This is a genomic window from Campylobacter sp. RKI_CA19_01128 (assembly GCF_025771175.1).
Taxonomy (GTDB): Bacteria; Campylobacterota; Campylobacteria; order Campylobacterales; family Campylobacteraceae; genus Campylobacter_D.
The window spans coordinates 57,672-115,342 of record NZ_JAKMPU010000002.1; the positions used below are offsets into that span (position 1 = coordinate 57,672).

A 57,671-nucleotide genomic window follows, 5' to 3' on the forward strand; every position below is an offset into this window, starting at 1 on the left:
AAGGGCTAAAATTTTCCCACTTTTACTTTCCATAATTGCAACTATAATTTCATTAGCTTTTAGATCTTCATTTCTTTTATCAATAGCCTTTTCTAAGCCTTTTTGAAGTTTTAGTGAAATATTTAAGTATAAATTGCAACCATCTATTTTACGCTTTTCATAAGAGTGTAAATTTAAGATAATATTGCCACCTATATCTCTTAAACCTTGGATTTTTGCATTTTGCAAAGGATTTAAACATTCATTGTAATATTTTTCTAAGCCTTTTATGCCGACATTTTTGAAAATTTCACTTTTTTCATCCATATAAGTTCTTGTGTAGCCTATGATAGGAGTAAGTGAGTCTTTTGGCATATACACGCGATCTTCTTTGTGTTCTATGATATCAAGTCCTCTTGTTTCAACTCTGCCATTGTTATTTGTAAAAGACTTAAAAAAGCCTTGAGTATAAAGCTTTTTAGCTAATTCTTTTAAATAACTTGCATCTTTTGAATTAATATCTTGGAGTAAAATAAAATTATAACTTCTTCTTTTTTTTGCAAGCATTCTTTTTTTGATATCTTGCATTTGCTCATCGCTTGCGCCACTATAAATTTGAAAAAGTGTTAAAAATAATTCTTTTTTATCAGGATTTAAACTTCTTAGATCAATCTCTGCTCTATAAATTTGCCTACTAGAAGTTACTGTAAAATTATCGCTTGTGATGATATTACCTCTAAGAGCGGAAAAATATTGTTCTTTTTGGGTATTTGGTATATGGCGTTTTGAGGTTAGAAAAAAAGTAGAAAGTAAAAACAAGGCCATAAAAAACAGAGCCATACAAAAAGCAAAAGCTACCTTTGAAACTCTATTTCTAATGGTGTTTGAAAGCATATATTAAATTTGAGTTCTTGAAATTTCTTTATATGCGTTTATAGCCTTATTTCTAACTTCAAGCATAAATTTCATACTTGATTCAGCTTTGCTAATCGCAATTGCTGCTTGGTGTAAGTCTTTTACTTCACCTGTTGCGATATCTACCATAGCAGCTTCAGCTGTTTCTTGAGTTTTATTAAGGTTGTTTATAGAATTTTTTAATAAGCTTGAAAATTCATCACCTATGTTATTTGTGTTGTTATTATTTTTATTGTTAACATTGTTAAATTGATTTATACCATTAATAGTGTTCATTTATTAACCTCTTAGTAAATCTATCGCACTTTGTGCTATAGTTTTAGTGCTTGTAAAAGCGCTTACATTTGCTTGGTAAGCTCTTGTTGCTTCTATTAAATCGGCCATTTCAATAACAGGGTTTATATTTGGAAAAGCAACATAACCTTGTTCATTCGCATCTGGATGAGATGGATCAAATTTCATACGAAAATCTTTATCATCTCTTACAACCTTATCAACTACTACGCTCATTATAGCAGGTTTTGCATCTTTTTGCGAAGCAGGATCATTTAAAGGATTTTCATATTCTAAAAAATTATTATCTTTAGCGATTTGTTTATTTAGTAATTCATTAAAATCAGTCGCTTTAAAAATCACTTCTCTTCTTCTATACGGACCACCTTCTGCTGTTCTAGTAGTGTTTGCATTAGCTATATTTGAGCTAATTACATTCATTCTAAAGCGTTGAGCGCTAAGTCCGTATCCACTAATATCAAAATCACTTAAATAAGCCATTATTTTTCTCCTAGCCTAATTTAGAGCTTGTGTCTATGATGGTTGAAAAAATATTACTTTGTCTTCTTAAAACACCATCTAAAGCAGTAATCATCATAGTATTTTTACTCATTTCAGTAGTTTCTACATCAAGATCTACTGTATTTGCGTCATTTCTTGCCAAATGTCCATCTCTTAAATAAATGGTTGATTTATTAGGATCTGGAAATTTCCAAGGTTTTTGATGATTTGCATCTGTACTTGCTAATTCAAGCTCTTTGGTATCTTTCTTTTTAAAAATTTCATTTGCTCTATTAACTAAAGCAGTTTCAAATTCTATATCTCTTGCTTTATAAAAAGGAGTATCAACATTTGCAAGGTTGGAATTAATCATTTGACTTCTTAGATTTCTTCCTGCTAAAGCATCAACAATAAGTTCTTTTGATTTAAAAGGGCTTATCATAATTTTTCCTTTAAAATAAAGCTTTTATAGACTAAAAGCAAAAATCATTCCAAAATATTTATGCAATTTTGTTTATCTATAAGTATATCTTTTTATAGTAAATTTTTGAAATTTTTAAAGCCACTTTCAAGCGAAACTTTTTTTTCTAGTGTTTTTAAAAAATCTTTTTTTGTCATTTCTTTAGCGCCCATAAATTTTAAATGCTCATTAGGCACTTGACAATCTATTAAAAAATCATATGGTTTTAAAAGCTCACAAAGTCTTATTAGGGCTACTTTTGAAGCATCTTTTTTAAGGCTTATCATGCTTTCGCCAAAAAATATTTTGCCTATGATAAGTCCATATAAACCACCGATTAAAACATCATTTTCATAAACTTCAACACTATGAGCTAAATTTTGCTCAAAAAGCTTTGTATAAACTTGTATAAACTCTTGACTTATCCAAGTTTTTTTTCTTTTTGCACAATGACTTATAAGCAAGTTAAAATCAAAATCAAGTCTTATTTCATAAGTTTTTAAAGCTTTTTTTATGCTTTTTTGTATACGCACTTCATTAGGTAAAAGCACCATTCTAGGAGAAGGGCACCACCAAGTAACAGGATTACTAGTCCATGGAAAAAGCCCTAGACGATAAGCATGAGGTATAAAATCTACTTCTAGCTTTTCGCTAATAAAAACAGGCGCATCATCAGGGCTTTTTAAAAGTTTAGAATACAAATTCGATTTTTTCATTTTTGGAAAGTTTGAGTTTTAATTTACCACCATTTTTTAATTTTCCAAACAAAATCTCATCGCTTAATCTCTCTCCTAATTCTTCAGCAATAATGCGTTTTAATAATCTTACTCCAAATTCTTTGTTATTGGTTTTTTTAGTAAGAAATTCTTTTACTTTTTTATCAGCTTCTATGGTGACGTTATTTAAATTTTTTGCCATTAAATCTAGTTCTTTTTGGACGATTTGTTCTAAAATTTCTTGACTTAAGTCATTAAAATGAATGATTTTATCTATACGGTTGATAAATTCAGGCGCAAAAAAATCTTTTATGGCTTTATTGCTTTTTTCTTTATCACTGCTTAAAAAACCAAGCTCATTACTTTCTTTTAAGCCTAAATTGGAGGTCATAATGATAATAGTATTTTTAAAATCAGCTTTTAATCCACTATTATCCGTCAAGCTTGCATTATCAAAAATTTGTAAAAAAGTATTAGTTAAATCAGGATGAGCCTTTTCTATCTCATCAAACAAAACTACGCTAAAAGGATTTTTTCTAATACTATTACTAAGCAAGCCACCATCTTCATAGCCCACATAACCTGCTGAAGTTCCTATGAGTTTGCTCACATCATGTTTTTGTGAGTATTCACTCATGTCAAATCTTTCAAGGTTAAGGTTTAAAATTTGTGCTAAATTTTTCGCAAGTTCGGTTTTACCAACCCCGCTTGAACCGGTAAATAAAAACACGCCTTTTGGGGTGTTTTTACCTTTTAATCCTGCATAGCTTTGTTTTAAAATAGAACATAAAGCTTTAATAGCTTCATCTTGTCCAAAAATGTTTTGTTTTAAATCATGCTCTAAGTTCTTAAGAATTTTACCTTGATCGCTTTCATAAATTTTATGAGAATGCGTCATTCTTGCTAAAGTATTTTCTAAGTCTTTTATTTTTACTATTTTTTTACTTTTTTTATCTTCTAAAGCAAAGCTTGCACCAAGCTCATCGATTAAATCAATCGCACTATCGGGTAAAAATTTATCATGTAAAAATTGTTTTGCTAATTTTATACTTGTTTGCAAAATTTCATCGCTGATTTTGATTTTGTGAAAATTTTCATATTTGCTTTTTAAGCCTTGTAAGATTAAAAAACATTCTTCTTCGCTTGGCTCATCTATATCAATTTTTGCAAATCTTCTACTTAGGGCTTTGTTTTTATCAAAGGTGTTTTTATATTCTATAAAAGTAGTTGCTCCTATGCATTTGATGTTGCCATTACTTAGTGCAGGTTTTAATAAATTTGACATATCTGCATGACTTTCATTACTTGCGCCAGTTCCTACTATGGTGTGAATTTCATCTATAAATAAAATAGCATTAGGGATATTTTCTAATTCTTTTATGATATCTTTTAATCTTTTTTCAAAATCACCCCTGTATTTTGTCCCTGAAAGCAAGCTTGCCATATCAAGACTATAAATTTTTGAGTTTTTTAAATGTTTTGGTACTTTTTCTTCAGCTATAGCTAACGCTAGTCCATCTATAATGGCACTTTTACCAACACCTGGCTCACCAACTAAAATAGGATTATTTTTTTTGCGACGGCTTAGAATTTGCATCATTCTTTCAAGTTCAAATTTCCTACCTATAACAGGATCTATTTTGCCTTTTTTTGCAAGCTCAACTAGCTCTATGGTATGGGTTTTTAAATTTTCAAATTCAGCATTTTGTAACAATTCTTTTATTTTTTCTTCTTCTATTAGGTGTTTTTTTAAGATATTATAAGAATAAGCTTTTTCTTCTTTGCAAAGTGCAATGATAAAATCAATCACACTTGTTTGATTTTTTGCATTTAGCTTGTGTAATATATTTTCCAAGATTACAGAAAAAATAGGTTCTATTTCTTTTTTTAAAATTTCGTTATTTTTAGCTAAGTAGTTTTTTAACTCATTTTCAAAGCCTTGTAAATCACCATCTCCGATTTCTTCAAGTAGATTTTTAAAGTCATTACTAAGTTTAACTAAAGCAAAAAGCAAATGCTCGCAAGTGATAAATTCATGATGATTGATAAAGCTTAAATGTCTTGCATTTGGTATAAATGAGTCAATTAATTCTTTATATTTCATTGTTCTTCTATCCTTGTTTGGAGTGGAAAATCATTGTTTTTTGCTGCCATGTCAACTTGCTGTTTTTTGCTAAGTGCAATTTCTTCTGTGTATATACCACAAACTCCACTTCCTTGATGATGAATTTCAAGCATAATTGCACTTGCCTTTTCAAAATCATGATGAAAAATATTCATTAAAATTTCAATTACAAAATCCATAGTGGTAACATCATCGTTTAAAAGCAAAACCTTAAACATTTTAGGTTCTGCTAGTTTTTGTTGCTCTAAAATTTCACTTTTTAGACCCATTTAATATCCTATTAATATCTTCTTGCATAATCTCAGTAGAAACTTTCCCAAGATAATATTTCACATAATTTTTTGAGTCTTTATTCCAAAAGTCTGTTAAATCTTGATAAATACCATCTTTTAAAACCACTTTAAAAGGAAGTTGTTCCATACTTTGATAGTTGATATCTTTTAAAGCTTGTGCGACAATTCTATCATTTTCTTTAGAATTGCTTAAAAAATAATACGCCCCATATTTAATAGCAAAATCTTTTACAGTTTGATCGCTTACATTTTCAAAATGACTAAGCCCCATGATGATAAAATTATCTGTATTTTTTTGCCACAAGCTTGTTAGATGGGTAGCTTCTTCTTGGCAAGGTGTGCAAAAGGTTCCAAAAAAATCAAACATTAAAATTTTATTCTCTTCGCCCTTTACCACAAAACCATTTTGTGTCCTTACTAATGTTTTTTCGCCGCCATTGACACTTTTTAAAAGAATTTCATCGCCCATTTTATACTCAGCAAATGCAAATTCATTTTCGATTTTTTCTTCACTTGAGCAAGCATTTATTAAAAATGCAAAAGCAAATGTAAAAAATAAATAAGCAACTTTTTTCATCAAAATCCTTTTTTAATAATGATTTTTCATAGCAGCTCTTGCCTCAAGATCTGCTTGTTTTTTCTTTAAACTTTCTCTTTTATCGTGTAAGTTTTTTCCTTTGGCTAAGGCTATTAAGACTTTTGCTTTATTTTTTTCATTAAAATAAAGTTCTAATGGCACTATAGTAAAGCCTTGAGTGCTAATTTTACCAAAAAGCCTATCGATTTGCTTTTTATGCATTAAAAGTTTTCGCACACCTTTTTCATCATGCTTATAAAAAGAATGTGTAGTGCTAAGATGAGAAATATGAGCATTAAGTAAGAAAATTTCACCTTTGATAATACGCACAAAAGAATCTTTTAAATTTGCTCTACTAGCTCTTAATGCTACCACTTCAGAACCTTTTAAAACAATACCTGCTTCAAATTTTTCCAAAATTTCATAATCAAAAAAAGCTTTTTTGTTTTTTACTATAGTTTTTTTCATTATTTAGCCTTAAAAACTCCACTTCCACTTCCACTTAAAAAATAAGCCTCATTAAGAAAAGTTTGCATTTTAGGATAAATTTTTACACAAGGAGCAAATAAGTCATTTAAATCAGTATTTTTATACTCTAAAATTTCGCTTGTTTTGAGTGTTTTAAGTGTTTTGGACAAATTTAAATTTGCTGTTAAATCATATGAGCTTTCATCAAATGCTTTATATACTTTTGCACTTGAGCATTCAATAGTAGGAAAAGTAAAATCAAGTTGAGTAAAATCATCTTCAAAATATTCTACAATCTCGCCACACCTGCTAACATTTGCACTATCATATCCACTTAAAAAAAAGATTAAATCAGAACCGAGTTTTTGGCAGATTTGTTCAAGTTGTTGTTGGTTAAGTTTTAAATTTAAAGCTTCGTTGATCATAAGCAAAAATGTCACTGCATCGGTGCTACTTCCACCAAGGCCTCCGCCTATGGGAATGTTTTTGATAAGTTTTAAACTTTTGTCTTTAAAAAAATCATTTAATTCATTAGAAAATCCTAAATTTTCTAATTCTTTATAAGCTTTATGTATGATGGTATCTTGAGTAAAATTTCCAGTGATTTCAAACCCTTCTTTGGTTTTTTCATCACTAAAGCTTAACTCATCAAAAATATCTCTTAATAAAACAAAGCGTGATTGTAATAAATGATAAGATCTTGAGTCAATTCCTATGATTTTTAAAAAAATATTAGCTTTTGCGTAAGCTTTCATTTTTTAAGCTTTTTACTCAGATCATCAAGTTTTATCGTTTCATCACTAATTGCATGTAAATTTTCACTTTTTACTTGCTCGATAAGCTCTTTGCGTAGTATCATTAAAGACTTTGGAGCTTCGATGCCTATTTTAGCATAGCCTTTGCCTGTTTGAACTACTTTGATTTCTATATCATCTCCGATTTTTATACTTTCATTTTCTTTTCTTGATAAAATTAACATTTTAATACCTTATTTAAATAATATTGCACTTGATTATCTTGGATAGAAATGATAGAAAAAAAATCTTTTTCTTCTAAAATATAGCTACCTTCTTCTTGAATTTCCAAATCGTCCAAAAATATTTTTTGTCCATTGTGTAATTTTTGGGGGTATTTTATCGTATTTTTTCTAAGATTTAAATAAGCTAAAGGATTTAACTCTTTTTCATTTTCATAAAAAAACCTTCCTTCACTTAAACGCTCTAATGAGCTTAGCGTGGCTTTAATACCAAGTTTTCTAGCAAATAATTCACAATAAGAGCGTATATAAGAACCCTCACTAACTGCTATTTCTATGGTTAAAAAGGGGTGGTTATAGTGTAAAATTTTAGTATAAAAAATTTCCATAACACAAGGTTTTAAATTGACTTCAAAACCTCTTTTTGCAAGCTCATAAGAGCGTACTCCATCTATTTTTTTTGCACAAAATGCAGGTGGGGTGTAGGTGATTTTACCTAAAAGTTCATTTTTAATTTGTTCTAAAATTTGCTCATCAAAAGCATTTATAAGATTGATCTCTTTGATATTTTGATTATCAAGGCTTAGTGAATGCACGCCTAGCCAAAGCGTTGCTTTATAAACCTTTGGATTTTTATCAAAAAAACGAAAAAGTTTTGTATATTGATCAAAGGCTATGAGCAAAACACCTTTTGCAAAAGGATCAAGTGTTCCTGAAAAACCTGCTTTTTTGTTTTTATATTTTTTTTTGAGTTTGCCTAAAAAAGCATTAGAACTCATTCCACTTGGTTTGTAGGCTACAAAAAGTTTATTCATATCACTTTTTCCACAAAACTTGACATTATCATTCTTTCTATGCCTCCAAAATTAATCGTGAGTTTTTCTTCAGCACCTATTTTACTTACCCCAGTGACTCTGCCTATGCCAAAAATTTTATGTTTGATTAAATCGCCTTTTTTATAGCAATTTTTTTGATGATCTAGTGTTAATTCTTTTTTGATTACATTACTCTCGCCAAAAAATCTACTTTTTTCTAATCTTGTGCGACTTCCTTTATAAAATCTAGAATTAGCATAGCTTAAATAAAGTTTTTTCTTGGCTCTAGTGATTGCTACATAAGCAAGTCTTCTTTCTTCTTCTATATTGCTTGATTCGCTAGTGAGTGGGAAAAATCCTTCTTCTAAGCCTATAATAAAAACATAATCAAACTCAAGTCCTTTACTTGCATGAATACTCATAATACAAATACTTTCTTTATCAAGTCCATCTTGCTCATTAAGTAAAGAAATTTCATTTAAAATATCATCTAAGCCATTATAATTTCCATGAGTGATTTTATCTTTTAAGTTAGCATAAAGTTCATCTATGTTTAAAAGTTTATCTTCACCCTCTGGATTATCTTTATAAAATTCTTTGATTTTAAATTCTTCTTCTAAGGCTAAAATCATTGCAAGCAAATCATCTTTTTCTTTGATTTTGTGTATGCTTAGTATGAATTTTTCTAATTCTTTGTCTGTTTTTTTGCTAAAAAATCCACTTCCTTGCAAAGCACATAGGCTTTCAAATAAAGACAAATGATTTTCTTTAGCATAATTTTCTAGCTTTTCTAAACTTGCATTACCAAAATTTCTTTTAGGACGGTTGATAATGCGTTTAAAAGAATAATCATCATTTAAATTTGAAAGCAATCTTAAATAAGAAATAATATCTTTAATTTCAGCTCTTTCATAAAAACGAATTCCACTTAGCAATTTAAAAGGAATTTTTTCTTTGCTAAAAGCTTCTTCAAGAGCACGAGATAGGGCATTTACTCTATAAAGTATGGCTATTTCACTAGGATTAATCCCTGAATTTAAAAGTTTTGAAACTTCTCTTGCAACCTTAAAGCTTTCAATTTTCTCATCATCATTTTGTAAAATTGTGATTTCTTCGCCCTTATCTTTGGTGCAAATCAAAGTTTTTCCTAGTCTTTTTCTATTATGCTCTATAAGCTCATTTGCAGCTTGCAAAATAGCGCTAGTTGAGCGATAATTTTGCTCTAGTTTGACTAATTTTACATTATTAAATTGCTCTTTGAAATTTAAGATATTTTCTATTTTAGCCCCACGCCAACCATAAATACTTTGATCATCATCACCCACCACGCAAATATTTTCATGAGACGTGCAAAGTTTTTTTAGAATTTGATATTGTAAGGCATTAGTATCTTGATACTCATCTACTGTTATATAAGTATATTTTTGACTTTGCTCTTTTGCAAATTGTTCATCTTCTAAAATTTTATTAGTTAGCATGAGTAAATCATCAAAATCCATAAAATTATTTTGGATTAAAAAATGTTCATATTGCTCATATAAATGAATGATTTCTTCGTAATTTTTGTTTTTTTCATCTTTTAAAAATTCTAATTCTTTACGTATTTCTTGAGCACTTTTGCTTTGATTTTTAAAATTTGAAATATAAGCACCTATGCTTGCTAAAGAGCTTTGCAAATTTTCGCTAGCTAAATCTTTTAGTATTTTCTTTTTATCATCTGTATCAATAATGACAAAATTATTTGCTCTATTAATTCTTTCGCTATAAAGTCTTAAAAATAACAAGCCAAATTTATGAAAAGTACATAAAAGGGGATTGTGTAAATTTTGATCTTGTAAAAGTGCTAAGGCTCTTGTTTTCATTACATTAGCAGCTTTATTTGTAAAGGTTAGTGTGAGGGTATTTTGCGCAGGAATGCCTACATGATCGATTAAATAAGCAAGTCTAGTGGTAATGGTTTTAGTCTTTCCGCTACCTGCACCTGCTAGTATCAGCATAGCTCCATCAATATGCATGATAGCTTCTTTTTGGCTATCATTTAAACCTTCAAAAAAACTCATTTTTTAAATAAATCTTTATTGTTGGGATTATTTAAAAAAGCATTCATGGATTTTTCTTTTAATTTTTGATCATTTTGCTTTTTGAAATAGTTTGAAAAATTAACAAAAATGATATTATCTTCAACTTGAATTTGAGTAATTGCCCCTAAATCCACTTTCACAAAGGTTGCAAAATCATCAGGGCCAAAACCTGCATGAAATTCTATATGTTCATTTGTTAAAACTATGGATTTAAAAGTATAGCCACCAAGAGCAAAAAGACAATAAGGATTTTTACTCACTACATCTAATTCTGGTGGCAAAGGAGGTTCGAGTGTAACAAATTTAGTATTTACAATGATATTAAACTCAATATTCTCTTGAGTTAAAATTTGCAAACATTCATAAATGCTTTTTTGCATTAAACTTATAAAATTTTTATTATTTAAAATTTTATCAATCATTGCTTAGCCTTAAAAATTCATCTACTAGTATTCTAACTTGCTCTAAGCCTATATTCCAAAACTCATCACTTTCTATATCAAAGCCAAACATAGCTACAAGTTCTTTTGGGCTTTTGCTTCCACCGCTACTTAAAAACTCAATATAAATTGAAGTAAAATCAGGACATTTACCACTTTTGTATAGACCATAAAGCGCTAAAACTAAAAGTTGTGCATAAGCATAAGCATAACAGTAAAATGGAGAGTGTATAAAATGTGGTATATAAGAATACCAAAGGCCATAATTTTTGGTTAAAACTACGCTATCTTGAAACATTTTTCTTGATTCTTCAAGCCAAATTTCACTTAGTTCTTGAGCGCTTAGCTCTTCTTTTTTAGCATGAAATCTGCGTTCAAAAGTAGTAAAATTAATCTGTCTATAAAGAGTAGCAAAAATATCTTCAATCTTTGCCGCATATAAGGACAAAAGCTCTTCTTTGTCTAAATTTTCTTTAATGTAATCAAAAATCAACATTTCTGCAAACACTGAAGCAGTTTCTGCTGTAGTTAGAGGTGTATCTTGATTTAAAAAACTTACTTTATAAGAAAGTTTTTGATGTATAGTGTGGCCTAGCTCATGAGCTAGGGTAAAAAGATCGCGTCTTTGGTTGGTATAGTTTAAAAGTATGAAAGGATGGCTTAGTGGCGTGCTTGAGTGAGAAAAAGCACCGCTTTGTTTAAATTCTTTAGGGTAAACATCGATCCAGTTATTTTCAAAAGCTTCTTTTGCTATCATATAAAAATCTTTAGAAAATTTTTCAAAGGCTTTTAAAACTATATCCTTTCCCTGGTCAAAATCAACTTGCATTTCCTTTCCAATAGGTGCATAACGATCATAATCTTTTAGCTTTTTATATCCTAGAATTTTTTTCTTTGCATTATAAAATTTAGAAACAATATCAAAGCTATTTTCACTAGCACTAATAAGCGCATCAACACTTTTTTTAGAAATTTGATTTCTTATGTGCCTTGGAGTTTCTGGACTTTCATAAGATCTTAACTCGCAAATACTAGCAAGTTCGCTTTTAATCATATTAAAAATATATACTAAAAGTTTGTTTTGCTTTTTTAAGGTTTTACTAAAGCATTTTGAAGCTTTTTTTCTAATGCTTCTATCTTTATCATAAAGCTTGCTTAGAATTTCTTCCTCGCTTAATTTTTGCCCTTCAAAATTAAATTTTAAAGCACTAAAGGTTTCATCAAATAATCTTGCAAATGCATTTGAACCCGTACTTGATAGAGCTAAGATGACTCTTTCTTCTTTTTTAGAAAGATTGTGTTTTTTGTGTTTGATAAGATTGTTTAAATAAAACTCATAATCTTTGCAAAATGTGATGAAAGTTTTGCTTTTTTCTTCTTTTAATTCGCAAAATTCAAGGTCAAAAAATAAAAGATTTTCTTCTATTTTTTTACTTAAATTTTCATATTTTGCATAAAAAGCACCTTTGGTGGTATCTTGAGCAAAATTTAAATATACATAGGTTAGTATGTGAGAAAGTTTTAAGATTAATTCTTCATAATTTTTTAAAGCCTGTAAGAATTGCTCATTGTCTAAACTATGAAGATTATTTTCATATTGTTTTTTAAATTCACAAGCTTCTTCTTGGGTTTTTTGTAAAAAAAGATTTAATTCTTGCTCATCTTTAAATAACGTACTTAAGCTCCAATTTTGCATGATTTTAGCTTTCTAAAATGAGTTTTTTTAATACAGCCATTCTAATGGCAACACCATTTTTAACTTGAGTTAAAACCTTACATCTTTTATCAGCCATTACTTCATCGCTAATATCAATGTTTCTATGCACAGGACCTGGGTGCAAGATAATGAGATTTTTATCTTTTATTAAGTCTTTGCTAATGCAAAAATCATTTGCATAATCTTTAAGCGATGTATAGGTTGGAATATTGTGTCTTTCAGTTTGTGTTCTAAGACTCATGATAATATCAATATCATCAATAACTTCTTTTAATTTATTTGTTTTTTTAATAGGATAATTTGGCATAAAATGAGGCGGGGCTACTAGGGTGATATCAATACCAAAACGAGGCAATAATTCTAAATTTGAAGCAGCAACGCGCGAGTTTTTAATATCTCCTACTATTGCTATTTTTTTACCTTTGACATTATAATCAAAATGCTCCATTATAGTAAAAAGATCAAGTAAAGCTTGGGTAGGATGAGCATGCTTGCCATCACCCCCATTAACTATAGGACAATGAGTATAATTTGCTAAAGTATGAGGCACACCTGAGTTTTTGTGTCTAACTACAATAGCACTTGGTGCCATTGCATCTAAATTCGCAGCAGTATCAAAAAGTGTTTCACCTTTACTTGAGCTACTTCTTGAAACATCTAATTTTAAAACTTTAGCACCCAGTCTTCTTGCAGCTGTTTCAAAGCTTGATTGAGTGCGTGTTGAATTTTCAAAGAAAATTGTTGTGACACTTTTTCCTTCTAAAAATGTACGCGGTTTTTCATCTAAAAATTCTTTTGCTGCTTTAAATAAAGCCAAGATTTCATCATTGTTAAAATCTTTTGTAGTGATTAAATGCCTCATAAGCCCTCCTTAAATTTGTAAATTAAGCTCATTATCTGAACAAATAGCACTAAATAAAACATCTGTTGAACTATTTAAAGCTGTTTCAACGCTATCTTGAATAACCCCTATGATAAATCCAACCGCAACTACTTGCATAGCTATGTCATAATCAATATTAAATAAAGAGCAAGCAAGCGGTATAAGTAAAAGCGAGCCTCCGGCAACCCCGCTAGCTCCACAAGCTGCAAATGCAGCTAAAACACTCAAAAGCATAGCTTGTAAAAAATTTATTTCAATGCCTACTGTGTGAGCTGCTGCAAGACTTAATATAGCTATGGTTACAGCTGCTCCTGCCATATTAATCGTAGCGCCTAGTGGAATAGAAATGCTATATAAATTATTATTGATATTTAATTTAGAGCAAAGTGCCATATTTACAGGGATGTTTGCCGCAGAACTTCTTGTAAAAAATGCAAAAACAGCGCTATGTTTTAAGCAAATAAAAATCAAAGGATAAGGATTTTTCTTCGTATAAGCAAAGACAATTAAAGCATTAATCACAAAGGCTACAAAAAACATGGTTAAAACTAAAATTATTAATAATTTAACATAACTTAAAAGTCCTGCTGCTCCTGTTTGAGCAACTGAATTTGCTACAAGTCCAAAAATTCCAAAAGGAGCAAGCTTGACTATAAATTTAACGATTTTTAACACGCCTTCGTTGATATCAGTAAAAAGTTGCTTTGCATCATTTGAACAATGTCTTAGAGCAAAACCCCCACCTATAGCCCAAGCTAATATACTTAAATAATTTCCTGAAGATAAAGCGTGGATAGGATTATCTACGATTTGAAAAAGTAAGGTTTTAAATACTTCGCCTATATGTGCAGGACTTGTGGTGGAAGCTTTTTCAATATCGGTTAATACTAATTCTACGGGAAAGACAAAGCTTATACTAACCGCGCTTAAAGAAGCTAAAAAAGTTCCAAATATATATAAGAAAATAATATGTTTTATTTTCTCACTTCCATGATTAAATTCTTTTGTGCAAATAGTTGTTAAGATTAAGATAAAAACCAAAATTGGCGCTATAGCTTTTAAAGCTCCTGTAAATAAAGCACCAAAAATATTTGCAAAAATAGCTAAATCTTTAGAAAAAACACCTACTAAAATTCCTAAAACAATACCTATGCAAATTTGTAAAATAAGATTTCCATCTTTATAACGTTTGATTGCACAAGAGAATAAACTCATTTTTTACCTTTTTTGTAGTGATAAATTTTTAATTTATTCTAACAAAGTAAAGCTTAAATAAGCTTTTTGATTTTTAAGCTAGCTTGTGCTAGAATAAAACTAGAAATTTTATGATAAGGAATATAAAATATGTATTTATTTACTTCTGAAGTTGTTAGTGCAGGACATCCTGATAAATGTGCTGATATTATAGCTGATTCTATAGTGGATGCTTTTTTAACTCATGATAAAGATTCAAGGGTTGCTAGTGAGGTTTTTGTAGCAGGAAATAAAGTAGTAATTGGTGGTGAAATTAAATCAAAACATAAACTAGAAAAACAAGATTATGAAAATATTGTAAAAAAAGCTCTAGCAGATATTGGCTATGATGGGCATCCACATTTTAGCAAAAAACAATGTTTACATCCTGATGATTTAGATGTAATGGTATTTTTAAATGAGCAAAGCCCTGATATCAATCAAGGTGTTGATCAAGAAGATGGAGAGATTGGAGCGGGTGATCAAGGGATAATGTTTGGTTTTGCAAGTAATGAAGCAAAAGAATATATGCCAGCAGCTATTTCTTATGCTAGAATGCTTTGTGATAAAGTATATGAGTTTGCAAAAAACAATCCCGATAAACTTGGAGTGGATATTAAAACTCAAGTGACAATTGATTATGTAAATAAAGAAAATTTTGAAAATTGTAAACCTCAAAGCATCCATACTATTGTAGTTTCAGCTCCTTGTGTTGAAAGTATGAAAATAGAAGATCTAAGAGCTTTGGTGATGGATTTGATTTTAGATTCAAATTTACCAAAAGAACTTTTTTGTCCAGAAAAAACAAGAATTTTAATCAATCCAACGGGAAAATATGTAAATCACAGCTCGTTGCATGATAGTGGTTTAACAGGAAGAAAACTTATAGTAGATAGCTTTGGTGGTTATGCTCCAATAGGCGGAGGAGCGCAATCTTCTAAAGATTATACTAAGGTTGATAGAAGTGGGCTTTATGCAGCAAGATGGCTTGCTAAAAATATCGTAGCCGCAGGTCTTGCTAAAAAATGCATAGTGCAGCTTTCTTATGCTATAGGCGTAGCTAAACCAACTTCTGTAAGTGTGGATTGCATGGGAACAAACACAAGATTAAATGATGATATTTTAAGTGATTTTGTGATGAAAACTTTCCCATTAACTCCAAATTGGATTAAAAATAAATTCAATCTTGATAAACCAAGCAAAGATACTTTCATGTATGCTGATGTAGCTGCTCGTGGTCAAGTAGGTCAGGCTGATTATCCTTGGGAAAAATTAGACGCTCTTGATGAATTTAAAGCATTATAAAATGAAGCTTTTAGGCTTCATTTTGCTTTAAAAGTTTTTCTTTTATCTTTAAAATCAATATCTCTTTTGGCTTAATTACAGCATTTTCTTTTCCATTAACTGCATGATATATACTTACATTATAATTATTTGCATAAAAGCGCATTAGAAAATTTTGTAATTTATACTCACTTGAAAAATTAAACCAAGCATTATTTGAAATGGCTATGATGATTTTTGAGTGTTTGTAAAGTTTTTCTTTAGTTGCTTCAAAGCATATAGCATTAGTGATGAGTTGATTATTTAGAGTGTATTGATTTAATTCCTTTCCTTTTGAAAATTCATCAATATTTAAAAGGTATTTTTTAAAAAAGGTTTTAAATATAGGAATTTCTTCTCCAAAAGGTACAAGATAGTGTTTGTTAAAAACTTGTATGTTGCCATTGTTAAATACATAAGTGCTATTATATAGATGATTAGATGTAGTACTTATAGCACCTGTGATGATGATGATTTGTTTTGATAAATCTTTTAAAGCTTGCAAATAACTTGGTGCTTTATTTAAAGCAAAGGCAAAAGCTGTTTCAGGAAAAATAATTGCTTCTTTGCCTTCTTTTATGGCCTTGTTGATTTGATAAAATATATCTTTAGAATGAGTTTGTAAATTTTCTTGTATGAATTTTTGATCTTGGGAGATATTAGTTTGAATTAATTTATAGTCTAAATTTAGCGTTTGTGGTTGTTTTTGATTATATTGTGCGCCTATTAGAATAAGGATTAAAATAATTGCCATCTTATAATATCTTGAAATGTATTTTTCATAATAAAAATAAGCAATCAAAAACATAGCTACAATGCCTTGATAACTTGCATCAAAGATTCCATATACACTTAAAACACCCCAATTTAGCCAATCAAATCCAAAAGGATGAACAAAACTAAGTAAAAAAATCCCACAAAGCCTTAAAAAATCATATTTAAGAAAAAAACATACCAAAAATAATAATCCATAAATTAATCCGATTAAGATAATTTCTAAAGGAATTAAATAAGCTAAATCAAAATAAATTGATGATAAAGCTATCCACCAAAACCATAAAATTCCTACAAAAAATCCGGTATAAAAATATCCTATTTTACTTTTATTTCTTAGCAATAAAATCAAACCATATATACTTAAAAATGGTGAAATAAATTCAAAAAGTAAATTTTCAAAAAAAGAAAAATAAATAAAATTTGACAATAAAAGTGCAGAAAAAAAGGCTTTTATTATTTTAAAAGTGGTAGAATTAGAATTTATGAACTTTAAAAAAAGGGGAAGAAATGGCAGAAAACGGAAATATTTGGACTTCATTGTTGCCTCTCATTGTGCTTTTTGCGATTTTTTATTTTTTGGTTATCAGACCACAACAAAAACAAGCAAAAGACCACAAATTAATGGTTTTATCTTTAGAAAAAGGAGATAAAATCATCACAAATGGTGGGATAATTTGCGAGGTGGTAAAACCAGAAGAGGATTTTATCAAAGTTAAGCTTAATGATGAAAATGTAGTTGTAAAAATTTCTAGAGATTTCATAGCAAAGAAAATTGATGCGTAGTGGAAAAATTACTTATAGAAGTATTATTTTCTTTGTAGTTTTTCTTATAGGATTAATTTTTTCCATACCTTCTTTTATGCAAACCCAAAGTGGTGCTAAGATCAACCTAGGACTTGATTTGCAAGGTGGGTTGCATATGTTATTAGGTGTAGAAGTAGAAGAGGCGGTTAAATCAAAGGTTAAATCCATAGCCTCTTCTCTTAGTTATTCTATCAATAAAGAAGATATTATTGTTGATAAAATCAAAGTAAATGATACTAGTATTGAATTTAGTTTATTAGATGAAAATGATATAGCTAAGGTTGATTTGTTATTAAAAGACATCAAAGGCTTGGCTATTACACATGAAAATTTACACTACACACTTTCTTTAACCCAAGAAGAAATTAAATTAACCCATGAGCAAGCTATTTTACAAGCCGTGGAAACCATTAGAAACAGACTTGATCAATTTGGCCTTGCAGAGCCAAATGTAGCAAGATCAGGTGAGGATAAAATTTTAGTCGAACTTCCAGGTATTAAAACTGCTGCAGATGAGGCTAGAGCTAGAGAGCTTATCGCAAAAGCTGCACATTTGCAATTAATGGAAGTAGATGATGTTAGAATGGATCAGGTAAATAATCTTACTCCAGCTCAAGCTGCTGAATATGGAGACTTGATTTTTGAAGATGCAAAAAATCCTCAAATTAAATATCTAGTAAAATCTATACCTATTCTTGATGGCTCTATGTTAACAGATGCAAAAGTAGGCTTTGCACAAAGTAATAATCTTCCTGTGATTAATTTTACCTTAAATTCAGAAGGTGCTAAAAAATTTGGAGACTATACAGGAAATAATGTAGGTAAACGCTTAGCTATAGTTTTGGATAATAAAGTATATTCAGCTCCAAGAATTAATGAAAGAATAGGTGGAGGTAGTGGCCAAATTAGTGGTAGCTTTACTGTAGAAGAAGCTCATGATGTGGCCATTGCTTTAAGAAGTGGGGCGCTTTTAGCACCGGTTAAAATGCTTGAAAAAAGAAGTGTTGGACCATCTTTGGGTGCTGATAGTATTAAAATGAGTATGATAGCCCTAGCAGGTGCTTCTATATTAGTTGTTGCATTTATGGTGATGTATTATGGTATAGCAGGAATTTTTGCTAATATTGCTTTAGTAGCAAATATTTTAGTGATTATTGCTGTAATGGCTATGTTTGGTGCAACTTTGACTTTACCTGGTATGGCAGGACTTGTACTGACTGTGGGTATGGCAGTAGATTCTAATGTTATTATTAATGAAAGAATTAGGGAGTTATTGCGAGAAGGTGCTAGCATAAGACAAAGTGTTGAAAATGGTTATAAGCATGCAATGAGTGCGATTTTAGATTCTAACATTACTTCGCTTATTACTTCAGTGGTACTTTATGCTTATGGAACAGGTGCAGTAAAAGGTTTTGCGGTGACTTTGAGTATTGGGATTTTAGTTTCGATGATTACTTCTATTGTTGGAACTCATGGTATGTTTGAAATGTTTATGAATCGTATGGAAAAAAGCAATAACACAAGATTATGGTTTGGATATAGGAGACCTTAATGCAATTTTTTAGTCAAAAACATGTTTATGATTTTATGAGAATGAGATTTGCAGCCATCTCTTTGTCTTTTATTTTATTTTTTGGTTCTATTTTTATCCTTTTTACTAAGGGTTTGAATTTTGGTATTGATTTTACCGGTGGAACTTTAGTGCAACTTCAATATGAGCAAAAAGCTCCTTTGGCTGAAATTCGTAAAGCTTTAGCTATCAATGAAAATTTAAAAGGTGCTAGCGTTACTGAATTTGGTGGCGCTAATGAAGTGATTATTCGTTTTTCAGGAAGTAGTGATAGTTTAGGAAGTGATATTGGAGTAAGTATTGCAAATTTATTAAAAGATACAGGTAAATTTGAAGTGCGCCGCGTGGATGTAGTGGGTCCAAAAGTAGGAGATGAACTGCGTAATAAAGGTCTTATGGCGGTTGGAATTTCTTTGATTGCTATTTTGATTTATTTGGCAGTAAGATTTGAATGGCGTTTTGCTATGGCTTCTATTGTGTGTGAAATTCATGATATAGTCATTACTTTGGGTGCTATTGCGTTATTTGAAATAGATGTAAATTTAGATATTTTAGCGGCTGTTTTAACCGTACTTGGGTATTCTTTAAATGATACGATTATTATTTTTGATAGGATTAGAGAAGGTATTAAAATAAGTAAAAATTCAAAACTTGATTTAATTATTAATGAATCAGTTTCAGCTACTTTATCAAGAACTACTTTAACAACGGGTTTAACTTTAATTACTGTTGTAGTGCTTTATTTCTTTGGTGGATCTATGATAGAAGGTTTTGCTCTAACTATGATAGTAGGTATTGTAGCAGGTACTGCAAGTTCTATATTTGTAGCAAGTCCAGCACTTTTATGGTTTAAATTTAGTGTTGCGCAGTATCGTCAAAAAGAATTAGAAAAAGTTAAGAAAAAACAAGAAAAAGAGAAATTAAGAGCGATGTATGAAAAAGGAACAGTGTAAAAATGAATTGGGGTAAGGTTATTTATATCTTTTTTGCTCTAATGAGCTTAACTACAACCGCAGGATTTTTATATGATCAAAATGAAGTTGCTTTATTTATTGCAGCTTGTGTGAATTTAATTTCTACTTTATTGAAAATTGGGGTTAGAAATTTTTTAGCAGCTGAATTATTTGCTAGTTCTTTGGTGGCTGATTTGCATTTAATTCCAGCTTTTGCTTTAATACAAATTAATCCAGAAGCTAATGTTATGGTTTATACTTTAGCAATTGGTGCTTTGATAGCTAATATCTTTTCAATGATTTTAGTTATAGTTGATTCAGTAAAAAATCAAGAAGAAAATTAGGAGTTAAAATGGCATATGAAGCAGGTAAAATAGAAAAAAAATGGCAAAAAATTTGGCAAGAAAAAGAATATTTTGAACCAAAAGATGATTTTTCTTTGCCAAAAAAATACATTTTATCTATGTTTCCATACCCAAGTGGTAGAATTCATATGGGACATGTGAGAAACTATAGTATAGGTGATGCTATGGCTAGATATTATAGAAAAAAAGGTTTTAATGTCTTACATCCTATAGGTTTTGATAGTTTTGGTATGCCTGCTGAAAATGCTGCGATTAAACATGGCATCCATCCTAAAAAATGGACTTATGAAAATATTGATTATATGCAAAATGAGCTTGCTTCTTTGGGTTTTTCTTTTTCTAAAAAAAGAATGCTTGCTACTTCTGATCCTTTATATGCTAAATTTGAGCAAGAATTTTTTATTAAAATGTATGAAAAAGGACTTGTTTATACTAAAGAAGCTGAAGTTAATTGGTGTGAGAATGATAAAACAGTTTTAGCAAATGAGCAAGTTGAAGATGGCAAATGTTGGCGTTGTGGACATGAAGTCATTAGAAAAAAAATGCCAGGATATTATGTAAAAATCACTGCTTATGCAGATGAATTATTGCATGATCTTAAAAAATTAGAAGGAAAATGGCCAAGTCAAGTTCTAACTATGCAAGAAAATTGGATAGGTAAAAGCACAGGGCTTAGTTTTGATTTTGATATAGAAGAAAATGATAAAATCAGTGCAAAAAAAATCAATGTTTTTACCACAAGAGCTGAGACTATTTATGGAGTATCTTACATTGCTTTAGCACCTGATCATGAAATAGTAAATGAATTAATTGATAAAAAGTTACTAGATCAAGATGTTATAGCTAAAATTCAAAATATACAAAATCAAACACCGCGCCAAAGACAAGCCGCACCAAAGGAAGGATATTTTTTAAATCTTTATGTAATCCATCCACTAAGCAAAGAAAAAATTCCTTTATGGGTGGCTAATTTTGTTTTAAGTGATTATGGTAGCGGCGCTGTTATGAGCGTACCTGCTCATGATGAAAGAGATTATGAGTTTGCAAAAACTTATAATTTGGCTATAAAAAAAGTAATTTATAAAGATGAAAATGACGCACAATGCTATACTTTAAAAGAAGGTGTTTTAACTAATAGTGACGAATTTGATCAACTAGAATGCAATGAAGCTAGGGAAAAAATTAGTTTAAAAATTGAATCTTTGGGTATTGGTAAAAAGGTTACTAATTTTAAAATTCGTGATTGGGGTGTTTCTAGACAAAGATATTGGGGAGCTCCTATACCAATGATTAAGTGTGACTCTTGTGGCATAGTCCCTCAAAAAATAGAAAATTTACCTATTACCTTGCCTGAAGATGTAGTGATAAATGGAGAAGGAAATCCGCTTGATAAGCATGAAACATGGAAAGAGTGCGTTTGTCCAAAATGTGGTAAAAAAGCACAAAAAGAAAGCGATACTTTAGATACTTTCTTTGAAAGTTCTTGGTATTTTGCGCGTTTTGCAAGTGATGATAAAACATGGCAAGAAAAAGCAGTAGATGAAAAAAGTGTTAATTATTGGATGAATGTTGATGAATATATTGGTGGGATTGAACATGCAATATTACATTTACTCTATGCTAGATTTTTTCAAAAAGCACTTAGAGATTTGGGTTATTTAAAAGATGATGAGCCTTTTAATAGGCTTTTAACCCAAGGAATGGTCACTAAAGATGGTGCTAAGATGAGTAAGTCTAAGGGGAATGTGGTTGATCCTGATTATATTATAGAAAAATATGGAGCAGATAGTGCAAGATTATTTATACTGTTTGCTGCACCACCTGCTAAAGAACTTGAATGGAATGATAGTGCATTAGAGGGCGCGTTTAAATTTATCAATAGGCTTTATGAAAAGGCTATGAGTTTAGAATGTGGAAAATTGCAAGAGATTGATCATCAAAGTTTAAATAAAGAAGAAAAATATGCTAGATTAAAAGTATATGAGGCTTTGAAAAAATCTTTTGAAGTTTATGAAGAAAGCTTTGCCTTTAATACCTTAATAGCTGCATGTATGGAAGCTTTAAATGCCTTAAATACTATAAATCATAAAGAAGTTTCAAAAGAAGCTTTTTATATTATTTTAAATATCTTAGAGCCTATCATCCCTCATGTTTGTTTTGAGCTTAGTGAGTATTTGTTTAAATGTGAAAATTTTAAAGTATTAAAAATAAAAGATGAGGTTTTTATAAAGGATAGCTTTAATATAGCTATTAGTGTTAATGGTAAAAAAAGAGCACAGATTGAAATAAATTCAGAAGCTAAAGAAGATGAGATTTTAGCTTTAGCTAAAGAAAATGTCGCAAAATGGCTAGAAGGAAAAACTATAGTAAAAGAAATTTATATTGATAAGAAATTAGTAAATTTGGTGATTAAATGAAAAAATATCTAGTGTTGTTTTTTGCTTTTTTCATCATAGCTTGTGGATATATTCCCTCTTCGCAGATGGCAAGTAGGGTTTTGGGTGAAAATGTATTTTTAAAAATCAATATTAGCAAACAAGATCCTGAAAACAGTGTTTACATAACAGACATTCTAAGAGAAGCCATGCTTAATAAGCTTGGTAGAAAAATCACAGATGAGTATAATGCAGATAGTTCTATTATAGTTACGATGAAAAAATTAGAATTTCATCCTATGGTTTATGATAAAAATGGTTATGTGATTAATTATAAAGCAGAGCTTTATTTGGAGTTTGTGTTGCGTTATAAAAATGGCAAGGAAGAAATTGTAAATACTAAAGGAAGTTATAATTTTGATATTAATCCAAACTCTATCATCAGTGATCAAGCAAGATTTGAAGCGATTAAAAATGCATCAAGTGAAGCTTTTGATGAATTTGTTTCTATTATAGCTATTAGGGGTTATAAATAAAATGGCAAGTCATATCAATGAAATTGCAAAAGAAACATTGATAAAACTAAAAGAGCGTAAGTTATATCCAACTCCTGAAAATTATAGCGAGGTGTTTGAAGAGTGTGCTAAAAAAGCAGGAGTGATGAGTTCAAATAAAGCCAGAATAGAAAAATACACCAATCTTTTAGATGATTCTTACAAGCAAGAATTAAAAGGAAAAAGTATTCGAACTATTGATGAGTTTTTGATGTTTTTAGTCTCTAGGCTTAATAGACAGGTAAGTAGAAAATATGAAGATGTTTATGCTTTGCTTGGCTTAATCATTCAACAACTTAGTATTAGTAAAGATAAAAAAATCAAAGAGCTTGCTCAAATTACTCAACACAGATTATCCCAAGCTATGGATTTAGAAACCATATATCTTTTAAGAGCTAAATGGAAAGAACTTGAAAAATCTTATGAAGATGGAGAACTCTTAAAAAAATTAGAAGAATTTAATATCCGAGCTTTTTTGGATTTTCATGCTTTAATAGAAAAACTTATCACTATGCTAAAAGAACGTTCTTATGAAAAACAAGCTGAACTTTTACTAGCTTCTTTGGAGCCTTTATTTGGTGAGAGTAAAGAGGTAGAGCAATTTAAGCAAAAATTAAAAGAAAATCCTAGATTGATTGCTAGAAAAGAATTTGCACATGGATATTGTTTGATGCTACAAAAAAAAGAAGCAATAGATAAATACTACATACAAAAAAATCTTTCTTTTTTCAATCAGCATTTAGAAAGCCTAAATGAAATGGTTTCAAAGCTTTATGACAATAGCCAAGAAGATGTGAAATTTATTAATGCTTTAACTAAAGATGAAAATGGTAATGTGCAGATTAATTTTGATACATTAAAAGATAAGCTTTTGTATGCAAACGAGCAAATAGCTCAAATTAAAACTCAAATTCAAGCTACAAGCGATGATGAGCAAAGAGAACAATGGAGTCTTGCTCGAGAGCTTAAAAAACTTGATGAAAATTATAAGCTTTATGCGGTTAATTATGCTTTATCTTTCTTTAAAATCAATAATATAGAACATGTTATTAATGCTTATGGTATTGATAGTTTTAAAACCATTAGTGGGAAGTTTAAAAAAATCCTCAAAGACTTATGTAAAAATTTAGCTGAAATTTGGATTTTAGATGAAAGTTCTTATTTAATTGTTTTTCCGGGTAAAAGCTTAGAAGATGCTCAAATCTTTACGGAAAAAGCTTTGAGGCTTATAGATGATTATAAATTTATTTATAAAGAAGAAGTAGTTAGACTTGTTTTATCATCTTCTTGTATAGAAAAAAAAGAATTTCCAGATGGCGATATTTTAAAAGAATTAATGCAAAAAGCTTAGTATGAAATTCCAGCAAACACTTTCACAAAAAACTATGCATGTACAAAAAATCAGTAGATTTTTTATGTTTAGTATGTATGAAAAATATAAAAAATTTATTCCAAAAACTAAAAATATTCAAATTATTGGCACTAATGGCAAAGGAAGCACAGGTAGATTTTTAGCCCTTTTACTCTTAGAGCAAGGATGTAAAGTAGGGCATTATACAAGTCCACATATTTTTGAATTTAATGAAAGATTTTGGTTAAATGGAAAAATTACAGGCAATGAGCTTTTAGAAAAAGCACACGAAGAATTAGAAAGTGTTTTTTTAGATGATGTGAAAAAACTTAGCTATTTTGAGTATGCTACATTTTTAGCATTTTTTGTTTTTAAAGATTGTGATTATGTGATTTTAGAAGCTGGAGTAGGTGGAGAGTACGATGCTACAAGTGTTTTTGAGATAGATTTTAGTATTTTTACTAAAATAGGTTTTGATCATCAAGATTTATTGGGTAAAAACTTAGATGAAATAGCAAGAACAAAATTAAAAGCCATGAGTGCTAAAGCTTTAATTAATCATAAGCAAGAAACAAAAGTATTAAATTTGGCTCAAAAAATAGCAAAATTAAAACAAGCTAGTTTAGATATTAGTGCGTTAGATGAAAACAAGGCTATTTATCCTTATGTGCAAAAATATATTCAAAAATATAATTTAGCAACTTTTTTAAAAGATAATCTTTTTTTAGCCTTAGAAGCTTTTTCTAAAATTTGTGCCAAAAATGAAAAAGAATTGATTTGCAGCATTAGTAATTTGCCAAAACTTGATTTAAAAGGAAGGTGTGAGCAAATAAGTCAAAATATTTTTGTTGATGTAGGCCATAATGAAATGGCAGCTTTAACTTTAGCTGAAATTTTCAAGGAAAAAAAAGTTCATTTGGTTTATAATTGCTTTTTAGATAAAGATTCTTATAAAATTTTAAGAGCTTTAAAGCCTATAATAAAAATAGTTGAAATTTATGAATATGAAAGCAAAGACAGACCTTTAGCAGGCTCTGTTTTGCTAGAAAATTTAGAAAAATTAGATATTGCTTATCAAAAATTTGAACAAATAAAAAAAGATGAGTTGTATTTAGTTTTTGGTTCTTTTGTATTGGTAGAAAATTTTTTAAGAGGCTATAATGAAAGATAAATTTACGTTAACTATCACAGATGTAAATGGTTCTAGACATTTTTTATTAAGTCAGATCATAAAAAAAGTAATTATTTATTTTACTACTTTTGTTTTTGTTGTTATAGTTTTGGGTGCTTTATATATTAATTATTTGGCAGATAAGCGTTCAGAGCTTTTAAAAGAGCAAGAAACATTGTCAGCAAAAAATACTAAATTATTTTCTCAAAATGAAAGTATGCAAAAAAGTTTAGAGGAAAAAACAGCCTTGTATGATGAACTCCAAACTCAACTTGCAGATATTGAAGAAAATTTAGGTTTAAAGCAAGATGAGGGTTTGGATATACCAGAAAGATTGGAAAAAGTTAAGCTTACTAACGATCAAGCCTATTTATTTTTAACACAAATTCCAAATGGCCATGTGATAGAAGATAATGGAGTCACAGGTAATTTTGGATGGCGCCATCATCCTATATTAAATAAAAAAGAGTTTCATCCAGGTATTGATTTAAGAGCAGCTTTAAATACTCCTATTTATGCACCGGCAAATGGAGTAGTTGAATATGCTGCATATAGTAATAATGGTTATGGTTATTCAGTGATTTTGATCCATAATTTTGGCTTTAAAACGGTATATGCACATATGATGCGCAAAGATGTTGTTAAGGCAGGGCAATTTGTAAAAAAAGGTGATTTGCTTGGATATACAGGAAATACCGGTCTTTCTACGGGACCACATTTGCATTATGAGGTTAGATTTATTAATAAACTTTTAGACCCTAAAATTTTTATAGATTTAAACCGAAAAAATTATGAACAAATTTTTGAAAAAGAAAGGAGAGTTCCATGGCAATCTTTAATAAAGGCTCTATTGCTACAGTATCCGAAACTACAGTCATTTCAAACGGAGCAAAAATAGAAGGAAAATTTTATTTTGACTCTATGCTTCATTTAGATGGAGAGATTACAGGTGTGATTGATTCTTCTAATGTGATAGTGATAGGTAAAAGTGGTGTTTTAAAAGGACAAGTTAAGGCAAGTAAGATAGTGATTAATGGGGTTTTTGAAGGAGAAATGCAAGTTGATTCTTTGGAAATTTTATCCGGTGGTGTGCTTAATGGTAATATCATAGTTAAACAATTAAGCATTGAAAATGGTGGAAAATTTAATGGAAGCAGTAAAATAATTGAAAAAGACGAAGAACTTGCAACTATTGATGTGAGCATAGAAAATTCAGAAAATGCAAGCTAAATTATATGAATATTTATTAAGTAACAAAACTGAGTTAATAGTTTGTGAGAATGATAAAGAAGCAGATGAGTTAGCTCAAGTTTGTTTATTTTTAAATTTAAAAACTTTCGTTTTACCTGATTTTAGAGCAGAATTTGGTAGTGACTTGCGTTCTTTTTCTAAAGAGCTTTTTGAAATTTGTAAAGTTTTAAATGCTTATCACAAAGAAGATGAAAATAAAATTTTAATTTCTCCTATAAAAACAATCTTACAAAAACTTCCCGGAAAAAAGCATCTAAAAAACATTATTCTTAAAAGAAATTCACTTCTTGCTTTAGAGAAATTTAAAGAAGAAATTTTACATAGTGGGTATGAGTTTGTAGATATAGTTCAAGATAAGGGTGAGGTTTCAATACGCGGGGATATTATAGATATTTTTGCGATTAATGAAGAACAACCTTTTAGAATTTTGCTTTTTTCAGATGAGATAGAAAGTATAAGATATTTTGATATACATACGCAAAAATCAATCCCTGCTGAACTCTCCAATATAGAAATTTGTCCATTTTTAAGTGCTTTTAATCAAGAGCAATATGAAAATCTACAAGAAAAAATTCAAAATTTTCAAAGTCAAAGCATTGTTAATGATGTTAATTCTTTGGGTTTTTGGTGTGTCGATGACTTTTGTGATTATTTGGATTTAAATTTTGTGAGTATAAAAAATTTTGATATAAATGATTTTGAAGAAGATATTAGTAAAATTAATCAAAATATTTTACCTGAACCAAGATTTTGTAAAGATTTAGTAAGTTCTTATAATCATGATTTTTTCACTTTTCACAAAGATAAAAAAATTACTATTTTGGCAAAAAATGAAGCTTTGTTTAAAGCTTTAAATTTACAAGAATTTTCAAATATTAAATTAAAAATATCTCAAGAAAGAATCAACCTAATCACTCAAGATGAGCTTATTATCTCTTTAAATAAAAAAGAAAAAAGTAAAAGAGTTAGAAAAGCAAGTTTGGTAATAGATGAGCTTAGGGTTGGGGATTTTGTTGTACATGAAGATTATGGTATAGCTAAATTTTTAGGTCTTGAGATTATTATAATTGCAGGAGCAAAAAAAGAATTTGTCGCTCTTGGGTATTTAAATAACGATAAGCTTTTATTGCCTGTTGAAAATTTATATATGATTGATAAATATATCGGTGCAAGTGGTGGCGTGCCTTTACTTGATAAGCTTGGAAAAGGAAGTTTTCTAAAAATCAAAGAAAGATTAAAAGAAAAATTATTTGCCATTGCTTCAAATATAGTTTCTTTAGCAGCAGCTAGAGCTTTGATAAAAGCAAAAGAATTAAAAATTTCTCAAGAATTACAAGATGAATTTATCAATAAAGCAGGATTTTTTTATACTAAAGATCAAAGTCAAGTTTGTCAAGAAATCACTCAAGATTTAAAAAGTTCTCAAGTGATGGATAGGCTTTTAAGTGGTGATGTGGGCTTTGGTAAAACAGAAGTTGCTATGAATGCTATATTTACTTGTGTAAAAAGTGGCTATACAGCTTTGTTTTTTGTGCCAACTACTTTACTTTCAGCCCAGCATTTTAAAACCTTAAAACGAAGATTTGATTCTTTTGATATAGAGGTTTTTAAGCTAGATCGTTTTACTAGTGCTAAAGAAAAAAAACAAGTTTTAGCATTTTTAAAAGAAAATAAGCCTTGTGTAGTGGTAGGAACGCATTCTCTTTTAGGGGTTGAGTGTGAAAATTTAGGTTTAGTTGTGATAGATGAGGAGCATAAATTTGGTGTAAAACAAAAAGAAAAACTCAAAGAATTAAGTAAAAACTCCCATATTCTATCTATGTCGGCAACGCCTATACCAAGAAGTTTAAATCAAGCTCTTAGTTCTTTAAAGTCATATAGTGTTTTACAAACTCCACCTGAGGATCGTTTGGATGTGCGTACCTTTGTTAGAGAAAGTCATGACGCTTTGATTAAAGAAGCTATTTCAAGAGAATTAAGAAGAGCAGGACAGATTTTTTATATACACAATCATATAGCAAGTATTGATGGGTGTAAAAAATATCTTTTAGATTTGTTTCCAAATTTAAAAATTTTAATCTTGCATTCTAAAATTGATGCAAAAATTACTGAAGAAGAAATGATTAAATTCGAAAATAAAGAATATGATTTATTGCTTTGTACTTCTATAGTTGAAAGTGGTATTGATTTGGCAAATGCAAACACTATCATAGTAGAAAATTCAGATCGCTTTGGTATGGCTGATTTGCACCAACTTAGAGGAAGAGTAGGGCGTAGTGCTAAGCAAGGATATTGTTATTTTTTGATTGAAGATAAGGAAAAAATCACAAAAGATTCTTTAAAAAGACTTACGAGTTTGGAGAGTAATTCTTATTTAGGCTCAGGAAGCGTACTTGCTTATCATGATTTAGAAATTCGTGGTGGTGGAAATTTATTAGGCGTGGATCAAAGTGGGCATATAGAGCAAATTGGTTATAGTTTATATCTTAAGATGTTAGAAGATGAGATTAATAAGCTAAGTAAGAAAGAAGAGGTCAAAGAGAAAAAAATAGATCTAAAGCTTAATATCAATGCCTTTTTAAATAGTGAGTATATTGGTGAAGATCGTTTGAGATTAGAGCTTTATAGAAGACTTAGTAAATGTATGAGTGTTAATGAAGTCTATGAAATAGAAAGTGAGATGAATGATCGTTTTGGTAAGCCTGATATTTTTACTAAGCAGTTTTTGGATTTAATCATCATAAAAATTTTAGCTAGCAAGCATTATAAACTAGTGAGTAATTATGAGCAAAATATTTGTTTTGTAAAAGATGATGAGAGTAAGGAAGTCATTAAGGCAAAAAGTAAAGACGATGATGATGTGATCGAGGCTATTTTGATGCATTTAAGAAAGAGTGAAAAAGCATGAGCGGATATGAAATTTTTAAAGCTTTAGTTAATGCAAATATCAACTATAACGATTTTGAGTGGCTAGAAAATAATACTTTAAGCGAGTTTGAAATTTTAATTTCTGTGGTTTTAACTCAAAATACAAACTGGAAAAATGTGTTAAAAGCTTTGATAAATTTAAAACAAGCAAATATTACTAATATAGAAGATTTATCAAAATTAAACACTCAAGATTTAGCACTTTTAATAAAGCCAAGTGGATTTTATAATACCAAGGCAAAATATATTAAAAATTTCACTCAAAAATATTTCCAAGATTTTAATTCTTTTGAACTTTTTAAAGAAGAAGTAGATAGAGAATGGCTTTTAGATATTAAAGGCTTGGGTCAAGAAAGTGCAGATGGAATTTTAAATTATATATGTAAAAAAGAAGTTTTAGTAGTTGATGCTTATAGTGCAAAAATAGCTAGTTATTTAGGCTATGAGTGCCAAAGTTATGATGAGTTGGCAGATTTTTTAAAAAAAGACATAGCTAAAAATCAACAAGAATTATGTGTTTTACTAAAAAAAGAATGTGAATTATACGAGCTTTATCAAATTTTTCATGCTTTAATTGTTTCTTTTTGTAAAACACACTTTCAAGGTAAAAAACTTTCAGCAGATGGCGCACTTATTTTAGATCCTTTAAAATTTTAAATTTATTTTTTATTTAAAAAGTTAATTTTTTACGATTAAAGTGCTATAATGTATTTGACTTCATAAAAAGGAGAAGTAATGAATACAAGTATAGTTGGAAAGCAATTTGAGCTAACTGAGTCTATAAAAGAGTATGTGGAAAAAAGCTTTGATGCTTTAAGTAAATATGGCTTAGATGTGATTTCTGCGCGTTGTGTTATAAGTGCTGATGAAAGGCATGGAAAGAAAGGATTTTGGGCTGAATTTAGCATTAACCTAGCTGGTATTAACACAGTGGTTGTAAAGCAAAAAGATAAAGACTTATATGCTGCTATAGATTTAGCTATTGATAGAATTTCTAAGGTTTTAAGAAGATTACATGATAAAAATATTACTCATAAGCATCAAGATGAGATAAAAGAAAATTTAGTATTGCCAAGTGTGATTGAGGAAGATGAGATAGTTCCAACAGAACTTGAGCTATACAAACCTTTAGAAATTGAAGAAGCATTAGAAAAGCTAAAAGCAAGTAAGGATATATTTTTAGTTTTTAATGACATAGATGCAAAAATGAGGGTACTGTATAAGAAAAAAGATGGTAAATTTGGTTTATTTTAAAAAATCTAGCCTTTTTAAGGCTAGATGTATTAGAAGAGTTTGTTAAAGATTTTATCTATTGCCTGATCTACTTTTTTACCTGTGTTTTTAGCACCATCACTAGCATTTCCACCTATTGTATTAACAATAGAATTTACAACACTTTTTGTATCAAGACTTACTTTAGGATCTTGTGTTGTTCCTTTTATAATTCCTTTGAAATTTGCTCTATCAATAACGATATTAAAAGGAATGTTTAATTTAGTGCTTTTTGTATCAACTTTGCCTTTGCTGATGTTTATATTACTTCTATCAGCCACTAGGTTTAAATTTAAATCTATAAGATTTTTATTGATATTTATTTTAGCTTCACCGTTGCGATATACATCTTGAGTGATATCTTTTTGTAAAAGTAGCATTAAAGCACTTGTGATGAGGTTTTTCTTAAGTTGTCCATCGGCTAAGTTCATTAGCACCACACCGCTTTCTTTTAAAAGATTGTAGTCAATACTTAAATTTGATTTTGCTTGGTAATAATCAGGCAAATCTAAACTTTGAGCTAAATTTGAAAGATCAGTATTTTGCATTTTAGCGTTAAAAATATTATTTTTTAAAGTTGCATTTAATGAGCCGTCAAATATATTTTTACTATTAACGCTTGCATCAATTAAAGCGTTTTTAAAATCAAATTTTCCTTCAAAATCAGCCTTGCCTTTTAAGTTTCTATCGACTAAAAATCCTAGTTTAGAAAAATCTTGCAATGAAATATTATAAGTACTTGCTAGAGCCATTTGATTAAGATCAAAATTTCCTTTTAATGAGTTAATATTTGCAAATGAACTTAGAGCTTTAGCGTTAAAATTAATGATTGATTTAGAAATTTTTCCATCAAGATTGATTTTTGCTGAAGTATTCTTTGGAAATTTTTTATCCAAAAGCTTGGATAATTCTACTTCATTAAAAGAAGAATTGATAGTGGCTTTAAAATCACCATTAATATTGTTAAAATCAAGTGTTTTTAAATCAATATCAGCATTTACATCGCCAAATGCTAAAACTTTTTGTCCAATTAAAGGGAAAAGTTGTTCTAATTTTATATTATCAATCTTTGCTTGTAAACTTTTTCCATTAGATTTTGCATTGATAAGTCCTTGCATGATTTTAATATTTGCATCAAGATTTTGAATTTGATTTGCCTTAAGATCAACTTTGGCATCTAAATTTAAAGGTCCATTGAGATCTTGTTTGGTTAAAGGTTTTAATTTGTTAAGATTATCTACAAAAGCACTAATTTGTGCTTTTAAATCTTTGTTTGTAAGATTATAAGAGCCTTTTAGCTGAGGTATTTTTGCTATGTTTGAATCAAGCAAAGCTTCATAATCAATCAAAGAATTTTTCGCATTTGCTTTAGCTTGTAGATTAAAAGTTGTTTTTGGAAAATCAATATTGCTTAGTTTTTTAAATTCTACAACATTTATATTTGCATTGTTTAACCTAGTATTTAGATTGAAATTTTTAAAATCAAGTCCTTGCGCTTTTAAATCTAAAATTAATTTAGAATTAATAAAAGCAGGCATAGAGATAGTCTTTAAAAGCTCTGCTACTTCAATATTAGTTGTATTGATATTAAGATTATTATTTTCTAAAATAGTTTTTAAGCTACCACCAAATCCCAGCAAGTTAGCATCTAATTTTTGTAATTGATTGCTTGCAAAAAGTAAATTACCTTGAATTTGACTTTTGCCTTGGAGTTTCATTTTAGCTAAAGATGAAAATTGATTAAAATCATCTATTTTGATGTCAAAATCACTAGCTAAGCTTTGTTTTGCTATATCATAAATACTTTTTTGTGTATAAAGTTTGAAGAAGTTGCTTAAAATTTCACTTTTAGATATAACTTCATTGTTTTGGATTAAAGATCTTATTTCACCTTTTATATAGCTTTGTTTTGGTAGGCTTAGATTGAAATCTTTTTCAATGAGAGTATTGTTGATAGAACTTGTGTAAAAATTAATCAAAGCATTGCCATTTGGTTTTAAATCTTTAGTTTGTATATCACTGATAATACTAATTTTTCCTTGAGCATATCTTGGTAGATTAGCAAAATCTAAAATTTGAGCCAAATCTATATTTTTTCCAATAAATTCAAGATTTATAGGAGAGAAATCAACAATTTTTGCATCTAAGCTAAGATTAGAATCAAATAAAAATCCATTACCTTTTACTGAAAAATCACTACTTTTACCTACAGCACTACCTTTAAATGTAAAATCTTTATCGCTTTTTAAGCCAAGATTTTGAATATAGTTTTGTTTAAGTCCTAAAAGATAGTTTAAATCAAATCCTAGTCTTAAAGGCGATATACCACCTTCTATGTTAGCAAAAAATTTATCATCAATATTTGCTTTAATGTCAAGTTGCGAAAAACTAATTTTGAAATTTTCAAATTTAACATTCATACCACTTTTTTGAGCAATAATCGTTTCGATTCTTGGCTTTAAAAAAGCATTGCCTGTGCTTGTAAATAATAATGTATATATAGCTAGTAATGCCACACATACTACACCTAAAAGGATGTAAAGAATTTTTTTCATGAGAAACCTTTATAATGATATATCATAAAAATTTAGCGTAATAGACTAAACTTATATGATATATTTTACTTAATTTATTGACAATTAACTTTCTTTAATGTATAATTCTATCACTCAAAAACAAAGAGTGCTAAAAATGGCACATTTTAGAAAGGATACAAAATGAATTTTCAACCTCTAGGAAAGCGTATTTTGGTAAAACGCTTAGAAGAAATGAAAACTACTGCTTCTGGGATTATTATACCAGATAATGCTAAAGAAAAACCATTAAATGGTGAAGTTGTTGCAGTAAGCAAAGAAATAGAAGATGTTAAAGTAAATGATAAAGTAATGTTTGCAAAATACGGCGGAACTGAAATTAAACTTGACAATGAAGAGTATTTGGTTCTTAATATTGATGATGTTTTAGGGATTATTAAATAAAAAGGATAAAAAATGGCAAAAGAAATATTTTTTTCAGACGAAGCAAGAAATAAACTTTATGAAGGTGTTAAAAAACTTAATGATGCAGTAAAAGTTACTATGGGACCACGTGGTCGTAATGTATTAATCCAAAAAAGTTTTGGCGCTCCAACTATCACAAAAGATGGTGTAAGTGTGGCTAAAGAAGTAGAATTAAAAGATTCTTTAGAAAATATGGGTGCTTCTTTAGTTAGAGAAGTAGCTAGCAAAACAGCTGATCAAGCAGGCGATGGAACAACAACAGCAACAGTTTTAGCACATGCTATTTTTAAAGAAGGTTTAAGAAACATCACAGCAGGTGCTAATCCTATCGAAGTTAAAAGAGGTATGGATAAAGCTTGTGAAGCTATAGTAGCTGAACTTAAAAAACTTTCTCGTGAAGTTAAAGATAAAAAAGAAATCGCTCAAGTTGCAACAATTTCTGCAAATTCAGATGAGAAAATCGGAAATTTAATCGCTGATGCTATGGAAAAAGTTGGAAAAGATGGTGTTATTACTGTTGAAGAAGCAAAATCAATTAATGATGAATTAAATGTGGTTGAAGGTATGCAATTTGATAGAGGTTATTTAAGCCCATATTTCATTACAAATACTGAAAAAATGACAGCTGAATTGCAAAATCCATTTATTTTGTTATTTGATAAAAAAATTGCTAATTTAAAAGATTTATTACCAATTTTAGAGCAAATTCAAAAAACAGGAAAACCACTTTTAATTATAGCTGAAGATATTGAAGGTGAAGCTTTAGCAACTTTAGTTGTAAATAAATTAAGAGGTGTTTTAAATATTTCAGCAGTTAAAGCTCCTGGATTTGGCGATAGAAGAAAAGCTATGCTTGAAGATATTGCTATTTTAACAGGTGGTGAAGTGATTTCTGAAGAGCTTGGAAGAACTTTAGAAAGTGCTAGTATCCAAGATTTAGGTCAGGCTTCAAGCGTGATTATTGACAAAGATAATACAACTATTGTAAATGGAGCAGGTGAGAAAGCAAATATTGATGCAAGAATCAACCAAATTAAAGCTCAAATTGCTGAAACAAGCTCAGATTATGATAGAGAAAAACTACAAGAAAGACTAGCTAAGTTAAGCGGTGGTGTAGCGGTGATTAAAGTTGGTGCTGCTACTGAAACTGAAATGAAAGAGAAAAAAGATAGAGTTGATGATGCATTAAGTGCTACAAAAGCTGCTGTTGAAGAAGGTATAGTAATAGGCGGTGGTGCTGCATTAATCAAAGCAAAATCAAAAATCAGCTTGAATTTGCAAGGTGATGAGGCTATTGGTGCTGCTATTGTAGAAAGAGCTTTAAGAGCACCTTTAAGACAAATTGCTGAAAATGCTGGATTTGATGCTGGTGTGGTTGTAAATACAGTAGAAAATAGTAAAGAAGAAAATACCGGTTTTGATGCTGCAAAAGGTGAATATGTAAATATGCTTGAAAGCGGTATTATTGATCCTGTTAAAGTAGAAAGAGTGGCTTTGCTTAATGCAGTTTCAGTAGCTAGTATGCTTTTAACAACTGAAGCTACAATTAGTGAAATCAAAGAGGATAAACCTGCTATGCCTGATATGAGTGGCATGGGCGGTATGGGAGGCATGGGTGGTATGATGTAATACCATCTTTTTGTTGCTTTTGAGTTGCTTTTTATATAAAGCAACTCACTCTTTTTTTATTTTTCTGCACTGATTTTTATTTTTGTTATAATAGATGTAAAATTATAAGGATTTTACATGAAAAACTTACAAGAAGAGCGATTTTCCAACTCAAAATACATTAAACCTAAAAGATATACTTATATAGGCAAAGATAATAAAAAATATACTTGGGATTTTATAGAAGCATTGGATAGTGTTTCTGTTTTTTTGTATCATACTCAAAAAGATTCTTTTGTCTTTGTAAAACAATTTAGAATTCCTTTATGGGATTATCAAAAACGTAATAACTTAAAATTAGATGAGATGGGATTTAGCATAGAGCTTTGTTCAGGACTTGTTGATAAAAATTTGAGTTTAGACGAAATAGCTAAAGAAGAATGTATTGAAGAGCTAGGTTATGCTCCTAGGGTTGTAGAAAAAATAGGAGAGTTTTATACAGGTTTTGGTTCAGGTGTAAGTAGACAGTTTTTATTTTATGCTGAAATTACCGAAGATGATAAAACTGGTCATGGTGGTGGAATTGATGGAGAGGATATTCAAGCAGTATGGATAAAAAGAAAAGACTTTGAAAAATTTTCTAAAGAAAATCCTATCAAAACCCCTTTACTTGAATATGCGTATTTGTGGTTTAAAGGTAAGAATTAATCTTACCTTTTATTTTTCTTCTTTATTTTCAATGTTTGGGTCTTTTTCATCAAGCATTTCTTTAAAGATTACAAATAAATCTTCAGAGGCTTTTTCAGCATTTGAGCATTTATCTAGAATTTGATTTTGAACTAATTCATTGCCTGTATTTTCATTATGTGCCAAGGCAACAGCTTGGTTGATATTTTCATGCACCTTTTGGTGTGGTAAATTTAACTTACCAAAAGCTCTTCCACTAGAAAATCTTTCTTTGCCCACACCTGCAATCCATTTTGCAAGTCTACAACTTAAATGATCAGAAAGTGTTTTACCTGAAGCATGAATGATTTCATTATAACCATTTAATTTAAAAGCAACATGATCTAATTTTGCTAAGGAAACAAAAATTTCAGAAGCAATACGTTTAGCGTGTGAGCTAGTTGAATTTGCATTAGAGATTAATTGAGCAAAATTACTAGAGAATTTTATAATATGTTCATTTGATTCTAATGATACTTTTTCTACTTGTTCACTTTGTCCATACATTTCATCTGCATTTTGTTTTAATAGATTAATATTTAATTCTACTTCAGAGGTTGCTTTTTGTGTTTTTTCAGCAAGTTTTCTAACTTCATCAGCAACAACAGCAAAGCCTCTGCCGTGTTCTCCTGCTCTAGCAGCTTCAATTGCGGCATTTAGTGCTAAAAGATTAGTTTGATCAGATACATCTTTGATTAAGTTAATAACATTAGTGATTTCATCAACGCTACGGTGTAAATTACCCGCTGTATCTCTTGAACGGTTAGCTGATTCAATAATGCTTTGAAGTGAAGATATAATTGAATGCGTAATTGCATTTAATTCTTGCATATCTTTTAATGATGAGTCAGAATACTGGGAAATCATTTCAGCTTTATTTACATTTTCTTGCATATCGCCTTGTACATTTGAAATGCCTTTTAACACTCCAGTTAATAACATCTCCAAAAGACGAGTTTCAAGTGCAGTTTTCCCACAATCTTCTTGAAGTTGCTTTTCGTATTTTTCGATTAATTCTTGTTTTTCTAAAAGAAGTTTTTTGTTTTCTTCTTCTAGTTCTTTGATTTTATTTTGTAAATCTTCAAAGTCTTGTTTTGATTGACTTTTTTTTCCAAACATAGTTTTTCCTTGAAAGTTAAAATTAGAAAGAAATTATTTTTTATAATTTGATAAATAAGTGTTTAGCTCATCTTTTAATCTTAGTTTTTCTTTTTTAAGATTTGCAATTTCCAAGCTATCTAGATGAATTCTACCTTCTTCTGCGTCTTTGATTTTGTGATCAAGTTCATTGTGCTCTTCAAACAATTTATCAAAGTGCATATCTTTACCTTTTAGCTCGGTAATTAAATCTCTAAATTCATGTAGCATATAAGCCTCCTTTTTAAAATTAATATTTGATTATAGCTTAAAATAAGTTAAATATATTTTAACTCATCGGGTTTTTGCTTGTTTTTTATAATCTTTTTGGCTATTTTTATGCTATCTGCCGTACCTACGATTAATAATTTTGCTCCAGTACCTATTAAAGTATCACCTCTTGGCATAGGTGTGAATTTTTTATTTTCTAAAATTCCTACTATACTTACGTTTGCCATATCTCTTAAATGAATTTCTTTTAATCTTTTAAATCTCACCCACGATTCATCAGGAATTTTAACCTCTTCTAAATCAATAGGGCTATTTTTTTTATAAAGATAATTTTCCAATAAATTTTCCATATCTGGTCTTGCTGACATCGCGCTAAGTCTTTGCGCGACTAATTTTGTAGCAGAAACAATAGAATTTGCTCCAAGTTTTTTAAGTTTTTCTGTTTCATCTTCGTTGCTTGAACTAGCTAGTATAAAATAAGGATTAATTCTTTGTAGTTCTTTTTCAAATAATCTTACTGAGGCAATGATAGCAATATTATCTGCTATGTTATTACTAAGGGTTATTACGCCTTTTGCGCTAGAAAGATTGGTTTTTAAAAAGGCTGTATTAGTATGAGGTGCGCTTTCTATATAATAAGGATAATTATATTTTTCGGCAATCTCGCTGAAATTTTCAACTTCATCAACCACAACAAAAGGAATATGATTTTCTCTAAATTGCTGTGCTAATTCTATGGTAAAATCATTATGGTAACATATTACAAAATGATTTTTTAATCTTGCAACTTTATGCAGCATTCTTCTTTCCTTGATGATTTTAGACAAAACACCTTTTTTTACTATTTCTATTACTAAACCCATACAAAAAGTAAATATTGTAAAAGTTAATAGTACATATACAACAGTAAAAATTCTACCCGCTGTTGGTATGGGATTAACTTCAGTATAACCCAAAGTGGTAAAAGTCATACCGGCTTGATAAATAGCATCGTTAAGGTTGTAATTACTTGTGAGCATATAACCAAAAGCCCCAATTAATGTCATAACAACAACAGCAATAAGAGGAATTCTTAAAAATTTAAGTTGCTCATAAAGCTCATCATTGAGATTAATTGAAGGTTTTGGAGAGGGAGACCAATTGAGGAATTTTTGTAGCTTTTTTAAAAAAGACATAGTAATTCCTCATTTACATTAAGGATTATTTACTACTTTGCTTTTTAAGTGTTCTTAAAGTCGAAGCAGCAACTCTAACTTTTCTAGTGGTTCCATCTTCTAAAGTAATACGAACTGTTCTTAAATTTGGCAAAAAGCGTCTTTTTGTTTTATTGTTAGCATGGCTAACATTGTTACCTACCATAGGTCCTTTTCCTGTAATTTGGCAAATTCTTGACATAAATTTTCCTTATGAAATAAAAATAATTTTTAGCATTGTATCTAAAACAAGCTTAAAAAAATCAAATATTATCAAAAATACATAAAGAAAATTTGATAATAAGTATGATAAAATTATTTTTTACTTTTATTGGAGATATAAAATGTATGTAGCGCCAAGTTTATTGTCTGCAAATTTTTTAAATTTGGAAAATGAGATTAAAGATGTGTGTGAAGCAGGGGCTGATTTGTTGCACATTGATGTGATGGATGGGCATTTTGTACCAAATCTTACTTTTGGTCCTTGTGTGATTGAAAATATTTCAAAAATTACTCCAGTGCCTTTAGATGTGCATTTAATGGTGCATAATGTTAGTAGTTTTGTAGATTTATTTATTCCAGTAAAACCAAAATTTATTAGTTTTCATTTGGAAGCTGAAAATCATCCTATTAGGGTGTGTGAGTATATAAGAAAAAATAGTATTCATCCTGCTATTGTTTTAAATCCACATGCTCCAGTTTCAAATATAGAGCATATTTTAGAATTTGTAGATATGGTGCTTTTAATGAGTGTTAATCCAGGCTTTGGCGGGCAAAATTTTTTACCTTTAGTGTATGATAAAATTAGACAGTTAAGAGAAATGATAGATAGGAAAAATCTTAAAGTTTTTATAGAAGTAGATGGTGGGGTAAATGGTTTAAATGCGCCTGATTTAGATGAAGCAGGAGCTGATATTTTAGTCGCAGGTAGTTATATCTTTTCCTCACAAGATAAAAAAACAGCAATTAATTCTTTAAAGCTTGAATTTTGAGTCAACAACAAATCGATGATTTAATCATCAAGCTAAGTAAAGAAAACAAACCTTTTCCTTGGGTTTTAAAAGAACTTGCAAAAATAGAAGAATTAAATCATTATGACTTTGATTTATATATTTTTGAGCTTTTAGGACTAGGAGTGGAGCTTAATGCGCAAAATTGCTTGTGCTTAAAAAGTAAAAATACAAAAATAAAAGATGAGATTTTTTGTGTAGTAGATATTGAAAGCACTGGTGGGATAAAAAGTGGTCAAATTTTAGAAATAGGTGCGGTTAAAATTCAAAATTATAAAGAAATTGATAGATTTGAGAGTTTTATAAAAGTAGAAAGCATACCTGAAAATATTACAGAATTAACTGGGATTAGTTTGGATATGGTAGAAAATGCACCTTCTTTAAAAACTGTGTTAAATGATTTTAAATTGTTTTTAAAAGATAGTATTTTTGTAGCACACAATGTGCGTTTTGATTATCATTTTATATCTAAAGCTATGTATGAAAATGATTTTGGGGTACTTTTAAATAGAAGATTATGCACTATTGATTTAGCTAAAAAGTGTATTGAAAGTCCAAAATACGGTCTTGATGCGCTAAAAGAGTTTTTGTGCATTGAAAGTAAGCATCATAGAGCCTTAAGTGATGCTTTGGCTGCAAGTGAAATTTTAAAATACTGTCTTAAAAAAATTCCTTTTTACATTAAAACTACTGAAGAATTGTTACATTTTAGCAAGCAAGCTAAAAATCAAATAAAAAAATAAACTTTGTTTTGTATTTATTGTTATACTTACTTTGCATAAATGACGGGAGCTTGTGATACAGGCTGAGAGTAAGCTAAAAGCTTAGACCGCACCAGAACTAGGTAATGCTAGCGTTGGGATAATTTATCAACTACTCACATACCCTTCATTTATCCAAATTTTATTTTAAGGATAAATTTAAATGAAAACTCAAATGTCTTATGCAAAAGAAGGAATTTTTACAAAACAAATGCAAATTGTTGCACAAAAAGAGCAAGTAAGTGAAGATTTTTTGCTTGAAAATATAGCATGTGGAAAAATTATCATTCCTGCAAATATCAACCATAAAGCACTAGACCCAAATGGTATTGGCTATGGACTTAAAACAAAGGTAAATGTAAATTTAGGTGTTTCAAATGATTGTGTAGATTATAGTGAAGAAGTGAAAAAAGTAGAATTGGCTCATAAATTTAATATAGAAGCTATTATGGATCTTAGTAATTATGGTAAAACTAGTCGTTTTAGAGATGAGTTAATTGCTACTTCAAAAGCTATGATAGGCACTGTGCCTGTTTATGATGCGGTTGGATTTTTAGAAAAAGATTTAAAAGATATTAAGGCAAAAGATTTTTTAGATGTAGTATATCATCACGCTAAAAGTGGAGTGGATTTTATGACAATTCATGCAGGGATAAATTCTCGTGCTGCTAGGGTTTTTAAAGAGTGTGATAGGATTACTAATATAGTTTCAAGAGGAGGTTCAGTTCTTTATGCTTGGATGCAAATGAATGATGCTGAAAATCCATTCTATGAATATTATGATGATTTACTCGCTATATGTAAGGAATTTGATGTGACACTTTCTTTGGGTGATGCGCTAAGACCCGGTTGTACTCATGATGCAAGCGATGGAGCTCAAATTGCTGAACTTATTGAACTTTCGTTATTAACTAAAAGAGCATGGGCTCAAGATGTACAAGTGATGATAGAAGGACCTGGCCATATGGCTATTAATGAAATAGAAGCTAATATGCAACTTGAAAAAAGAATTTGCAACGGCGCGCCTTTTTATGTCTTAGGGCCTTTGGTTACTGATATAGGCGCAGGATATGATCATATAAGTGGAGCGATCGGTGGAGCAGTTGCAGCAGCAGCTGGTGCTGATATACTTTGCTATGTAACCCCTGCTGAGCATTTAAGACTTCCAAATTTAGAAGATGTAAGAGATGGTATAGTAGCGACTAAAATAGCAGCTCATGCAGGAGATATAGCCAAACTTCCTAAAGAAAGAAAAATAGATGATGAAATGAGTAAAGCTAGACAAGATATTGATTGGGAAAAAATGTTTAAATTGGCAATTGATGGAGAAAAGGCTAAGAAAATGTTTAATGAAAGAAAGCCTGAGGAACTTAATTCTTGTTCAATGTGTGGAAAAATGTGTGCTATGAACACTATGAATAAAATTTTAAAAGGTGAGGATGTAAGTTTGATAAAAGAATAAACCCTCGATTATGAGGGTTTAGTTTGATTAATCTATTACTTTATAATTATAAGGTTTTAGATTTTTATCATCTTCAAGAAGTTTTGCTGGTGGATTACCATTTACTTCTTGGTGTTTATAGTAGCGATCTCCTGCTTTGTTGCCATTTAGATCTACTTTATAGTGAATTTCACCTGGATTTAATTTTTGAATATCTTCAAAACCTAAATTTGAAGTTTTGAAATCTTTAATACCATTTTTGGCCGCAATTTCTACTAATTTAGTTTGTCCTTGTCTTGACATATCAACTGATTGTAAAAGCATTCTTGAAGCTTCTCTAGGATTATGGAATCCTGTTGAGTTTTCAGCACCTACAAAGTCTGCTCTTACTTGAGATTTTCTATGCAGTTCTAATACTTCTTTTAATTCAGCTGAAATTTTAGCATCATCTGCTTTGCCATTAGTTTGGAATTTAGGCATTTTTCCAAGCTCTGCACGAATAGTTTCTACGTCTTTAATCAAGCTTACTAAAGAATATTCAGCTGTTCTTAAATCATGAGCTACTGAATTTTGAATATCTTTTACTTGTTTAGCTAGATAGCTTTCGCTTTGAGTATGGCAAGTTTTACAAGCTGAATTAATATCAACTAAAGGCGAGGTGATGTTATGGTTGGTAACTTTTTTTGCACCTTTTCTAATATAAGGCATGTGACAATCTGCGCAACTTACACCATTTGCAGCATGTACTCCACCACTATAAAGCTCGCTTTCTGGGTGTTGAATTTTCAACATAGGTGCTTTAGTGATTTTATGAACCCAATCACTTGGGAAATTTTTTCTATTTTTTTCATAATAATCATCAAACATTTCTATTCTAAATGGCTCACCTTTTTTCCACTCACTCCATGGATAGGTTAACTCTATACCATCAACCTCAATTTCAATTGGTTTATTTCCATCTCTCCAAGAATCAAACTCATCATAAGTTTTTTGTGTACCATTCCACCATTTTTTAGAACTATCATTAGCAATACTTTCACCGATAGTTTTTACTTTAGTACCTGTTGGTTTGAAATAATATTCAACATGACATTGAGAGCATACTAAAGTTCTCATCTCGCTTCTTGAAGCTTTAATGCCTTGTTTTTCATCTGCCTCATAGCCTCTTGAAATTAATGCATTAATTAAAGCTGGTCTTGTAAGTCTTAAACTCATATCTGTTGGGTTGTGACAATCTGCACATGTTACACCCATTCTTTTTCCACCATGAGGTCCACTGTGCTCAGGCGAGTTTTCTTTAGCTCCATTTACCGCAGGAACTGTTTTAATCATAGTCCAATATTTTGCAGAGTTAAATGCCACCCAATCACCTTTTGCAGTGTTGTTTAAAAGCCAAGGAGTCCATCCGCTATGGCAATTCATACAAGCTGTTGGTTGACCACCAAATCCTGCAAAGCCATGTGCATTTAAGAAATCTTTGTTATTTCTAGCTGTATCCATTTGATCTACTTGAACCCAAAAGTGTCCTCTTTCTTCATTAGCATCAATGCTAAATGGATAACCCGCCCAAAGAATAGTAAGTTGTGGATAGCGGATTAGTTTTGAATAAGCTAAATTTCCACCAAATTCTGTTGCATTAGGTGCTTGTTTTTCCACTGCTGTATGCATATCTAAATAATCAGGAAAATTCTTTCCCCAATAATCAAAAGTAGGGTTTTCATCGCCAAGTTTTACAATTTCTTGAGAAATGATTCCACCTACTGAATCATTTGTTTTAGCTGTGATATCTTGATTTAACCACAATACGCCCGCAATAGCTACTATAGTAGCACTTATAGCACTATATAAAATGCCTTTATTATTCATTAATTACTCCTTTCATTTAAAATCCTCTCTTATGGCCAACACCTTGGTGACAAGATACACAACTTAAGGAATTATCTTTATGTGGATCTAGAGTAGGGTTGATAGTGTTGCTCGCAATTTCTTTATGACATTCTATGCAGTTATTTTGGACTATTTCTTTACTTTTTGTATTTGCACTTAAATGTGTAGGTAAAGAATCAAGTTTAAAAGTAAATGCATAAGCATGTCCTAAACCACTTTGAGCTTTAGCAATCCATTTTTCAAAAAAGCTATGTGGTAAATGACAATCATTACAGGTTGCTCTTGGTTTACCATCAACTTCTTTAGAGTGTGAAGCTTTTAAATAATCATTATAAACTTCGTTCATAATATGACAATTATTACAGCTTTCACTAGCATCGCTAAAATAAGAAGTGCCTTTAGCATTATGGAAAGTATACATTCCAACTCCTGCTAAAATTACAAGCAAGAAGAGGAAAACAGCAAAAAGTTTTGAGTTTGCTTTTTTCAAAGTCTCTCCTTTGAATGAAGTTTAAGTTGCAAGAACTTAAGTATAATTATATTATCTATAAAATCTTAAAAAGTAAATATAAATTTATTATTTATTTATAATTTTTTTAATAAGATAAAAAAAGTATTATTTTTTTATATAAATTTATTTACTATTATAAAAATAAAATAAAATTTAATAAAAGAAATACTAAAATATTACATACTAGAAAATAAGGCAGGTGTATTATGCAAATTCAACCATCAATGTATATTAATAGAGAACTTTCTTGGCTTGCATTTAACTCCCGTGTTTTAGATCAATGTTCTAAAGATCTTCCTTTGCTTGAAAAACTTAAATTTATAGCTATATATTGTACAAATTTAGATGAGTTTTATATGATAAGAGTGGCAGGATTAAAACAGCTCTTTGTAGCAGGAATAAGCACAGCAAGTAATGATGAAATGACACCACTTGCACAGCTTAAAGCCATTAGAAATTATTTACATGAAGAAAAATATGTAGTAGAGCAGTATTTTACTAAAATAACTCAAGATTTAGAAAAAGAAAATTTGTTTATTCGTTTATATGAAGAACTTGATGAGGATTTAAAACAACAATGTAATGAGCATTTTTTCTCTAATATTTTTCCTGTAATAGTGCCTATTGCGGTTGATGCAACCCATCCTTTTCCGCATTTAAATAATCTTTCATTTTCTTTGGCGGTAAAGCTTTGTGATCCTATGCATCCTGAACTTTTAAAATTTGGTATGATACGTATACCTAGGGTTTTACCAAGATTTTATCAAGTAAGTTCGAATATTTATGTGCCTATAGAAAGTATAGTACGCCATCATACTGAACATATTTTTCCTGGTTATAAGCTTTTATCATCTGCTGCTTTTAGGGTAACTAGAAATGCAGATATGGAGATAGAAGAAGAAGAAGCTGATGATTTTATGTTGATTTTGGAGCAGGGTTTAAAGCTTCGTAGAAAAGGTGCTTTTATACGCTTGCAAATAGAAAAAGGCGCAGATGAGCAGTTGATTGAATTTTTAAGTTCTCATATGAATATTTTTCATAAAGACATTTATGAATACAGCATACTTTTAAATTTACCATCACTGTGGCAAATCATTTCTAATAAAGAATTTACACATTTATTAAACCCTGTGTATACACCAAAGATTTTACCACCTTTTGGAGATAATGTATCTATTTTTAGTGCAATTGACAAACAAGATATATTGGCTATACAGCCTTATGAAAGTTTTGAGCCTGTGTATCAATTTATCAAAGAAGCAAGTAAAGATCCTAAGGTTGTTTCTATAAGAATGACTCTCTATAGGGTAGAAAAAAATTCAAACATAGTCCAAGCTTTAATTGATGCAGCCAGTGATGGCAAGCAAGTTACAGTAATGGTGGAATTAAAAGCACGCTTTGATGAGGAAAATAATTTGCACTGGGCAAAATCATTAGAAAATGCAGGGGCTCATGTAGTGTATGGAATCACTGGTTTTAAAGTGCATGCAAAAGTAGCCCAAGTGATTAGAAAAGAAGGGGATAAATTAAAAATTTATAATCATTTAAGTACAGGCAATTATAATGCAAGTTCAGCTAAAATTTATACTGATGTGAGTTATTTTACTTCTAAAGAAGAATACTCTCAAGATACCACAACCTTTTTTCATATACTTTCAGGATATAGCAAAAGTCGTCGATTAAAGACTTTATCAATGAGTCCAAAGCAAATCAAAGAACGAATTTTAGATATGATAGCTACAGAAGCAAGTCATGGAAAAGATGGGGTAATCATAGCCAAAATGAATGCTTTAGTAGATGGTGATGTGATTAAAGCTTTATATGAGGCTTCAAATAAGGGTGTTAAAATAGATCTTATTGTGCGTGGAATTTGTTGTTTAAGACCTGGAGTAAAAGGGTATAGTGAAAATATAAAAGTTAGAAGTATAGTTGGAAAATATTTAGAACATGCCAGAATTTTATATTTTAAACACACTGAGCCAAATTATTTTATTTCAAGTGCTGATTGGATGCCAAGAAATTTAGAAAGAAGACTGGAATTAATGACTCCTATTTTTGATGAGCATTCGCGTGCAAAATTAGCCCAAATTTTAAAACTACAATTAAGCGATAATGATTTAGCTTATGAGTTAAACAGTGAAGGAAGATATCGTAAGATTGCTTTAAATGAAGCAGAAAAAATTAATAATTCTCAACAAATCTTAGAAGAATATATTAGTAGAATTTTTAATACCTTGAAAAAAGATACTGATCATAGTAGAGCAGCACATTTAGCAACGAAGCTTTTTAGGGATAGCTAATCCTTGCTTTTTAGCAAGGATTATTTCCAACCTTCTATATAATTTTTAAGTTTTCTACCAACTTTTGGGTGTTTGAGTTTTTTTATGGCCGAGCTTTCTATTTGTCTTACTCTTTCTCTTGTGACATTTAGTTCTTTGCCGATTTCTTCTAAGGTTCTATCACTTTCATCATCCATTAAACCAAAACGCATTCTAATAACAGCTTTTTCTCTGTCATTAAGCTGATCTAAAACTTCATCAATTTGTTCTTTTAAATCATCTTTTAAAATGTGATCCATAGGTGAAATTGAAGTTCTATCTTCTACAAAATCTCCAAATTTACCATCATCTTCATTGCTAATAGGCGCTTCTAGAGAAATTGGTTCTTTAGTGATTTTAATCACTTGTTTTACTTTATCTACGCTAAGTCCTACTTCTTTAGCAATAATGCTTACATCAGGCTCTTTACCTTCTTTTTGTAAATATTCACGAATGATTTTATTGATTTGATTAATAGTTTCTATCATATGAATAGGAATTCTAATCGTTCTTGCTTGATCAGCAATAGCTCTTGAAATGGCTTGTCTAATCCACCAAGTTGCATAGGTTGAAAATTTATAACCGCGTTTATATTCAAATTTATCTACCGCTTTCATTAAGCCTATATTGCCTTCTTGGATCAAATCTAAAAACGGTAATCCACGGTTAGTATATCTTTTAGCAATGCTTACAACCAAGCGTAAATTTGATTTTGCCATTCTGGTTTTAGCTTCATCTGAGATTTTTTTACCGCGCTTTATTTGCTCTAGAATTTCTTTTAGTTGATCTTTTTCTAAATCAAAAGAATTTTGGCTAGCCTCTTTAGTTTGAATGAGTTTTTTAATCTCCATATAAGTGCTTACCATCGTAGTTTCTAGTGCGCGTTCAGCGATTTCTTCTTTGCTAAGTTTTGTAATATCTTTTAAGATATCTTGGTGTCTTTGTTTTAATTCTTCTGAAAACATTGGCAAGCGATATTCTAAGCGTTTTAATTCTTTGTCAAATTCCTCATCGCTTTTTAAAGCTGTTTCCATGGATTTTACTATTTCAGAGATAAGTTTTGAAGTTGGACCTAGATCCATTAGTTTTTCTTTTAATATATTTTTCTTAAAAGCAATTATGAGTTTATCTAACAATTCATCATCATTTTTTTCTGCATTAATAGTAGATATGGTTTTTAACCATTCTTTTTTTGCTTTTTCTAAGGCCTTAAAACTTTCTATAACTTTTAAGGTTCTTTCGTCTTCTTTTTTACTTGCTTTTTTAGGTTTTTTTTCACTTGAGTTTTCATTTTCCTCGTTTTCATTTTCTTCTTCAGAGTCTATTTCATCATCACTTTTATCATCATCACTTTTATCATCATCTTCAAAGCTTTTAAAAAGCTCTTTTACTCTTCTTTCTCTATTGATTAAAGGTTCTTTATAATCAAGTATAAAATCTATCAAATAAGGCACAGAACAAAAAGCATCAATAATAATATCTTCACCTAGCTCAATTTTTTTAGAAATTTCAACTTCCTCGTCCTTGTTTAAAAGAGCTATTTGTCCCATTTCTCTTAAATACATTCTAACAGGAGAGTCTGATCTACTCCATTCAAGCAAATCGTTTTCATTGGCTAAATCAAATTCATTTTCTAAACTCGTATCTTGTAATTTTTGTTTTTCTTCTTGTAGTTTTTTTGCTTCTTCTAAATTTCTTTTTTTAGCAATTTCAGCTGAAGAAATTAATTCTACTTTATGTTTATCCATTAAATCGCGGATTTTTTTTGCACTTGTTGCATTTGGAAGTTTTGCAAAATACTTGACAAGTTTTTCATATGTGATATAATCTTTAGAATTTTCTTTGAAAAGTTCTTCTAAAACATTGGTTTCATTAGCCATGGATACCCCTTGTATTTAAGTAATGAGTGTAAAACTAAATATTATGCCTAAAAATTAATTAAAAACAAATAAAAACATTTTGGAACAGCTTTTGCTTTGTTAGTGAAAAATTAAGATTTTAGTTAGGAAAAACAATGCAAAATGGGTATTATCAAGCCACCGGTGCTATGGTTACGCAGTTTAATCGCTTAGATGTTGTAACTAATAACCTAGCAAATGTAAATACAAGTGGCTATAAAAGAGATAATGTTGTTATTGCAGATTTTAAAAGGATTTTTAAAGAAACTCAAGATGAGTTACCTATACAAAATCATACAAGAGATGCTGCAAGATTTGTAAATACAACTATAGATAGGGTTCCACAAGTTAATCACGTCTATACAAATTTTAGCGTAGGTTCTATGAAAATGACGCATAATCCTTTGGATTTAGCTCTTACTCGTGAGGATACTTTTTATTTAATTAAAACAAATAATGGTGAGGTAAGATTGAGTCAAGACGGAAATTTCCAGCTTGATGATGAAGGTTATTTGGTAAATCGTCAAGGGTATAGAGTTTTAAGCAGTGATTATTTTAACAATCCTGAAAACGATGGCATACGCATAGGAAATTCCACTTCTTTTATTAATGTGGATAAAAATGGAATCATCAGTGCGTCTAATCAAGATATAGCAAGATTATTCGTAGCGCAAGTTGATGACTTAAGAGATTTGCAAAAAGATGGCGATAATATGTATAAAATCGATAATTTAAACAAAATTAGAGATTTGCCAAATTCAAATGCCATTAAGCAAGGTTTTACTCAAGGATCAAATGTTAATCCAGTTACAGAAATGGTAGGATTAATCGAAGCAAATAGAATGGTTGAGATGTATCAAAAAGTTATGACATCTCATATGGATGATTTAAATCAAGAAGCTATTAATAAATTAGCAAGTACTAAATAAAACTAAGGATAGATAAAATGTTAAGATCATTGTACACAGCAGCATCAGGGATGGTATCACAACAAACACAAATTGATGTAACTTCAAATAATATTTCAAATGTTAATACAGTAGGTTATAAAAAATCACGTGCGGAATTTGCAGATTTGATGTATCAAACGATGAAATACGCAGGTACTTCAACCTCAAGCACCACAAAACATCCAAGTGGTATAGAAGTGGGTCTTGGTTCAAGAGTGACAGCTGTGAGTAAAATTTTTAGTGAAGGTAGTTTAAAACAAACATCAACTTCAGGTCTTGATATGGCAATCGCTGGTAATAATGGCTTTTTCCAAATTCAAATGCCTGATGGAACTATAGCTTATACTAGAAATGGTCAATTTACCAAAGATGCTGAAGGAAATATTGTAAATTCAGATGGTTATAGACTTTTGCCGGAAATGACTATACCTGAGGATGCTACAGCTATTAACGTAGCAAGTGATGGAACGGTTTCTGTTATGCAGCCAGGAAATACAGCTGAAACTCAAATAGGTCAAATTGAGCTTGTAAATTTTATTAATCCAGCGGGCTTGCATGCTTTGGGAGATAATCTTTTAGTAGAAACTGATGCAAGTGGAGCGCCTATTGCAGGTATAGCTGGAGAGAATGGATTTTCTGTAATCAAACATGGCTTTGTAGAGCTTAGTAATGTTCAGCTTGTAGAAGAAATGACTGATCTTATTACAGGGCAAAGAGCTTATGAAGCTGGCTCAAAAGCTATTACTACAAGCGATGATATGCTTGGAATTGTAAATCAATTAAAACGCTAGAATTAACTAGCGTTTTATAATATGCAAAAAATATTAAAAAATACTAAAAAACTCCTATTTATAAATACTTGTAAAATATTCTCTATTATAATTTAAATTTAAACTAATCATAGTAATATTTTATTTATGTATTCTTTTATACATAAATAAAACAATAACGAGGGATATAATGAACAGAAGGGACTTCATTAAAAATACCGCTATTGCTAGTGCTTGTGGTGTTGCAGGTCTTAGTGTTCCAAGTAGTGTACTTGCAAATACTGAGAATAAATGGCGTTGGGATAAGGCTGTTTGTAGATTTTGTGGTACAGGCTGTGGAATTTTAGTTGCAAGTTTAGATGGTAAAATTGTCGCTGTAAAAGGAGACCCAGCAGCTCCGGTAAATCGTGGATTAAATTGTATTAAAGGTTATTTTAATGCAAAAATTATGTATGGAGAAGATCGCTTAGTAACACCTTTACTTCGTGTAAATGCAAAAGGTGAGTTTGATAAAAAAGGAAAATTTCAACAAGTTTCTTGGCAAAGAGCTTTTGATGAAATGGAAAAACAATTCAAAAAAGCCTACAAAGAAAAAGGTGTGGAGGGGATTGGAATTTTTGCAAGTGGTCAATATACTATACAAGAAGGATATGCTGCTGCAAAATTAGTAAAAGCTGGTTTTAGATCCAACAATATAGACCCAAATGCACGTCATTGTATGGCTAGTGCTGTTGTTGGTTTTATGCAAACTTTTGGGGTTGATGAGCCTTCTGGTTGTTATGATGATATAGAGCTTACTGATACTATTATTACTTGGGGTGCAAATATGGCAGAAATGCATCCGATTTTATGGTCAAGGGTAAGTGATAGAAAATTAAGTAATTTGGATAAAGTTAAAATCGTAAATTTATCTACTTTTTCTAATAGAACTTCTCATATAGCAGATACTGAAATCATTTTCAAACCAAATACTGATTTAGCTATTTGGAATTATATCGCTAGAGAGATTGTTTATAATCATCCTGAAGCTATGGATAAAGAATTTATTGAAAAACATTGTATTTTTACAACAGGTTATGCTGATATTGGTTATGGAATGAGAAATAATCCAAACCATCCTAAATTTAAAGCAAGTGAAAAAGATACCGTAGTAAAACAAAATGCTATTATTGTAGATGAAGAAGAAGCAGTATCTTTGGCTTATTTGGGTGTAAAAGCAGGCGATAAATTTGAAATGAAACACCAAAATGCTCCTGATGCGCATTGGGAAATTTCATTTGAAGATTTCAAAAAAGCTTTAGAGCCTTATACACTTGATTATGTTGCTAAAGTTGCTAAGGGTAATGAAGATGAAAGCATAGAAGAATTTAAGAAAAAACTTCAAGAATTAGCAAATTTATATATAGAAAAAAATAGAAAAGTTGTAAGCTTTTGGACTATGGGCTTTAATCAACACACAAGAGGTACTTGGGTAAATGAGCAAGCTTATATGGTGCATTTTTTACTTGGTAAACAAGCTAAGCCAGGAAGTGGTGCGTTTTCATTAACAGGACAACCAAGTGCTTGTGGAACTGCAAGAGAAGTAGGGACTTTTTCGCATCGTTTGCCTGCTGATATGGTAGTTGCAAATCCTAAACACAGAGAAATTAGTGAAAAAATTTGGAAAGTTCCTGCAAAAACAATCAATCCTAAACCAGGTGCTCCGTATTTAAAAATCATGAGAGATTTAGAAGATGGAAATATCAAATTTGCTTGGGTACAAGTAAATAATCCTTGGCAAAACACTGCTAATGCAAACCACTGGATAGCAGCGGCTAGAGAAATGGATAATTTTATCGTTGTGAGTGATTGTTACCCAGGAATTAGTGCTAAGGTGGCAGATTTAATTTTACCAAGTGCTATGATTTATGAAAAATGGGGTGCTTATGGTAATGCTGAAAGAAGAACTCAACACTGGAAACAACAAGTATTGCCTGTAGGTGAAGCTATGAGCGATACTTGGCAAATCATGGAATTTGCAAAACGCTTTAAATTAAAAGAAGTTTGGGGTGAAACTAAGGTAAATGATAAGCTTACCCTACCAAGTGTTTTAGAAGAAGCTAAAGCTATGGGTTATAGCGAAGATGATACTTTATATGATGTATTATTTGCTAATAAAGAAGCAAAATCTTTTAAAGCAAACGATTCTATTGCAAAAGGATTTGACAATAGTGATGTTAATGGCGATGAAAGAAAAATTATAGGTAGTGACGGTAAAGAATTTGAAGGTTATGGATTTTTTGTACAAAAATATCTATGGGAAGAATACCGCAAATTTGGCTTAGGTCATGGACATGATTTAGCTGATTTTGATACTTATCATAAAGTAAGAGGTTTAAGATGGCCTGTGGTAAATGGTAAAGAAACCCAATGGAGATTTAATACTAAATTTGACTATTATGCTAAAAAAGCTGCTCCAAATTCAGACTTTGCGTTTTATGGTGATTTTGCTAAAGAATTACCAAAAGGAGATTTACTAGCTCCAAAAACTAAAGAAAAATACAGTTTAAAAAACAAAGTAAAAATTTTCTTTAGACCATTTATGAAAGCACCTGAAAGACCAAGCGAAGAATATCCATTCTGGTTATGTACTGGTAGGGTTTTAGAGCATTGGCATAGTGGAACTATGACCATGAGGGTTCCTGAGCTTTTCCGTGCAGTACCTGAAGCACTTTGTTATATGAATGAAGATGATGCTAAGGCTATGAAAATTAATCAAGGTGATATTGTATGGGTAGAATCACGTCGTGGTAAAGTAAAAGCTAGAGTAGATTTTCGTGGTAGAAATAAACCTTCTAAAGGCCTTGTGTATGTGCCTTGGTTTGATGAGAATGTATATATAAACAAAGTTACACTAGATGCAACTTGTCCGTTGTCTAATCAAACAGATTTCAAAAAATGCGCCGTAAAAATTACTAAAGCATAAAAATGAAAAATAGAAGAGAATTTTTAGCCTTTGCTTTTAAGCTTTTATGCATAGGAAGCGGAAGTGCATTTTTGGCAAGTTTAGCATTTAGCTCAAATCAGGAGTATTTTTTAAGACCTCCTGGGGCAGATGATGAAAAAGAATTTTTATCAAAATGTATACGATGTGGACTTTGTGTAAAAGCCTGTCCTTATGATGTTTTAAAGTTAGCAAATTTAGAAAATAGTGCTAAAAATGGTACACCTTTTTTTGTAGCAAGAGAAAATCCTTGCAGGTTATGTGAGGATATACCTTGTATAAGGGATTGTCCTACAAATGCTCTAGATCATAAATATTTAGAGCAAAAAGATGGAATTTATAAAACAAAAATGGGTATAGCTATAATTGATAGTGCAAGTTGTGTTGCTTATTGGGGAATTCAATGTGATGCATGTTATAGAGCTTGTCCTCTAATGGATAAAGCATTAAAACTTGAAACAAAACGCAATGAAAGAACAGCAAAGCATGCATTTTTACTACCTGTGGTAGATCATGAAGTATGTGTTGGATGTGGGATTTGTGAAAAAGCCTGTATAACACAAAAAGCAGCCATTAAAGTTTTGCCTAGAGAATTTGTTTTAGGAAAAGCTGGGGATAATTACATCAAAGGTTGGGATGAAAAAGATGAAAAGCGTTTGCAAGATGTAAACACAGATAAAAATTTCAATAAAAATAAGGCTAAAGATTATCTTAACGATGGAGAATTGCTATGAAGTATCTTATTTTAAGAAGAGTAATGCAATTGTCTATTTTAACTTTTTTTTCTTTTGGTGTATTTAATTTTATATTAAAAGGAAATTTAAGCTCTTCGGTTTTATTTTCTTCGGTGCCACTAAGTGATCCTTTTGCATTTATTCAACTTGCTTTGGCAAGTTTGCAAGTAGATTTGATGGCTTTAAGTGGTGCTTTGATAGTATTTTTATTTTATGCTATTTTTGCTGGAAGAGCATTTTGTGCTTGGGTTTGTCCTGTCAATATCATTACTGATTTTGCTTATTTTATTAGAAATAAATTAGGTTTTAATCAAGCAAGAGTTTTTAATGTAAATAAAAATTTGCGTTATTATGTTTTAGCTTTTGTTTTGATTTTTTCTTTTCTTTTTTCTTTTCCTGTTTTTGAGGAATTTTCTTATATAGGAATAATCCAAAGAGGGATTATTTTCGGTGGTGTTTCTTGGCTTTTTATGGCTTTGATCATTTTTTGTATAGATACATTTTTTAGTCCAAGGTTTACTTGTTCGCATTTTTGTCCTTTAGGGGCTTTTTGGGCTTTAAGTTCGCATTTTTCATTGTTAAAAGTAAGATATAGCTTACAAAAATGCACTAAGTGTTATAAATGTCTTGGAGTGTGCCCCGAAAAACAAGTGCTTTGGATGATAGGTAAAGAAAATCAAGATGTAAAATCAGGTGAGTGTATAAGATGTGGAAAATGTATTGATATTTGCGGTGATGATGCTTTAGGTTTTAGTATAATAAATTTAAGGAGAGAAAATGAAAAATAAAATCTTTTTATCCTTAGCAGCAGCTGTTTTAATAAGTGCTTGTGGGCTTGCTGTTAAAAGTGTTGATTCAAAAGATATAGGTTTAAGAAAAACAAGTTTAGAAAGTGAAAATGTAGAATTATTGGATGCAAAATATTCTCAAGCAGTGGCTGGTGAGTCTGTTTTGATTGAAAGATCGTTTGAAAATGCTCCGCCATTAATCCCGCACACTTTAGAGGATATGCTTCCAATTACTAAGGATAATAATATTTGCTTAAGTTGTCATGATAAGACTATTGCTAAAGATGTTGGAGCTACACCACTTCCAAGTAGTCATTATTTTGATTTAAGAAAAAACAAATCTACTAAAGATATGATAAGCGATGCAAGATTTAATTGTACACAATGTCATGTGCCACAAAGCGATGCTGAACCTTTGGTAGGAAATAGCTTTGAAGCAAAATTTAAAAGCGAAGAATCAAAGAAAAAATCTAATCTTTTAGATGTTTTAAATGAAGGTGTAAAATAAAATTATGAAAAAAATGTTTTTAATCTTACTAATGAGTATTTATGCATTGAGTTATGAGCTTAAGCTTGATTCAAATTTAAACGCTTTAAAGCTTGCTGATAATAGTTTGCTTATAGGACTTGATAATGGAGAAATAAAACAATATTTCCTTAAAGATAAAAAAATGCAAAAAATCACTCAGCTGGATAAGATTAAAAATTTTTACGAAGAAAATCTTAGCCCTAGAATTTATAGTATTGATTACTTAAATGGGGCTATTTTGATTTTAAGTGAAGGTGATTTTGGAAGTAAAAAATTATATGTTTATAAAAATAAACAACTTTTAAGCTATGATTTAGCTAATGATGGAGCAAAAAAAGCTTTGTTTTTAGATGATAATACTATTTTATTAGCCTTGCTAGGTTCTAATATAGAGCTTTTTGATCTAAAAACAAAAAGCGTTGTAAAAAATTTTACTTTTTCTAGTTCAAGCTTAAGTGATGTGGTTTTAAATGAAACTAAAACTCAATTAGTGGCAGGTTTTGAAAGTGGTGAGCTAATGCTTTTTGATGTGAAGAAATGGCAAAAAATAAAAAGTTATAAGAATATTCACAAGGATAATATTTATCAACTTGATTTTAAAAACACAATTATTGCAAGCTGTAGTACTGATAGAAAATTAGGCATAGTGAAAAATGATCAAGAAAAAAACATAGAAAGAGATTTTTTGATTTATACTTGTGCTTTAAATAAAGATGGCTCAATAGCAGTTTTTGGAGATAATGAAAAAAATATCATAGAACTTATAGATACTAAAAATTTAAAAACGATAAAAAAATTCCAAAATAAAGATTTTTTGCTAGAATATCTTATATTTTTAAATGAGCATGAGCTTATTAGTGCAGGTTATGAAGATAAAATTATATTTTGGAGTATAGATGAATCTTTCTAGTGTGTTGATTTTAACCAAAGAAGAAAAAGTAGAAAAACTCAAAGAACAAATTCAAAAAACACCTTGTTGTAGTGTGGAATTAGCTCAGGATGAAAAAATTATAGTAGTAATAGAAAGTGAAAATTTAGATGATGAGTTAAAAGCATATAAACAATTAGAACAGCTTGATGGGGTAGTGAGTATTAATATGGTTTTTTCTTATCAGGATTTAGACGAAGAAAGAGAAAAAATTTTAAAAGCAAATTTTGGGGCAAATGCTTTTGATGAGAATTTAAAAAAAGATAATATAGAATACTATGGCAATGTCTTTAGAAAGTATTGATTATGGTTTTTTTGATTCCTTTGATTTTTATCATTTCTTCTGTTTTTATTATTGATCATTTTTATTTTTCTAAGGAAAATGAAGTAGTAAAACAACAAAAGCAAATAGAACAAAAAAATATTAAGCAAGATAAACAAAAATACCTTGAAAATATATTAAATCAAAAATAATCATGTATACACAAATTTCATATAAAAAATTCTTTTAGATTAATATTTTAGTTGTAATTACCCTTGCTTTAAATTTAAGAGCACCTATAACCTCTATAGGTCCTATGATAGAATACATTCAAGAATATTATAAGATAAATTCAGCCCTAGCAGGAATGCTTACAACTTTACCTTTGATAGCCTTTGGGCTTATATCTTTTTTCGTGGCGTATTTTTCGCAAATTAAAGCTTTGTTTTTTGCTTTGTGTTTAATTGTTTTTGGAGAGTTTATTAGAAGTTATGGGGGTAATATAGGTTTATTTTCTGGGGTTTTTCTAATTGGGGCAGGCATTGCAATAGCTAATGTTTTATTACCTTCTTTTGTAAAAGAAAAATTTGCAAAAAATGCTTATAAAATAATGGGTTTATATGGATCAATTATAGGTTTATCTTCAATTGCTGGAGTGGCTTTATCGCTTCCTTTGCTTAAAATTTTTGAGGTGCCTCAAGCTATGTTTTTTTGGGTTGTTTTAGCTTTGATTGCTTTGATTTTTTATTTTCCGCATTTGAAAAACAAAAGATTATTGCGTCCTAAGAAGAAAAACATCAATAAAATAAATCTTTTTTTGAATTTAACAGCTTGGAAAGTTACTATTGTAATGGGACTGCA

The 57,671-nt window shown here is 30.0% G+C and carries 57 protein-coding genes and 1 riboswitch (2 of these 58 cut by a window edge); of the genes, 31 read left to right on the forward strand and 26 right to left on the reverse strand.

Features of this window, described 5'->3' with window-relative positions:
• The 17 genes from L8U98_RS01945 to sstT all read right to left on the reverse strand — a co-directional run.
• A protein-coding gene (locus L8U98_RS01945; RefSeq protein ID WP_263724771.1) for a peptidoglycan D,D-transpeptidase FtsI family protein crosses the window boundary here: on the reverse strand, positions 1–873 show its 5' portion. 939 nt of this gene lie to the left of the window's left edge; 873 of the gene's 1,812 nt are visible here — the first part of the coding sequence; it begins with the start codon at positions 871–873; its stop codon lies beyond the left edge, outside the window.
• Positions 874–876: 3 nt separating this feature from the next.
• Complete coding sequence (gene fliE, locus L8U98_RS01950; protein WP_012661772.1) at positions 877–1,170, reverse strand: flagellar hook-basal body complex protein FliE; 294 nt, start codon at positions 1,168–1,170, stop codon at positions 877–879.
• A gap of 3 nt (positions 1,171–1,173) precedes the next feature.
• A complete protein-coding gene (flgC, locus tag L8U98_RS01955; protein ID WP_039618718.1) occupies positions 1,174–1,668 on the reverse strand; it encodes a flagellar basal body rod protein FlgC in 495 nt (164 codons plus the stop codon).
• 10 nt (positions 1,669–1,678) lie between these two features.
• Positions 1,679–2,110: a flagellar basal body rod protein FlgB gene (flgB, locus tag L8U98_RS01960; RefSeq protein ID WP_039628571.1), complete on the reverse strand. Its 432-nt coding sequence runs from the start codon at positions 2,108–2,110 to the stop codon at positions 1,679–1,681.
• A gap of 92 nt (positions 2,111–2,202) precedes the next feature.
• Positions 2,203–2,844 (reverse strand): leucyl/phenylalanyl-tRNA--protein transferase, encoded by a 642-nt coding sequence (gene aat, locus L8U98_RS01965; RefSeq protein ID WP_263724772.1) that lies wholly within the window; start codon positions 2,842–2,844, stop codon positions 2,203–2,205.
• On the reverse strand, positions 2,819–4,948 hold the full coding sequence (locus tag L8U98_RS01970; protein ID WP_263724773.1) for an AAA family ATPase: 2,130 nt from the start codon (positions 4,946–4,948) through the stop codon (positions 2,819–2,821). The genes aat and L8U98_RS01970 overlap by 26 nt, the downstream gene beginning before the upstream one ends.
• On the reverse strand, positions 4,945–5,238 hold the full coding sequence (locus L8U98_RS01975; RefSeq protein ID WP_263663090.1) for an ATP-dependent Clp protease adaptor ClpS: 294 nt from the start codon (positions 5,236–5,238) through the stop codon (positions 4,945–4,947). Before L8U98_RS01975 ends, L8U98_RS01970 begins: the two co-directional genes overlap by 4 nt.
• The gene (locus L8U98_RS01980) at positions 5,222–5,839 is read right to left on the reverse strand and encodes a thioredoxin domain-containing protein (RefSeq protein ID WP_263724774.1); all 618 of its coding nucleotides are present in this window, start codon (positions 5,837–5,839) and stop codon (positions 5,222–5,224) included. The genes L8U98_RS01975 and L8U98_RS01980 overlap by 17 nt, the downstream gene beginning before the upstream one ends.
• 12 nt (positions 5,840–5,851) lie before the next feature.
• On the reverse strand, positions 5,852–6,307 hold the full coding sequence (smpB, locus tag L8U98_RS01985; protein WP_257395547.1) for an SsrA-binding protein SmpB: 456 nt from the start codon (positions 6,305–6,307) through the stop codon (positions 5,852–5,854).
• Positions 6,307–7,062 carry a 4-(cytidine 5'-diphospho)-2-C-methyl-D-erythritol kinase gene (locus L8U98_RS01990; RefSeq protein ID WP_263724775.1) on the reverse strand — a complete coding sequence of 252 codons (756 nt, stop codon included), beginning with the start codon at positions 7,060–7,062 and terminating at the stop codon, positions 6,307–6,309. Before L8U98_RS01990 ends, smpB begins: the two co-directional genes overlap by 1 nt.
• Positions 7,059–7,286, reverse strand: a complete 228-nt coding sequence (gene csrA, locus L8U98_RS01995) for a carbon storage regulator CsrA (protein WP_012661763.1) — start codon at positions 7,284–7,286, stop codon at positions 7,059–7,061. The genes L8U98_RS01990 and csrA overlap by 4 nt, the downstream gene beginning before the upstream one ends.
• On the reverse strand, positions 7,280–8,098 hold the full coding sequence (truB, locus tag L8U98_RS02000; RefSeq protein WP_087684982.1) for a tRNA pseudouridine(55) synthase TruB: 819 nt from the start codon (positions 8,096–8,098) through the stop codon (positions 7,280–7,282). The genes csrA and truB overlap by 7 nt, the downstream gene beginning before the upstream one ends.
• A complete protein-coding gene (locus L8U98_RS02005) occupies positions 8,095–10,158 on the reverse strand; it encodes an ATP-dependent helicase (RefSeq protein ID WP_263724776.1) in 2,064 nt (687 codons plus the stop codon). Before L8U98_RS02005 ends, truB begins: the two co-directional genes overlap by 4 nt.
• The gene (locus tag L8U98_RS02010; protein ID WP_263724777.1) at positions 10,155–10,601 is read right to left on the reverse strand and encodes a hypothetical protein; all 447 of its coding nucleotides are present in this window, start codon (positions 10,599–10,601) and stop codon (positions 10,155–10,157) included. The genes L8U98_RS02005 and L8U98_RS02010 overlap by 4 nt, the downstream gene beginning before the upstream one ends.
• Entirely contained in the window at positions 10,594–12,315 is a 1,722-nt protein-coding gene (locus L8U98_RS02015; RefSeq protein WP_263724778.1) for a M3 family oligoendopeptidase, read from the reverse strand. The genes L8U98_RS02010 and L8U98_RS02015 overlap by 8 nt, the downstream gene beginning before the upstream one ends.
• Positions 12,316–12,319: 4 nt before the next feature.
• Complete coding sequence (locus tag L8U98_RS02020) at positions 12,320–13,198, reverse strand: aspartate carbamoyltransferase catalytic subunit (RefSeq protein ID WP_263724779.1); 879 nt, start codon at positions 13,196–13,198, stop codon at positions 12,320–12,322.
• Positions 13,199–13,207: 9 nt separating this feature from the next.
• Positions 13,208–14,434: a serine/threonine transporter SstT gene (sstT, locus tag L8U98_RS02025; protein WP_263724780.1), complete on the reverse strand. Its 1,227-nt coding sequence runs from the start codon at positions 14,432–14,434 to the stop codon at positions 13,208–13,210.
• Positions 14,435–14,563: 129 nt separating this feature from the next.
• On the opposite strand from sstT, the gene metK reads away from it, so the two are divergent.
• Entirely contained in the window at positions 14,564–15,757 is a 1,194-nt protein-coding gene (gene metK, locus L8U98_RS02030) for a methionine adenosyltransferase (RefSeq protein ID WP_039628549.1), read from the forward strand.
• A 10-nt stretch (positions 15,758–15,767) separates the two neighbouring features.
• On the opposite strand, the gene L8U98_RS02035 is transcribed toward metK, so the two are convergent.
• Complete coding sequence (locus L8U98_RS02035; protein ID WP_263724781.1) at positions 15,768–17,090, reverse strand: apolipoprotein N-acyltransferase; 1,323 nt, start codon at positions 17,088–17,090, stop codon at positions 15,768–15,770.
• Between L8U98_RS02035 and yajC the strand changes: the two genes are divergently transcribed.
• The 13 genes from yajC (at position 17,060) to hpf (ending at position 31,128) form a co-directional block, all read left to right on the forward strand.
• Positions 17,060–17,335: a preprotein translocase subunit YajC gene (yajC, locus tag L8U98_RS02040; RefSeq protein WP_012661754.1), complete on the forward strand. Its 276-nt coding sequence runs from the start codon at positions 17,060–17,062 to the stop codon at positions 17,333–17,335. The two genes, L8U98_RS02035 and yajC, sit on opposite strands and share 31 nt — an antisense overlap.
• Positions 17,328–18,908 carry a protein translocase subunit SecD gene (secD, locus tag L8U98_RS02045; RefSeq protein ID WP_263724782.1) on the forward strand — a complete coding sequence of 527 codons (1,581 nt, stop codon included), beginning with the start codon at positions 17,328–17,330 and terminating at the stop codon, positions 18,906–18,908. The genes yajC and secD overlap by 8 nt, the downstream gene beginning before the upstream one ends.
• Positions 18,908–19,879, forward strand: a complete 972-nt coding sequence (gene secF, locus L8U98_RS02050; RefSeq protein ID WP_263724783.1) for a protein translocase subunit SecF — start codon at positions 18,908–18,910, stop codon at positions 19,877–19,879. The genes secD and secF overlap by 1 nt, the downstream gene beginning before the upstream one ends.
• A gap of 2 nt (positions 19,880–19,881) precedes the next feature.
• Entirely contained in the window at positions 19,882–20,223 is a 342-nt protein-coding gene (locus L8U98_RS02055; protein ID WP_039618681.1) for a DUF6394 family protein, read from the forward strand.
• An 8-nt stretch (positions 20,224–20,231) separates the two neighbouring features.
• Positions 20,232–22,661 carry a leucine--tRNA ligase gene (gene leuS / locus L8U98_RS02060; protein WP_263737839.1) on the forward strand — a complete coding sequence of 810 codons (2,430 nt, stop codon included), beginning with the start codon at positions 20,232–20,234 and terminating at the stop codon, positions 22,659–22,661.
• Entirely contained in the window at positions 22,658–23,155 is a 498-nt protein-coding gene (lptE, locus tag L8U98_RS02065; RefSeq protein ID WP_039668573.1) for an LPS assembly lipoprotein LptE, read from the forward strand. The genes leuS and lptE overlap by 4 nt, the downstream gene beginning before the upstream one ends.
• A 1-nt stretch (position 23,156) precedes the next feature.
• Complete coding sequence (locus L8U98_RS02070; RefSeq protein WP_263724785.1) at positions 23,157–24,524, forward strand: hypothetical protein; 1,368 nt, start codon at positions 23,157–23,159, stop codon at positions 24,522–24,524.
• 1 nt (position 24,525) lies between these two features.
• Positions 24,526–25,695, forward strand: coding sequence for a Mur ligase family protein (locus L8U98_RS02075; RefSeq protein ID WP_263706368.1), 1,170 nt, complete (start codon positions 24,526–24,528; stop codon positions 25,693–25,695).
• The gene (locus tag L8U98_RS02080; RefSeq protein ID WP_263724878.1) at positions 25,682–26,593 is read left to right on the forward strand and encodes a M23 family metallopeptidase; all 912 of its coding nucleotides are present in this window, start codon (positions 25,682–25,684) and stop codon (positions 26,591–26,593) included. Before L8U98_RS02075 ends, L8U98_RS02080 begins: the two co-directional genes overlap by 14 nt.
• Positions 26,521–26,925 carry a bactofilin family protein gene (locus tag L8U98_RS02085; protein WP_263682088.1) on the forward strand — a complete coding sequence of 135 codons (405 nt, stop codon included), beginning with the start codon at positions 26,521–26,523 and terminating at the stop codon, positions 26,923–26,925. The genes L8U98_RS02080 and L8U98_RS02085 overlap by 73 nt, the downstream gene beginning before the upstream one ends.
• A complete protein-coding gene (locus L8U98_RS02090) occupies positions 26,915–29,854 on the forward strand; it encodes a DEAD/DEAH box helicase (protein ID WP_263724786.1) in 2,940 nt (979 codons plus the stop codon). Before L8U98_RS02085 ends, L8U98_RS02090 begins: the two co-directional genes overlap by 11 nt.
• Complete coding sequence (locus L8U98_RS02095) at positions 29,851–30,531, forward strand: 3-methyladenine DNA glycosylase (protein ID WP_263724787.1); 681 nt, start codon at positions 29,851–29,853, stop codon at positions 30,529–30,531. Before L8U98_RS02090 ends, L8U98_RS02095 begins: the two co-directional genes overlap by 4 nt.
• Positions 30,532–30,609: 78 nt before the next feature.
• Complete coding sequence (gene hpf / locus L8U98_RS02100) at positions 30,610–31,128, forward strand: ribosome hibernation-promoting factor, HPF/YfiA family (protein ID WP_012661742.1); 519 nt, start codon at positions 30,610–30,612, stop codon at positions 31,126–31,128.
• A 29-nt stretch (positions 31,129–31,157) separates the two neighbouring features.
• Here the strand turns inward: hpf and L8U98_RS02105 are convergent, their stop codons facing one another.
• Entirely contained in the window at positions 31,158–33,701 is a 2,544-nt protein-coding gene (locus L8U98_RS02105) for a hypothetical protein (protein WP_263724788.1), read from the reverse strand.
• A 162-nt stretch (positions 33,702–33,863) separates the two neighbouring features.
• Here L8U98_RS02105 and groES point away from each other — a divergent pair, with 162 nt between their 5' ends.
• From groES to L8U98_RS02120, 3 genes are all read left to right on the forward strand, one after another.
• Positions 33,864–34,124 (forward strand): co-chaperone GroES, encoded by a 261-nt coding sequence (gene groES, locus L8U98_RS02110; RefSeq protein WP_149062447.1) that lies wholly within the window; start codon positions 33,864–33,866, stop codon positions 34,122–34,124.
• Positions 34,125–34,136: 12 nt separating this feature from the next.
• Positions 34,137–35,774 (forward strand): chaperonin GroEL, encoded by a 1,638-nt coding sequence (gene groL / locus L8U98_RS02115; protein ID WP_070256698.1) that lies wholly within the window; start codon positions 34,137–34,139, stop codon positions 35,772–35,774.
• A 117-nt stretch (positions 35,775–35,891) separates the two neighbouring features.
• Entirely contained in the window at positions 35,892–36,461 is a 570-nt protein-coding gene (locus tag L8U98_RS02120; protein WP_263737840.1) for an NUDIX domain-containing protein, read from the forward strand.
• Positions 36,462–36,470: 9 nt separating this feature from the next.
• On the opposite strand, the gene L8U98_RS02125 is transcribed toward L8U98_RS02120, so the two are convergent.
• The 4 genes from L8U98_RS02125 to rpmB are packed head-to-tail and all read right to left on the reverse strand — an operon-like array spanning position 36,471 to position 39,242.
• On the reverse strand, positions 36,471–37,598 hold the full coding sequence (locus L8U98_RS02125; protein WP_263724790.1) for a methyl-accepting chemotaxis protein: 1,128 nt from the start codon (positions 37,596–37,598) through the stop codon (positions 36,471–36,473).
• Positions 37,599–37,631: 33 nt separating this feature from the next.
• The gene (locus L8U98_RS02130; RefSeq protein ID WP_012661736.1) at positions 37,632–37,847 is read right to left on the reverse strand and encodes a YdcH family protein; all 216 of its coding nucleotides are present in this window, start codon (positions 37,845–37,847) and stop codon (positions 37,632–37,634) included.
• A 47-nt stretch (positions 37,848–37,894) separates the two neighbouring features.
• A complete protein-coding gene (locus L8U98_RS02135; RefSeq protein ID WP_263678769.1) occupies positions 37,895–39,022 on the reverse strand; it encodes a potassium channel family protein in 1,128 nt (375 codons plus the stop codon).
• Between the two features lie 25 nt (positions 39,023–39,047).
• Positions 39,048–39,242 carry a 50S ribosomal protein L28 gene (rpmB, locus tag L8U98_RS02140; RefSeq protein WP_012661734.1) on the reverse strand — a complete coding sequence of 65 codons (195 nt, stop codon included), beginning with the start codon at positions 39,240–39,242 and terminating at the stop codon, positions 39,048–39,050.
• A 142-nt stretch (positions 39,243–39,384) separates the two neighbouring features.
• Here rpmB and rpe point away from each other — a divergent pair, with 142 nt between their 5' ends.
• The 3 genes from rpe to thiC all read left to right on the forward strand — a co-directional run bounded on the left by rpe (position 39,385) and on the right by thiC (position 42,273).
• A complete protein-coding gene (rpe, locus tag L8U98_RS02145; RefSeq protein ID WP_263724792.1) occupies positions 39,385–40,032 on the forward strand; it encodes a ribulose-phosphate 3-epimerase in 648 nt (215 codons plus the stop codon).
• Complete coding sequence (locus L8U98_RS02150; RefSeq protein WP_257396772.1) at positions 40,029–40,793, forward strand: 3'-5' exonuclease; 765 nt, start codon at positions 40,029–40,031, stop codon at positions 40,791–40,793. Before rpe ends, L8U98_RS02150 begins: the two co-directional genes overlap by 4 nt.
• Positions 40,794–40,825: 32 nt before the next feature.
• A riboswitch (TPP riboswitch) is annotated at positions 40,826–40,930 on the forward strand.
• A 44-nt stretch (positions 40,931–40,974) separates the two neighbouring features.
• Positions 40,975–42,273, forward strand: coding sequence for a phosphomethylpyrimidine synthase ThiC (gene thiC, locus L8U98_RS02155; RefSeq protein WP_263724793.1), 1,299 nt, complete (start codon positions 40,975–40,977; stop codon positions 42,271–42,273).
• A 27-nt stretch (positions 42,274–42,300) separates the two neighbouring features.
• On the opposite strand, the gene L8U98_RS02160 is transcribed toward thiC, so the two are convergent.
• Together L8U98_RS02160 and nrfH are read right to left on the reverse strand one after the other, a co-directional pair.
• Positions 42,301–44,118, reverse strand: a complete 1,818-nt coding sequence (locus L8U98_RS02160; protein ID WP_263724794.1) for an ammonia-forming cytochrome c nitrite reductase subunit c552 — start codon at positions 44,116–44,118, stop codon at positions 42,301–42,303.
• 16 nt (positions 44,119–44,134) lie between these two features.
• A complete protein-coding gene (gene nrfH, locus L8U98_RS02165; RefSeq protein WP_263663116.1) occupies positions 44,135–44,629 on the reverse strand; it encodes a cytochrome c nitrite reductase small subunit in 495 nt (164 codons plus the stop codon).
• A gap of 227 nt (positions 44,630–44,856) precedes the next feature.
• Here nrfH and L8U98_RS02170 point away from each other — a divergent pair, with 227 nt between their 5' ends.
• The gene (locus L8U98_RS02170; protein ID WP_263724795.1) at positions 44,857–46,950 is read left to right on the forward strand and encodes an RNA degradosome polyphosphate kinase; all 2,094 of its coding nucleotides are present in this window, start codon (positions 44,857–44,859) and stop codon (positions 46,948–46,950) included.
• Positions 46,951–46,970: 20 nt separating this feature from the next.
• On the opposite strand, the gene rpoD is transcribed toward L8U98_RS02170, so the two are convergent.
• Positions 46,971–48,848 (reverse strand): RNA polymerase sigma factor RpoD, encoded by a 1,878-nt coding sequence (gene rpoD, locus L8U98_RS02175; RefSeq protein ID WP_263678759.1) that lies wholly within the window; start codon positions 48,846–48,848, stop codon positions 46,971–46,973.
• 134 nt (positions 48,849–48,982) lie between these two features.
• On the opposite strand from rpoD, the gene L8U98_RS02180 reads away from it, so the two are divergent.
• The 10 genes from L8U98_RS02180 to L8U98_RS02225 all read left to right on the forward strand — a co-directional run.
• Positions 48,983–49,795 carry a flagellar hook-basal body protein gene (locus L8U98_RS02180; protein WP_039668554.1) on the forward strand — a complete coding sequence of 271 codons (813 nt, stop codon included), beginning with the start codon at positions 48,983–48,985 and terminating at the stop codon, positions 49,793–49,795.
• 17 nt (positions 49,796–49,812) lie between these two features.
• On the forward strand, positions 49,813–50,607 hold the full coding sequence (flgG, locus tag L8U98_RS02185; RefSeq protein ID WP_039626513.1) for a flagellar basal-body rod protein FlgG: 795 nt from the start codon (positions 49,813–49,815) through the stop codon (positions 50,605–50,607).
• Positions 50,608–50,776: 169 nt separating this feature from the next.
• A complete protein-coding gene (gene napA, locus L8U98_RS02190) occupies positions 50,777–53,551 on the forward strand; it encodes a periplasmic nitrate reductase subunit alpha (RefSeq protein WP_263724796.1) in 2,775 nt (924 codons plus the stop codon).
• A 2-nt stretch (positions 53,552–53,553) separates the two neighbouring features.
• On the forward strand, positions 53,554–54,303 hold the full coding sequence (napG, locus tag L8U98_RS02195) for a ferredoxin-type protein NapG (RefSeq protein ID WP_039618627.1): 750 nt from the start codon (positions 53,554–53,556) through the stop codon (positions 54,301–54,303).
• On the forward strand, positions 54,300–55,091 hold the full coding sequence (gene napH, locus L8U98_RS02200; RefSeq protein WP_263724797.1) for a quinol dehydrogenase ferredoxin subunit NapH: 792 nt from the start codon (positions 54,300–54,302) through the stop codon (positions 55,089–55,091). The genes napG and napH overlap by 4 nt, the downstream gene beginning before the upstream one ends.
• Positions 55,081–55,599: a nitrate reductase cytochrome c-type subunit gene (locus tag L8U98_RS02205; RefSeq protein ID WP_263708109.1), complete on the forward strand. Its 519-nt coding sequence runs from the start codon at positions 55,081–55,083 to the stop codon at positions 55,597–55,599. Before napH ends, L8U98_RS02205 begins: the two co-directional genes overlap by 11 nt.
• 4 nt (positions 55,600–55,603) lie before the next feature.
• Entirely contained in the window at positions 55,604–56,530 is a 927-nt protein-coding gene (locus tag L8U98_RS02210) for a WD40 repeat domain-containing protein (protein ID WP_263724798.1), read from the forward strand.
• Positions 56,517–56,852: a chaperone NapD gene (locus tag L8U98_RS02215; RefSeq protein WP_263724799.1), complete on the forward strand. Its 336-nt coding sequence runs from the start codon at positions 56,517–56,519 to the stop codon at positions 56,850–56,852. Before L8U98_RS02210 ends, L8U98_RS02215 begins: the two co-directional genes overlap by 14 nt.
• Before the next feature lie 2 nt (positions 56,853–56,854).
• A complete protein-coding gene (locus tag L8U98_RS02220; protein ID WP_257396760.1) occupies positions 56,855–57,022 on the forward strand; it encodes a hypothetical protein in 168 nt (55 codons plus the stop codon).
• A 38-nt stretch (positions 57,023–57,060) separates the two neighbouring features.
• A protein-coding gene (locus L8U98_RS02225; protein WP_263724879.1) for an MFS transporter crosses the window boundary here: on the forward strand, positions 57,061–57,671 show its 5' portion. 526 nt of this gene lie beyond the right edge of the window; 611 of the gene's 1,137 nt are visible here — the first part of the coding sequence; it begins with the start codon at positions 57,061–57,063; the stop codon falls past the right edge of the window.

Excerpts from the sequence above, each read along its gene's own strand:
- fliE (WP_012661772.1), bottom strand. The coding sequence starts at position 1,170 with ATGAACACTATTAATGGTATAAATCAATTTAACAATGTTAACAATAAA.
- flgC (WP_039618718.1), bottom strand. The coding sequence starts at position 1,668 with ATGGCTTATTTAAGTGATTTTGATATTAGTGGATACGGACTTAGCGCT.
- flgB (WP_039628571.1), bottom strand. The coding sequence starts at position 2,110 with ATGATAAGCCCTTTTAAATCAAAAGAACTTATTGTTGATGCTTTAGCA.
- aat (WP_263724772.1), bottom strand. The coding sequence starts at position 2,844 with ATGAAAAAATCGAATTTGTATTCTAAACTTTTAAAAAGCCCTGATGAT.
- L8U98_RS01970 (WP_263724773.1), bottom strand. The coding sequence starts at position 4,948 with ATGAAATATAAAGAATTAATTGACTCATTTATACCAAATGCAAGACAT.
- L8U98_RS01975 (WP_263663090.1), bottom strand. The coding sequence starts at position 5,238 with ATGGGTCTAAAAAGTGAAATTTTAGAGCAACAAAAACTAGCAGAACCT.
- L8U98_RS01980 (WP_263724774.1), bottom strand. The coding sequence starts at position 5,839 with ATGAAAAAAGTTGCTTATTTATTTTTTACATTTGCTTTTGCATTTTTA.
- smpB (WP_257395547.1), bottom strand. The coding sequence starts at position 6,307 with ATGAAAAAAACTATAGTAAAAAACAAAAAAGCTTTTTTTGATTATGAA.
- L8U98_RS01990 (WP_263724775.1), bottom strand. The coding sequence starts at position 7,062 with ATGAAAGCTTACGCAAAAGCTAATATTTTTTTAAAAATCATAGGAATT.
- csrA (WP_012661763.1), bottom strand. The coding sequence starts at position 7,286 with ATGTTAATTTTATCAAGAAAAGAAAATGAAAGTATAAAAATCGGAGAT.
- truB (WP_087684982.1), bottom strand. The coding sequence starts at position 8,098 with ATGAATAAACTTTTTGTAGCCTACAAACCAAGTGGAATGAGTTCTAAT.
- L8U98_RS02005 (WP_263724776.1), bottom strand. The coding sequence starts at position 10,158 with ATGAGTTTTTTTGAAGGTTTAAATGATAGCCAAAAAGAAGCTATCATG.
- L8U98_RS02010 (WP_263724777.1), bottom strand. The coding sequence starts at position 10,601 with ATGATTGATAAAATTTTAAATAATAAAAATTTTATAAGTTTAATGCAA.
- L8U98_RS02015 (WP_263724778.1), bottom strand. The coding sequence starts at position 12,315 with ATGCAAAATTGGAGCTTAAGTACGTTATTTAAAGATGAGCAAGAATTA.
- L8U98_RS02020 (WP_263724779.1), bottom strand. The coding sequence starts at position 13,198 with ATGAGGCATTTAATCACTACAAAAGATTTTAACAATGATGAAATCTTG.
- sstT (WP_263724780.1), bottom strand. The coding sequence starts at position 14,434 with ATGAGTTTATTCTCTTGTGCAATCAAACGTTATAAAGATGGAAATCTT.
- metK (WP_039628549.1), top strand. The coding sequence starts at position 14,564 with ATGTATTTATTTACTTCTGAAGTTGTTAGTGCAGGACATCCTGATAAA.
- yajC (WP_012661754.1), top strand. The coding sequence starts at position 17,060 with ATGGCAGAAAACGGAAATATTTGGACTTCATTGTTGCCTCTCATTGTG.
- L8U98_RS02035 (WP_263724781.1), bottom strand. The coding sequence starts at position 17,090 with ATGAAGTCCAAATATTTCCGTTTTCTGCCATTTCTTCCCCTTTTTTTA.
- secD (WP_263724782.1), top strand. The coding sequence starts at position 17,328 with ATGCGTAGTGGAAAAATTACTTATAGAAGTATTATTTTCTTTGTAGTT.
- secF (WP_263724783.1), top strand. The coding sequence starts at position 18,908 with ATGCAATTTTTTAGTCAAAAACATGTTTATGATTTTATGAGAATGAGA.
- L8U98_RS02055 (WP_039618681.1), top strand. The coding sequence starts at position 19,882 with ATGAATTGGGGTAAGGTTATTTATATCTTTTTTGCTCTAATGAGCTTA.
- leuS (WP_263737839.1), top strand. The coding sequence starts at position 20,232 with ATGGCATATGAAGCAGGTAAAATAGAAAAAAAATGGCAAAAAATTTGG.
- lptE (WP_039668573.1), top strand. The coding sequence starts at position 22,658 with ATGAAAAAATATCTAGTGTTGTTTTTTGCTTTTTTCATCATAGCTTGT.
- L8U98_RS02070 (WP_263724785.1), top strand. The coding sequence starts at position 23,157 with ATGGCAAGTCATATCAATGAAATTGCAAAAGAAACATTGATAAAACTA.
- L8U98_RS02075 (WP_263706368.1), top strand. The coding sequence starts at position 24,526 with ATGAAATTCCAGCAAACACTTTCACAAAAAACTATGCATGTACAAAAA.
- L8U98_RS02085 (WP_263682088.1), top strand. The coding sequence starts at position 26,521 with ATGGCAATCTTTAATAAAGGCTCTATTGCTACAGTATCCGAAACTACA.
- L8U98_RS02090 (WP_263724786.1), top strand. The coding sequence starts at position 26,915 with ATGCAAGCTAAATTATATGAATATTTATTAAGTAACAAAACTGAGTTA.
- L8U98_RS02095 (WP_263724787.1), top strand. The coding sequence starts at position 29,851 with ATGAGCGGATATGAAATTTTTAAAGCTTTAGTTAATGCAAATATCAAC.
- hpf (WP_012661742.1), top strand. The coding sequence starts at position 30,610 with ATGAATACAAGTATAGTTGGAAAGCAATTTGAGCTAACTGAGTCTATA.
- L8U98_RS02105 (WP_263724788.1), bottom strand. The coding sequence starts at position 33,701 with ATGAAAAAAATTCTTTACATCCTTTTAGGTGTAGTATGTGTGGCATTA.
- groES (WP_149062447.1), top strand. The coding sequence starts at position 33,864 with ATGAATTTTCAACCTCTAGGAAAGCGTATTTTGGTAAAACGCTTAGAA.
- groL (WP_070256698.1), top strand. The coding sequence starts at position 34,137 with ATGGCAAAAGAAATATTTTTTTCAGACGAAGCAAGAAATAAACTTTAT.
- L8U98_RS02120 (WP_263737840.1), top strand. The coding sequence starts at position 35,892 with ATGAAAAACTTACAAGAAGAGCGATTTTCCAACTCAAAATACATTAAA.
- L8U98_RS02125 (WP_263724790.1), bottom strand. The coding sequence starts at position 37,598 with ATGTTTGGAAAAAAAAGTCAATCAAAACAAGACTTTGAAGATTTACAA.
- L8U98_RS02130 (WP_012661736.1), bottom strand. The coding sequence starts at position 37,847 with ATGCTACATGAATTTAGAGATTTAATTACCGAGCTAAAAGGTAAAGAT.
- L8U98_RS02135 (WP_263678769.1), bottom strand. The coding sequence starts at position 39,022 with ATGTCTTTTTTAAAAAAGCTACAAAAATTCCTCAATTGGTCTCCCTCT.
- rpmB (WP_012661734.1), bottom strand. The coding sequence starts at position 39,242 with ATGTCAAGAATTTGCCAAATTACAGGAAAAGGACCTATGGTAGGTAAC.
- rpe (WP_263724792.1), top strand. The coding sequence starts at position 39,385 with ATGTATGTAGCGCCAAGTTTATTGTCTGCAAATTTTTTAAATTTGGAA.
- thiC (WP_263724793.1), top strand. The coding sequence starts at position 40,975 with ATGAAAACTCAAATGTCTTATGCAAAAGAAGGAATTTTTACAAAACAA.
- L8U98_RS02160 (WP_263724794.1), bottom strand. The coding sequence starts at position 44,118 with ATGAATAATAAAGGCATTTTATATAGTGCTATAAGTGCTACTATAGTA.
- L8U98_RS02170 (WP_263724795.1), top strand. The coding sequence starts at position 44,857 with ATGCAAATTCAACCATCAATGTATATTAATAGAGAACTTTCTTGGCTT.
- rpoD (WP_263678759.1), bottom strand. The coding sequence starts at position 48,848 with ATGGCTAATGAAACCAATGTTTTAGAAGAACTTTTCAAAGAAAATTCT.
- L8U98_RS02180 (WP_039668554.1), top strand. The coding sequence starts at position 48,983 with ATGCAAAATGGGTATTATCAAGCCACCGGTGCTATGGTTACGCAGTTT.
- flgG (WP_039626513.1), top strand. The coding sequence starts at position 49,813 with ATGTTAAGATCATTGTACACAGCAGCATCAGGGATGGTATCACAACAA.
- napA (WP_263724796.1), top strand. The coding sequence starts at position 50,777 with ATGAACAGAAGGGACTTCATTAAAAATACCGCTATTGCTAGTGCTTGT.
- napG (WP_039618627.1), top strand. The coding sequence starts at position 53,554 with ATGAAAAATAGAAGAGAATTTTTAGCCTTTGCTTTTAAGCTTTTATGC.
- napH (WP_263724797.1), top strand. The coding sequence starts at position 54,300 with ATGAAGTATCTTATTTTAAGAAGAGTAATGCAATTGTCTATTTTAACT.
- L8U98_RS02205 (WP_263708109.1), top strand. The coding sequence starts at position 55,081 with ATGAAAAATAAAATCTTTTTATCCTTAGCAGCAGCTGTTTTAATAAGT.
- L8U98_RS02210 (WP_263724798.1), top strand. The coding sequence starts at position 55,604 with ATGAAAAAAATGTTTTTAATCTTACTAATGAGTATTTATGCATTGAGT.
- L8U98_RS02215 (WP_263724799.1), top strand. The coding sequence starts at position 56,517 with ATGAATCTTTCTAGTGTGTTGATTTTAACCAAAGAAGAAAAAGTAGAA.
- L8U98_RS02220 (WP_257396760.1), top strand. The coding sequence starts at position 56,855 with ATGGTTTTTTTGATTCCTTTGATTTTTATCATTTCTTCTGTTTTTATT.